Annotated in this window: 47 protein-coding genes and 4 pseudogenes; 24 read left to right on the top strand and 27 right to left on the bottom strand. The window is 39.2% G+C overall.

Annotated features, from left to right (window positions below):
• Positions 1–227 (top strand): IS3 family transposase (locus E0H81_RS13005; RefSeq protein ID WP_165492628.1); only part of this gene is annotated, 227 nt, incomplete at its 5' end.
• A gap of 73 nt (positions 228–300) precedes the next feature.
• A complete protein-coding gene (locus tag E0H81_RS13000) occupies positions 301–735 on the top strand; it encodes an Imm44 family immunity protein (protein ID WP_131319470.1) in 435 nt (144 codons plus the stop codon).
• A gap of 178 nt (positions 736–913) precedes the next feature.
• Here E0H81_RS13000 and E0H81_RS12995 read toward each other — a convergent pair whose 3' ends face one another.
• From E0H81_RS12995 to lipA, 6 genes are all read right to left on the bottom strand, one after another.
• Complete coding sequence (locus tag E0H81_RS12995) at positions 914–3,106, bottom strand: PhoX family protein (protein WP_131319467.1); 2,193 nt, start codon at positions 3,104–3,106, stop codon at positions 914–916.
• A gap of 205 nt (positions 3,107–3,311) precedes the next feature.
• Positions 3,312–4,070, bottom strand: coding sequence for a twin-arginine translocase subunit TatC (tatC, locus tag E0H81_RS12990; protein WP_131269211.1), 759 nt, complete (start codon positions 4,068–4,070; stop codon positions 3,312–3,314).
• Entirely contained in the window at positions 4,067–4,489 is a 423-nt protein-coding gene (gene tatB / locus E0H81_RS12985) for a Sec-independent protein translocase protein TatB (protein ID WP_131269210.1), read from the bottom strand. The genes tatC and tatB overlap by 4 nt, the downstream gene beginning before the upstream one ends.
• A 9-nt stretch (positions 4,490–4,498) precedes the next feature.
• Positions 4,499–4,720, bottom strand: coding sequence for a Sec-independent protein translocase subunit TatA (gene tatA / locus E0H81_RS12980; RefSeq protein WP_131319465.1), 222 nt, complete (start codon positions 4,718–4,720; stop codon positions 4,499–4,501).
• A 614-nt stretch (positions 4,721–5,334) separates the two neighbouring features.
• Positions 5,335–6,426, bottom strand: a complete 1,092-nt coding sequence (locus E0H81_RS12975) for a sigma-54-dependent transcriptional regulator family protein (protein ID WP_131319463.1) — start codon at positions 6,424–6,426, stop codon at positions 5,335–5,337.
• Between the two features lie 257 nt (positions 6,427–6,683).
• Positions 6,684–7,658, bottom strand: coding sequence for a lipoyl synthase (lipA, locus tag E0H81_RS12970; RefSeq protein WP_131319461.1), 975 nt, complete (start codon positions 7,656–7,658; stop codon positions 6,684–6,686).
• A gap of 351 nt (positions 7,659–8,009) precedes the next feature.
• On the opposite strand from lipA, the gene E0H81_RS12965 reads away from it, so the two are divergent.
• The 6 genes from E0H81_RS12965 to E0H81_RS12940 are packed head-to-tail and all read left to right on the top strand — an operon-like array spanning position 8,010 to position 14,833.
• A complete protein-coding gene (locus E0H81_RS12965; RefSeq protein WP_131319459.1) occupies positions 8,010–8,972 on the top strand; it encodes a thiamine pyrophosphate-dependent dehydrogenase E1 component subunit alpha in 963 nt (320 codons plus the stop codon).
• A 15-nt stretch (positions 8,973–8,987) separates the two neighbouring features.
• Positions 8,988–10,007: an alpha-ketoacid dehydrogenase subunit beta gene (locus E0H81_RS12960; protein WP_048881927.1), complete on the top strand. Its 1,020-nt coding sequence runs from the start codon at positions 8,988–8,990 to the stop codon at positions 10,005–10,007.
• Between the two features lies 1 nt (position 10,008).
• Complete coding sequence (locus tag E0H81_RS12955; protein WP_131319457.1) at positions 10,009–11,544, top strand: dihydrolipoamide acetyltransferase family protein; 1,536 nt, start codon at positions 10,009–10,011, stop codon at positions 11,542–11,544.
• Positions 11,545–11,555: 11 nt separating this feature from the next.
• Complete coding sequence (gene lpdA, locus E0H81_RS12950) at positions 11,556–12,956, top strand: dihydrolipoyl dehydrogenase (protein WP_010326710.1); 1,401 nt, start codon at positions 11,556–11,558, stop codon at positions 12,954–12,956.
• An 11-nt stretch (positions 12,957–12,967) separates the two neighbouring features.
• Positions 12,968–13,753 carry an acetoin reductase gene (locus E0H81_RS12945; RefSeq protein ID WP_010326711.1) on the top strand — a complete coding sequence of 262 codons (786 nt, stop codon included), beginning with the start codon at positions 12,968–12,970 and terminating at the stop codon, positions 13,751–13,753.
• A 21-nt stretch (positions 13,754–13,774) separates the two neighbouring features.
• The gene (locus E0H81_RS12940) at positions 13,775–14,833 is read left to right on the top strand and encodes a 2,3-butanediol dehydrogenase (protein WP_004281883.1); all 1,059 of its coding nucleotides are present in this window, start codon (positions 13,775–13,777) and stop codon (positions 14,831–14,833) included.
• Positions 14,834–15,156: 323 nt separating this feature from the next.
• On the opposite strand, the gene E0H81_RS12935 is transcribed toward E0H81_RS12940, so the two are convergent.
• Positions 15,157–15,393 (bottom strand): VF530 family protein, encoded by a 237-nt coding sequence (locus tag E0H81_RS12935; protein WP_003651786.1) that lies wholly within the window; start codon positions 15,391–15,393, stop codon positions 15,157–15,159.
• A 356-nt stretch (positions 15,394–15,749) separates the two neighbouring features.
• Here E0H81_RS12935 and E0H81_RS16435 point away from each other — a divergent pair.
• Positions 15,750–15,899: pseudogene (locus E0H81_RS16435) on the top strand (ISNCY family transposase); the annotation flags it as partial.
• A 103-nt stretch (positions 15,900–16,002) separates the two neighbouring features.
• Here E0H81_RS16435 and E0H81_RS12930 read toward each other — a convergent pair.
• The 7 genes from E0H81_RS12930 to E0H81_RS12900 form a co-directional block, all read right to left on the bottom strand.
• Positions 16,003–16,587: a TerD family protein gene (locus E0H81_RS12930; RefSeq protein WP_131268996.1), complete on the bottom strand. Its 585-nt coding sequence runs from the start codon at positions 16,585–16,587 to the stop codon at positions 16,003–16,005.
• Positions 16,588–16,598: 11 nt separating this feature from the next.
• Entirely contained in the window at positions 16,599–17,321 is a 723-nt protein-coding gene (locus E0H81_RS12925; protein WP_131268997.1) for a TIGR00266 family protein, read from the bottom strand.
• A gap of 9 nt (positions 17,322–17,330) precedes the next feature.
• A complete protein-coding gene (locus tag E0H81_RS12920; protein WP_131319455.1) occupies positions 17,331–18,617 on the bottom strand; it encodes a vWA domain-containing protein in 1,287 nt (428 codons plus the stop codon).
• A 106-nt stretch (positions 18,618–18,723) separates the two neighbouring features.
• The gene (locus E0H81_RS12915) at positions 18,724–19,302 is read right to left on the bottom strand and encodes a TerD family protein (RefSeq protein ID WP_131319453.1); all 579 of its coding nucleotides are present in this window, start codon (positions 19,300–19,302) and stop codon (positions 18,724–18,726) included.
• A gap of 26 nt (positions 19,303–19,328) precedes the next feature.
• Entirely contained in the window at positions 19,329–20,399 is a 1,071-nt protein-coding gene (locus tag E0H81_RS12910; protein ID WP_131268999.1) for a DUF475 domain-containing protein, read from the bottom strand.
• Between the two features lie 21 nt (positions 20,400–20,420).
• The gene (locus E0H81_RS12905) at positions 20,421–20,996 is read right to left on the bottom strand and encodes a TerD family protein (protein ID WP_131269000.1); all 576 of its coding nucleotides are present in this window, start codon (positions 20,994–20,996) and stop codon (positions 20,421–20,423) included.
• Positions 20,997–21,038: 42 nt separating this feature from the next.
• The gene (locus E0H81_RS12900) at positions 21,039–22,229 is read right to left on the bottom strand and encodes a TerD family protein (RefSeq protein WP_131319451.1); all 1,191 of its coding nucleotides are present in this window, start codon (positions 22,227–22,229) and stop codon (positions 21,039–21,041) included.
• Between the two features lie 265 nt (positions 22,230–22,494).
• Here E0H81_RS12900 and E0H81_RS12895 point away from each other — a divergent pair, with 265 nt between their 5' ends.
• The 8 genes from E0H81_RS12895 (at position 22,495) to E0H81_RS12870 (ending at position 29,201) form a co-directional block, all read left to right on the top strand.
• A complete protein-coding gene (locus tag E0H81_RS12895; RefSeq protein WP_131269002.1) occupies positions 22,495–23,511 on the top strand; it encodes an ATP-grasp domain-containing protein in 1,017 nt (338 codons plus the stop codon).
• Positions 23,511–24,632 (top strand): phosphoribosyltransferase domain-containing protein, encoded by a 1,122-nt coding sequence (locus E0H81_RS12890; RefSeq protein WP_131319473.1) that lies wholly within the window; start codon positions 23,511–23,513, stop codon positions 24,630–24,632. The genes E0H81_RS12895 and E0H81_RS12890 overlap by 1 nt, the downstream gene beginning before the upstream one ends.
• Entirely contained in the window at positions 24,622–25,401 is a 780-nt protein-coding gene (locus E0H81_RS12885; protein WP_114392559.1) for an HAD family hydrolase, read from the top strand. Before E0H81_RS12890 ends, E0H81_RS12885 begins: the two co-directional genes overlap by 11 nt.
• A complete protein-coding gene (locus E0H81_RS12880) occupies positions 25,394–26,551 on the top strand; it encodes a cysteine protease StiP domain-containing protein (protein WP_131319449.1) in 1,158 nt (385 codons plus the stop codon). The genes E0H81_RS12885 and E0H81_RS12880 overlap by 8 nt, the downstream gene beginning before the upstream one ends.
• Entirely contained in the window at positions 26,552–27,490 is a 939-nt protein-coding gene (locus tag E0H81_RS12875; protein ID WP_131269004.1) for an HpcH/HpaI aldolase/citrate lyase family protein, read from the top strand.
• 197 nt (positions 27,491–27,687) lie between these two features.
• Positions 27,688–27,861, top strand: coding sequence for a hypothetical protein (locus E0H81_RS15960; RefSeq protein WP_165492627.1), 174 nt, complete (start codon positions 27,688–27,690; stop codon positions 27,859–27,861).
• A 19-nt stretch (positions 27,862–27,880) separates the two neighbouring features.
• A complete protein-coding gene (locus E0H81_RS15955) occupies positions 27,881–28,045 on the top strand; it encodes a hypothetical protein (RefSeq protein ID WP_165492626.1) in 165 nt (54 codons plus the stop codon).
• A 457-nt stretch (positions 28,046–28,502) separates the two neighbouring features.
• The gene (locus E0H81_RS12870; protein WP_131319447.1) at positions 28,503–29,201 is read left to right on the top strand and encodes a DUF1826 domain-containing protein; all 699 of its coding nucleotides are present in this window, start codon (positions 28,503–28,505) and stop codon (positions 29,199–29,201) included.
• 91 nt (positions 29,202–29,292) lie between these two features.
• On the opposite strand, the gene E0H81_RS12865 is transcribed toward E0H81_RS12870, so the two are convergent.
• The 4 genes from E0H81_RS12865 to E0H81_RS12850 form a co-directional block, all read right to left on the bottom strand.
• Positions 29,293–30,075, bottom strand: a complete 783-nt coding sequence (locus tag E0H81_RS12865) for a thioesterase family protein (protein ID WP_131319445.1) — start codon at positions 30,073–30,075, stop codon at positions 29,293–29,295.
• A gap of 19 nt (positions 30,076–30,094) precedes the next feature.
• On the bottom strand, positions 30,095–31,315 hold the full coding sequence (locus tag E0H81_RS12860; protein WP_131319443.1) for an NAD(P)/FAD-dependent oxidoreductase: 1,221 nt from the start codon (positions 31,313–31,315) through the stop codon (positions 30,095–30,097).
• A 32-nt stretch (positions 31,316–31,347) separates the two neighbouring features.
• Complete coding sequence (locus tag E0H81_RS12855; RefSeq protein ID WP_131319441.1) at positions 31,348–32,754, bottom strand: cytochrome P450; 1,407 nt, start codon at positions 32,752–32,754, stop codon at positions 31,348–31,350.
• A 74-nt stretch (positions 32,755–32,828) separates the two neighbouring features.
• Positions 32,829–33,149: a 2Fe-2S iron-sulfur cluster-binding protein gene (locus tag E0H81_RS12850; RefSeq protein ID WP_131319439.1), complete on the bottom strand. Its 321-nt coding sequence runs from the start codon at positions 33,147–33,149 to the stop codon at positions 32,829–32,831.
• 189 nt (positions 33,150–33,338) lie between these two features.
• Between E0H81_RS12850 and cypR the strand changes: the two genes are divergently transcribed.
• A complete protein-coding gene (gene cypR, locus E0H81_RS12845; protein WP_244926542.1) occupies positions 33,339–34,391 on the top strand; it encodes a transcriptional regulator CypR in 1,053 nt (350 codons plus the stop codon).
• Between the two features lie 400 nt (positions 34,392–34,791).
• Here the strand turns inward: cypR and E0H81_RS15950 are convergent, their stop codons facing one another.
• From E0H81_RS15950 to denD, 6 genes are all read right to left on the bottom strand, one after another.
• Positions 34,792–34,962: a rhodanese-like domain-containing protein gene (locus E0H81_RS15950; protein WP_165492624.1), complete on the bottom strand. Its 171-nt coding sequence runs from the start codon at positions 34,960–34,962 to the stop codon at positions 34,792–34,794.
• Positions 34,963–36,088: 1,126 nt separating this feature from the next.
• Positions 36,089–36,367, bottom strand: coding sequence for an OprD family outer membrane porin (locus tag E0H81_RS12840; protein WP_165492625.1), 279 nt, complete (start codon positions 36,365–36,367; stop codon positions 36,089–36,091).
• A gap of 81 nt (positions 36,368–36,448) precedes the next feature.
• Positions 36,449–37,768: an MFS transporter gene (locus E0H81_RS12835; protein WP_131319435.1), complete on the bottom strand. Its 1,320-nt coding sequence runs from the start codon at positions 37,766–37,768 to the stop codon at positions 36,449–36,451.
• A 366-nt stretch (positions 37,769–38,134) separates the two neighbouring features.
• Positions 38,135–39,013 (bottom strand): NAD(P)-dependent oxidoreductase, encoded by an 879-nt coding sequence (locus E0H81_RS12830; protein WP_131319433.1) that lies wholly within the window; start codon positions 39,011–39,013, stop codon positions 38,135–38,137.
• Entirely contained in the window at positions 39,013–40,389 is a 1,377-nt protein-coding gene (locus tag E0H81_RS12825) for an MFS transporter (RefSeq protein ID WP_131319431.1), read from the bottom strand. Before E0H81_RS12825 ends, E0H81_RS12830 begins: the two co-directional genes overlap by 1 nt.
• Before the next feature lie 34 nt (positions 40,390–40,423).
• Positions 40,424–41,395 (bottom strand): D-erythronate dehydrogenase, encoded by a 972-nt coding sequence (gene denD / locus E0H81_RS12820; RefSeq protein ID WP_131319429.1) that lies wholly within the window; start codon positions 41,393–41,395, stop codon positions 40,424–40,426.
• Positions 41,396–41,752: 357 nt separating this feature from the next.
• Between denD and E0H81_RS12815 the strand changes: the two genes are divergently transcribed.
• Complete coding sequence (locus E0H81_RS12815; protein WP_131319427.1) at positions 41,753–42,631, top strand: SMP-30/gluconolactonase/LRE family protein; 879 nt, start codon at positions 41,753–41,755, stop codon at positions 42,629–42,631.
• 181 nt (positions 42,632–42,812) lie between these two features.
• Here the strand turns inward: E0H81_RS12815 and E0H81_RS12810 are convergent.
• Both E0H81_RS12810 and E0H81_RS12805 read right to left on the bottom strand, forming a co-directional pair.
• A pseudogene (locus E0H81_RS12810) lies at positions 42,813–43,058 on the bottom strand (IS30 family transposase); the annotation flags it as partial.
• A 61-nt stretch (positions 43,059–43,119) separates the two neighbouring features.
• On the bottom strand, positions 43,120–44,061 hold the full coding sequence (locus E0H81_RS12805; protein WP_131319425.1) for a LysR family transcriptional regulator: 942 nt from the start codon (positions 44,059–44,061) through the stop codon (positions 43,120–43,122).
• A 110-nt stretch (positions 44,062–44,171) separates the two neighbouring features.
• Between E0H81_RS12805 and E0H81_RS12800 the strand changes: the two genes are divergently transcribed.
• The 5 genes and pseudogenes from E0H81_RS12800 (at position 44,172) to E0H81_RS12775 (ending at position 50,025) form a co-directional block, all read left to right on the top strand.
• Positions 44,172–45,347: a fumarylacetoacetate hydrolase family protein gene (locus E0H81_RS12800; RefSeq protein ID WP_131319423.1), complete on the top strand. Its 1,176-nt coding sequence runs from the start codon at positions 44,172–44,174 to the stop codon at positions 45,345–45,347.
• 130 nt (positions 45,348–45,477) lie between these two features.
• Positions 45,478–47,265 (top strand): IlvD/Edd family dehydratase, encoded by a 1,788-nt coding sequence (locus E0H81_RS12795; protein WP_131319421.1) that lies wholly within the window; start codon positions 45,478–45,480, stop codon positions 47,263–47,265.
• A gap of 21 nt (positions 47,266–47,286) precedes the next feature.
• The gene (locus E0H81_RS12790; RefSeq protein WP_131319419.1) at positions 47,287–48,864 is read left to right on the top strand and encodes an aldehyde dehydrogenase (NADP(+)); all 1,578 of its coding nucleotides are present in this window, start codon (positions 47,287–47,289) and stop codon (positions 48,862–48,864) included.
• Between the two features lie 34 nt (positions 48,865–48,898).
• The gene (locus tag E0H81_RS12785) at positions 48,899–49,186 is read left to right on the top strand and encodes a hypothetical protein (protein WP_131319417.1); all 288 of its coding nucleotides are present in this window, start codon (positions 48,899–48,901) and stop codon (positions 49,184–49,186) included.
• Positions 49,105–50,025 (top strand): annotated as a pseudogene (locus E0H81_RS12775) (lactonase family protein). The gene E0H81_RS12785 and the pseudogene E0H81_RS12775 overlap by 82 nt, the downstream one beginning before the upstream one ends.
• A 78-nt stretch (positions 50,026–50,103) precedes the next feature.
• Here E0H81_RS12775 and E0H81_RS12770 read toward each other — a convergent pair.
• Positions 50,104–50,354 (bottom strand): annotated as a pseudogene (locus E0H81_RS12770) (aldehyde dehydrogenase (NADP(+))); the annotation flags it as partial.

Below are 50,354 nucleotides of genomic sequence, written 5' to 3'. Positions count from 1 at the left end.
CCCAAAGTATGTCACGTAAGGGGAATTGTTTAGATAATGCTGCTATGGAGAGCTTCTTTGGAATACTTAAATCTGAATGTTTCTATGGAGAAGAATTTAAATCAGTTGATGAATTGGAGCAAAAAGTGAAAGAATATATTCACTATTACAATCATGAAAGAATCAAGGTTAAATTGAAAGGACTGACCCCTGTAGAATACAGAAATCAGTCCTTAGAAATTGCCTAACTTACTGTCTAACTTTTGGGGGTCAGATCAGGATGTCGGGGTTTTTTTATTATTATAATAATGGGTTGTATTGATGAAATTATGGATAGGCTCTGAGCTAAGTAAAGCAGTTTTAACTGAAGAGCAAATTCTACAGGAATGTAAAGCACGTAATGCAGTTGTTGATACCTTAAACCTGAGGCTAAATGATAAATTTTATAATATTCCCTTAAATAGTTGGGATTGTATAATCATTATAATGGGTGAAGATAGTTTTGAAGAACGTATCTATTATTCTATTAAACGCCAAAATATGGATTTTCGCTTAAGAATAGATCCTACGACCTTTAAGGCCACAGACGACTTAGGACGAAAGAAACTTATTTTTTCTATGCTTTTAAGGAGTATAAATTTATTAAAAATTAAGTTTGAAAAAGTTCGCCCAAAACTTAATTCAAAAGTTTTTGAAGAGCTAGAAAGACTTAAAGAGGATGTACTAAATATTGCAAAAGAAGAAAGTTGGATTTAGCATTTAATTTGAATAAAAATATAAATTTTTTGAGCACTCATTTAATATAAAAATACTTTTTAATATTTAAATATCTGTTTTGACTCATTAACTCTTAAAATGAAAAAACTCAAATATTTAGAAATATTAAAAACAAAAATGCCGGCATTGAGCCAGCATTTTGAGAGAAGCTAAATATTTAGCCTGCAATAACACCACCATCCTTGCGAGTGATGACCACCGTTGCAGAGCGTGGTCGAGAAGTGGCAGATGAGTTAGTCTGTGAAGCTGGCCAATGACTGGTTGGTTTGTTGTAGGCCGGGGAATCTTCCCCAGGATGCTGTACATTAATGAAAATAGCTTTATAGTCCGGTGTCATGGTTACACCTGTAATCTCACAGTCTTTCGGACCTGTCAGGAAACGACGTAAAGTCTGATCTGTGACTTGAGCACCAACAATAGTTTCCTGCCCTGAAGAGGTGGTTGCTCGAGTACCATCTCCAACCTTACCAGGAAGTGCAGCCAGCATCATACAATTGGTTGTATCTGTATAAGCACCATCATCAGTCTGAATCCAGAGTACTCCGCGGGGATCAAACCACATTCCATCTGGCGAAGACAGGTCATTATTATCATTTAAACCCGACAGGTTGATGTTCTGTGCCATTTTGGCTTCAGCACCAAACAGATAAATATCCCATTTGAACGTTATAGCTGTAGTCGTATCTGCATCTTCATGTAAACGGATAATATGACCATTCACATTACCTTTGCCACCTTCCGGATCGTTATAGTTACGTGGATTCGCAGCATCTAGCGCATGCGTGGTACCGCGGTTAGAGTTATTGGTCAGGGTAACATAGACTTCTCCATTCTCAGGATTGACCGCAACCCATTCCGGACGGTCCATTTTAGTCGCGCCTACGCTATCTGCTGCTAGACGAGCAAAGGTCACGACATCTGCCTGAGAACCAAAAGGATAGGCACTGTTCAACTCATTTAAACCGTTGCTACCATAACTCAGCTCAATCCATTGACCGCTCCCGTCTGCATTGAATTTGGCGGCATAAAGCTTGCCATGATCCATGTATTTATCTCCGGCTGCATAGCCCCTATTACGGTCTTTTTCGCTCCATTTGTAGTCAGAGACAAACTTATAAATATATTCTCCACGCGAGTCATCACCCATATAGAAAGCGAGATTATCGTCTTCACGCGCCCGACTGGCACGGCAATCCTCATGGGCAAAGCGACCTAAAGCCGTTCGTTTAACCGGATTTTGCCGGCTATCAACAGGATCAATTTCTACAATCCAACCGAAAGTATTCGGACCATTCCGGTAATCCTGACTTGCATCATCGGCAGTGACATCTGCACTCCAGCGATCATAAAGATCCTGAGGTTCAATTGTACCTACTGCAGATTCCCAACCATAACGCGAGCTTGCACCTGCTTTTAAGCCATAGCGTTCCAGAGCAAGCTTTTCTTGCGGCACGCGATTAGCATCATCAGTTTTGCTACGAACAAAATAACCAATAAAGTTTTCTTCAGTGGTGAGATAGGTACCCCATGGGGTATAGCCGTTGCCACAGTTGTTATGCGTGCCACGGGTTAATTTTCCACCCGGTGAAAAACGTGTAGATAGAAGGGCAGACCCACTCGCAGGACCTGAAATGCTCATGACAGTTGAAGCGGTAATACGGCGGTTATAAATTGAATTTTTGACAATTTCTACTTTTTGATTGGAATTATCTTTTTTGATATGAACGATTGAAACACCATGCGCATTGGTCTCACGAATGACTTCATCTTCAGGGCGACGACCATCGACTTTTGTTGGACCTTGAGGATGTAAAAAAGTTGGATTGATATATTCGTGGTTCATGACCAGCAGACCGTGCTCAGACACAGTCGGGTCATAGCGGCCAGTAGCGATGTTCAAGCCAAAAAAACTCATTCCATCATGGCAGTCACCGGAACGAAACTGAAAGCTTGGTCCGTTCGGGATATTGTTATCATCCCAGTCCGGATAGGCAGGGTTAATTGAATCTCCAAGTGCATACAGGACATTGGCTTCATAACCGTCTGGCACAGTAACGATGTCATTTAAGTTTTTGGCCACTGGCGTGAAGTTGAGTTGCTCTGGTTTTGTATTGGGATCAATAGCAGGCGGGTTTGGTGCAGTCTCGGTTGGCGGTATAGTAGAATCATTATCGTTGTCCCCACATCCAGTCAAAGAAGAGGCGAGAGCCAATGCTGCAGCCCCACTTGCAGTTTTGGCAATCAAGTCACGACGCGATATGGATTGTTCTAAAATATCCCGAAAGTGATGATTGTCTGAAGTATTATTGTCCAATTCCTGATTTTCATCATAAGGTAGGTAATCTGTCATTGTTTTAATCCCACAACTAAGGTTTGATTGTTTTAAAGTCAGGAATAAATTAGCGTTTAAATATGACAGTCAGATGAAGCTAATACTGCATATTTATTAAATATAACATTGATTTATATACTAAAAATAAAAGCAGCTAAAGCTGCTTAGAGAGTATTTTTTTTATTTTGTGTTCTTTTTATTATTATTCAGTTATGTCTAGACATCACTTTTCTATCCATTTGCCTGCCGCCAAACCTAATTCAAATAACAACCACATTGGCACAGCGAGCATAATCATGGATAAGGCATCGGGTGGTGTCACAAACATGGCAACAAAAAAGCAACCCACCACAATAAACCGCCTTTTTTCCACCAAAGTCTGTGTACTGACAATACCAATCAGAATGAGTAATAACGTGATAATAGGAATTTCAAACGTAAATCCAAACACTAAAAACAGTTTTAAACAAAAGGCCAGATAACTATTGATATCGGTCATCGGCGCGACAGTCTCAGGGGATACGCTGATAAAAAAATGAAGGATAGAAGGTAAAGCGATTAAATAGGCAAAAGCAATACCAGAATAAAAAAGGACAATACTGCTGATGAATAGGGGTAAAGCCAGACTTTTTTCTTTTGCATATAATGCCGGCCTAATAAAAACCCAAAGTTGATACAAGATAAAAGGCATTGCAATGAGTAAAGCAATAAAAAAGTTCAATTTAAACGGGGCCATGAAAGTCGCAGTCACATCTGTTGCAATCATGGTGGAACTTTCCGGTAACTGAGCACGTAAAGGTTCCGATAACAGCTGATAAGTTTGGGTCGCAAAAGGCAATAAACATAAGAATAGCCCCAAAAGTACACCCACGATTTTAAAAAGATGCTTACGCAGAATCACTAAGTGTCTGGTAATTGGCATTTCTTCTAACTGAATTTTTTGTGTATTGTTACTGGTTTGAGTTGAAGGCAAAATACTCATACGGCCACCTTTATATCAGAATAATTTTTTTCTTGTTTTATAGCTCTATTGAGCTGGGTTGGCGGTAGATGGACAGGAGAAACTGGCCCATTAATCAATTGATAAGTCAGCTCATGGTCCAATACATATTGTTCTGAATTTTTAATGATGGGCTGATTCAGTACATTAATATTGGCCATTTGTGCCTGCATTTTGGTCTCTAATTCCTGAATACGTTTCAGCTCGCTTTGCATTTGCTCACGTAGTTCCGACAGTCGCAATTCACGGTCAAGATCATTTTGTATATTGCTGGCGACCCTTTTGAGTTTGGCCGACCATTTACCTATAAACCGTACCGCTTCAGGTAACTTATCCGGTCCAAGAACCAGCAAGGCAGTTACCCCAAAGACCAGCAGCTCAGTCATTCCAATATTGAGCATGGCAATACCTTAATTCTTGATTGAACTCTCGCTGGCTTTAACTTCCGCATCAATATTGCGAGGCTGTTGAAGTTGGGCGGTCTCGGCTTCTTCTTCTTCACGGACAGATTTCTTAAAGTCCTTGATTGCACCACCTACATCTTTTCCTAGATTTTTTAGTTTAGAAGTACCAAAAAGTAAGATCACTACAATCGCAAAAATTAGTACATGCCAGATCGATAACCCTGCCATATTTCGTCCTCATTCAATCTTTTAAATTTATAGGGTTATCTCAACACTAAAAAATGACAAAGCTATGACGACTTGATGTCAATTTAAAGACAAGAATGGAGAAGGGAAATTTACAATGAGGTACTAACAACCAGTACAAAGTTAGTACCGGATTGATTCTGTTAAGGTATTATTTTTAATTCATTCAATCAAATAGTTAGCCAGCTATATCTAGCTTAATAATTTAAGAAAACTTGCAATTAAAGCTCTCAGTCATTTATCTATATCAATGAATTTATTATCATTTGTTATGTGTTTAACTTATGTTCACCTAAAGTCTAGTTCATAATTTTTTTTAATAAATAATTAATATTAATATTAAATAGTTATCTTAATAAAATCCGCAATTTTACTTGTGCAAGTTTATGAACCTACTATGCAAATTTAAATCAACATGCTTAAAATCACATTTTAATATCGTTATTGTCGATGGTGGTCAGGCTGGGCTTTCAGTGAGCCATTATTTCAAACTGGCCAATTCAAACACAATAAAGATCTTTAGATGAACAATTTCTATCTGCTACACAATAAAACCTTATTCAATAAAACTTTAGAGTTGAAGCAACAAATCAAATTTAAATCAGATTTGAAAAATAATTACGGTAGGTGCTGTCCTGTGGTAATAATTCTAATAAACGCTGTACCGCATCAATACGATCATGTGTTTGCCCAATAATTCGTAATAATTGATCGATATCCTTTATTTGATAGATCAACTGGCTTAAACGGGCATCAAAACAATGTCTCCAAGTACTTAGTAAAGGGCTTTCTGATTTAGATAAAAAGCTACCTTTATATAGCGAGAATGTACTGGAAATAAGATTTGCATTTAATGATTGTTCAGCACGTAAAAAATCACATTGGACTTCACAGGTAAGCCTATAAATGCGAGCCTCAATTGAATGAGGTAATAGGCTACGAAGTTGTGAAAGCTCAGCCTTTAGGGTTTTTAGGCTGACACTACGCTCACCATAAAGGGCATAGTGTAACTCTTCTAAACCAATGCCATACGGATACAAAGCTAAAATGCAAAGTATTTCAATTTGACGGTGACTCAAGTTCAAAGTATGCCCATTAAATTGAACCCAAGGCGAACCTAGCGCTTTAATATATAAAAAATTTTTCTGTTCAAATTTTATTGCTCGCTGTATTAAGTCTGCACAGCGCTCCACAGCAAGAACGCCTAGAGGGGTATGTTTTTTATATTTTGTGGAAAGATTGATAATGCCATGAAATTGACCTGAAGTCGGATCCCAGATAGGTGCTGCATAACAGACCCAATCACGAACGCTGTCCATTTGGTTTTCATGAGAATATACACAACTTGATGTTTGACTATTTAATGCCATACCAATCGCATTGGTCCCAACCGCCTGCGTTGACCAATGGCCACCTTCAATAAAGTGTACCTTTTCGGCAGAAGAAAGCATCGCGGAACTACTCCAGGTCCATAAGAGAGTACCATGGTGATCTGTAAGGCCAATTGCCATATCGGAATCATCAGCAATTCTTAATAAATCGGCATAATTATGCTGAATAGAGCGGCGGAATAGGGAAGTCTGATCTTCTTGAGGCAAAGCTAAAACGGGTGCAGCCTGGACAATGTGCTGATTAATTAAATGTGTTGTTTGCAGCTTTTTTGCTGGCACTGTATTGAACAGGTTCATATCATATTCCTTTATGATTAGACTGTAATATTTTTAAACTTCAGAAATCAGTTTCCAGATCTATACTCATTCAATCTATTCTTACTTGTACTAAATCATTTTTTCTTGGCTTTGTTAAATTACCTCTTTTTTGGTTTTACCAGCCTTTTAGCTACTTTAAAAGTGTTGTTATGGACTGGAAATGACTATTTCTATCTGAAGTGTTAATAAAAGTAACCGTTATGTTCATAAATAGGATCATTTAAATGATGAAAATGTCATTCACGTACGTAGGGCACAGGTACAGCCTCACCATAATACTGGCGGTCAGCAAAATAACTCGATCGCACTAATGGTGCACTCCAAATATTCTTAAACTCTAAGTGCTCTCCATGAGTTTGATAATGTTTAAACTCTTGCAATGTAACAAAACGATGAATTGGCGCATGTGATTTGGATGGCTGTAGGTATTGGCCGATTGTGACATAATCAATTTGATAATCTTTCAAATCATTTAATAACACAATAACCTCAGCTTCAACTTCTCCTAAACCCACCATCAAACCACATTTCGTTGGGATATCAGGGCAGTAGTGTTTAAATTTCTTAAGTAAATCCAATGAATGCTGATAGTCAGCGCCTGGTCGCATGGCTTTATACAGGCGTGGCACGGTTTCAATATTGTGATTAAAGACATCAGGTGGGTTTTTGCTCAGAATCTTAAGTGCAATATCTGCGCGACCACGAAAATCAGGAACTAAAACTTCAATCAAAGTGTCTGGACTGGTTTGACGAATTTCTCGAATGCAATCTGCAAAATGCTGTGCACCGCTATCTTTTAAATCATCTCGGTCAACGGAAGTAATCACAACATACTTTAAGTTTAGATTCTTCACTGTTTCAGCCAAATGCAGTGGCTCGTTAATATCTAAGACATTAGGACGGCCATGGGCGACATCGCAAAATGGGCAACGTCGAGTACAAATATCCCCCATAATCATGAATGTTGCTGTTCCACTACCAAAACATTGGGGCAAGTTAGGGCAAGCTGCTTCTTCGCAAACTGTATGCAGTTTTTGTTGCCGTAATAAATCCTTAATGACTTGAACTTCCTCAGGTTGACTAATTTTGGTCCGAATCCATTCTGGTTTTTTCAGCGTTGTTTCAGTTGTAATAACTTTAATAGGAATATGCGCCATTTTTTTAGCGCCCCGTAACTTCTTTCCAGTTAATACTGTATTATTTAAATCCATTTAAAACACTCCATTGTTTAAAATAATTAATATAGAGCCCCATATTAAATAAGATCTTTTAGGTGCGTTAATAATATTAAAATAGTACAAAAAAACTGATTATATAAAACAAAGGTTGGTTAAAGGTTTGTTTTTGTATGCGTTTGAAATATTTTAAAAATTTACAAATATTATTGATGCTATAACTTTTTGTTTTTAATATTTATTTGGATTTTTACTTAATAATATTTTTTTAGTCTAATATGAAAATTAATAAAAATATTCTTATATAAGTATACGGTTTAAAATTTAGATCATTCATTTTTAATTCTCTAAATTTTATTTTATGCGTAGTTAATAAGGATCAAATATATGCAATTAACGGAAGAGCAATTGCTAGCAGCATACAAAAGAATGCGCGACATTCGTGAATTTGAGGATCGACTTCACGATGAAAATAATACAGGTGATATCCCAGGTTTCATTCATTTATATAGCGGTGAGGAAGCTGTTGCAGTAGGAATTTGTGAAAATTTAACAGATAAGGACTTCATTACCTCAACGCATCGTGGTCATGGGCATTGTATTGCTAAAGGCTGTGACATTCACGCCATGATGTTAGAAATTTTTGGCAAAGATGATGGTTTGTGTCGTGGTAAAGGCGGCTCAATGCACATTGCTGATTTGGATAAAGGCATGCTCGGTGCAAATGGGATTGTTGGCGGTGGTCCTCCTTTAGCAATTGGTGCGGCTTTAAGTGCTAAAACATTAAAGAATGGTGGTGTTGGTCTATCATTTACTGGCGATGGTGGTTCAAATCAGGGCTTAACTTTTGAGGCTATCAATATGGCAGTGGTACTGAAGCTTCCAGTTATTTTTGTTTTTGAAAATAATGGATTTGGTGAAGGTACAGCGCACGATTATGCAGTAGGGAGTAAGAATATTGCAGGCCGAGCAGCAGGTTTTGGCTTACCCGCTGAAAAAGTAGATGGAACAGACTTTTTTGCTGTGTATGAGGTTGCACAAAAAGCCATTGAACGTGCCCGCCGTGGTGAAGGCCCGAGTGTGATTGAAACGGTAACCAACCGATTTTATGGACATTTTGAAGGTGATCCAGGGCTTATCCGTTCTAAAGAAGAACTGGATTATGTCAAAGAACATAAAGATCCATTGAAAATATTCCGCGAAAAAGTCAAAGACAAAATTGACGAAGCCAAGCTCGATGCGATTGACGCTCAGTCTAAAGCCAATGTAGACGATGCCGTTGCAAAGGCACGTGCAGCTAAGTACCCAGAAGCCTCTCAGTTACTTACCGATGTATACGTCTCTTACTAAAGGAATAGTAGAAAAATGCCAAATAAAAGTTATCGAAACGCGATTAAAGAAGCAATTGAATTAGAAATGCGCCGAGACCCAAGTGTCATTGTGGTCGGTGAAGATGTTCGTGGTGGACATGGTGGTAAAAATACCGATGATAATAAGCTGGAAGGTTTTGGCGGTGTACTTGGTGTAACCAAAGGCTTATGGACTGAATTTGGTTCTGAACGAGTCATTGATACTCCAATTACAGAATCAGCGATTATTGGTATGGCGGCAGGTGCTGCTGCAACGGGTTTAAGACCTGTGGCAGATTTAATGTTTATGGATTTTTACGGCGTGTGTTATGACATGCTGTATAACCAAGCAGCTAAATTTCGCTACATGTTTGGCGGCAAAGCCAAAGCGCCACTCGTTGTACGTGGCATGATTGGTGCAGGTTTTTCCGCAGCAGCGCAGCATTCTCAGTCGCCATATAACGTGTTTGCCTCAGTGCCTGGTTTAAAAGTGGTGGTGCCTTCAAGTGCCTATGATGTAAAAGGGTTGTTGATTCAAGCCATTCGAGATGACGACCCAGTAGTCTTTTGTGAACACAAGTTGTTGTACGACATTAAGGGCGAAGTGCCAGATGAGTCCTACACTATTCCTTTTGGTGTCGCAAATTACACCCGTGAAGGCACAGATATCACCATTATTGCCTTAAGTTTGATGGTGCATCGTGCCAATGAAGTCGCTGATAAGCTCGCAAAAGAAGGCATTTCGGTTGAAGTGGTTGACCCTAGAACCATTTCACCATTAGACGAAGATGGCATTTTAGAGTCAGTAGCTTCAACAGGTCGTGTGGTGATTGTAGATGAATCAGCAGCACGTTGTGGTTTCGGACATGATGTGGCTGCGCTTATTGCCCAGAAAGGCTTTCATTATCTTAAAGCACCAATCGAATTAGTCACTCCACCACACTCACCCGTACCATTTTCACCAGTACTAGAAAAAGAATGGCTACCTAGTGTAGAACGCATCGAACAGGCTGTACGCAAGACGTTGGAGGCTTAGGATGAGCGAAATTAAAACTTTAGAAATCCCAAAATGGGGTTTGTCCATGGAAGAGGGTACGATTGCCCAATGGCTGATTCAGGAAGGTACCCAATTTAGTAAAGGACAGGAAATTTGTGAAATTGAAACCACAAAAATCGTCAATGTATTGGAGGCACCTTTTGATGGCCTGCTACGAAAAATTATTGCTAACGATGGTGACACACTGGTCGTAGGTGGAATCATTGCAATTTGTGCAGACGCTCAAGTTTCCGATGCAGAAGTTGAAGCATTTGCACAGTCTTTAGGTGGAACACCTGCTGTAACTGAAAATAAAGCGGTAGCAGCGGTTCCTGAAAAAGTCGATGTGGCTCAAGTTGAAACCAAAGTACAAGCTGCTCCTAAACAGAACAGTGTTGGTAATGGATCAAAAGCGGTGACTCAGGGCGGATATTCTATTCCTGATGAGTTACAAGGCTACCAACAAAGCGATGATATTTTTGCAACGCCACATGCCTTGAAATTGGCTGAAAAGCATAATGTAAACTTGGCTCAGATTACGGGTTCTGGACGTGAAGGCCGTATCAGTGTTCAAGATATTCAGGCCGCAGTTCAAGCTGCTGGTGGTTCTTGGCCAGATGTACGTCATCAAGCCAGCACGAAAGCCGCGAAATCTAAAGCAGATGACAGTTATGTTCTAGCGACACCTGTTGCCCGCCGTTTGGCAAAACAATGGGGCATTAATTTGCATGATTGTCGCGCATCAGGTTCACGTGGACGAGTCTGTAAGGAAGATGTTGAAGCTGTATATCAACGGGAAAATCCTGTACAAGCTCAACATACTGAGTATGCGCATCCAACAGAGTCTGCAAAATTCACCACCGTAGCTATGAATGGTATGCGTAAAGCAATCGCTGCACGGCTACAAGCGGCAAAACGCAATGCACCACATTTTCGCTTAACGATAGACTTAAATGTTGAGTCGGTTCAGGTTTTGCGTCAGCAAATTAACAGTACTGTACCGCAAGTCAAACTGTCCATTAACGATATGCTGATTAAAGCTGCTGCTGCTGCACTGATTAAAGTTCCACAGGTCAATGTTCAGTTTGATGAAGAGAATCAGCAGATTTTACAATTTGAACAGGCGGATATTTCTGTTGCTGTAGCAATTGAAAACGGACTGATCACGCCAATTATTAAAGCAGCGAACTGTAAATCTTTGGCGCAAATTTCCAATGATATGCGTGATCTGGCGACACGTGCCAAAACTGGAAAATTAGCCCCCGATGAATTTCAGGGAGGAAGTTTCAGTATTTCCAATTTGGGAATGCTGGGTATTCAACAGTTTGATGCAATTATTAACCCACCTCAAGGTGCAATTCTGGCCTTAGGTGCAGCAGAGAAACGTGCTGTAGTTGAAAATGATGAGGTTATTGTTCGTCAAATGGTCACAGCAACATTATCTTGTGATCATCGTGTGATTGATGGTGCGTTGGGTGCTCAATTCTTATCGGCATTTAAGCAGTTTGTCGAAAATCCTGCATTAATTTTGGTGTAGGAGGAATAGCCATGTCAGATACACAATTTGATCTTGTGGTTATTGGTGCTGGTCCTGGAGGATATGTCGCTGCGATTCGCGCAGCGCAACTGGGATTAAAAACGGCAATCGTTGAAAAACAACACTTAGGCGGAGTGTGTCTTAATTGGGGATGTATTCCAACCAAGGCATTATTGAGCGGGGCTGCGCTTGCGCAGCAGTTCAAACATTCTGGGCAGTTTGGCTTTACGCTTAACGCGATTGATTTTGACATTCAAAAACTGGTCCATCATAGCAGACAGGTTTCTGAGCAACTCGTGCAAGGTATCGGTCAACTATTGAAAAAAAATCAAATCACTGTTTTTAACTCAGCAGCCCAGTTTATTGCCAAAGAGCAATTAGAGCTTACAGATGCGAATGGTCAAAAACAGCAGATTTCTGCACCGCATATTATTGTCGCAACAGGCGCACGTGCGGCCAATTTGCCTCATATTCCTGTAGATGGCCATCAGGTCTGGAGTTATAAAGAGGCTTTAGTTCCAGAACAATTACCAAAATCTTTACTGGTCATTGGTTCGGGTGCTATAGGCAGTGAATTTGCAAGCCTATACCAAGACTTAGGCTGCCAAGTCACCTTGGTTGATATTGCCAAGCAGATTCTCCCTAGCGAAGACATTGAAGTTGCGAAGTATGTACAAAAGCAATTTGAACAGCAGGGTATGCAGGTTTTAACCGAAGCGACTGTAAAAAAAATAGAAACTGATCAGGCTCAAGTACATTGTCATATTGAAACTGCCACAGGTGTGCAAATCATTACTGTTGAAAAGGTGCTTTCAGCTATTGGCGTGAAACCGAATGCTGAAAATCTTGGCCTAGAAGCTTTGGGAATCGAATTTGAGAATGGTTTTATTAAAGTCGACTCATGGTGTAAAACCAATGTAGTGGGCATTTATGCAATTGGTGATGTCGCAGGCGCACCGTGTTTGGCACACAAAGCCAGTCATGAAGCCATTCTTTGTGTGGAGAAAATTGCAGGCCTAAGTCATGTACATGCTTTAGATCGTACACAAATTCCGGGCTGTATCTTTACCCATCCGCAAGTGGCCAGTATTGGTTTGACAGAACAGAAAGCGAAAGCTGCGGGCTTGAATATCAATGTGGGTAAGTTTCCTTTACAAGCGAATGGTAAAGCATTGGCTTTGGGCGATAGCGCAGGATTTGTTAAAACCATTTTTAGTCAGGAAACAGGTGAATTGTTGGGTGCTCACATGGTTGGACATGAAGTCACCGAACACATTCAAGGGTTTGCCATCGCGAAATACCTAGAAGCTACAGATGAAAGCTTAGCGCAGGTCATTTTCCCTCATCCTACTTTGTCTGAGGCGATGCATGAGTCGGTCTTGTCGGCGATGCAACGTGCAATCCATATTTAAGGAGTCGCAACATGCCTAGAGGTTTAAACAATAAAGTTGCATTAATTACGGGTGCGGCACAAGGTATTGGACGCGGTATTGCCTTACGTTTAGCACAAGAAGGTGTTCATATTGGATTGGTCGATCTTCACCAAGAAAAGTTAAATACTGTTCAACAAGAGGTTGAAGCCTTTGGCGTAAAAGCCACCACATTTATTGCGGATATTTCAGATCCAATACAAATCAGTGACGCTATTAATCATGCAGAATCGACACTTAATGGCTTTGATATCATGATTAATAATGCAGGTATTGCACAAGTCAAAGCTTTGGCAGAAGTAACGCCGAGTGAATTTAACCAAATTATGAACATCAATGTCGGTGGTGTACTTTGGGGGATTCAAGCCGCAGCAAATAAATTTAAACAACGCCAACAGGCTGGAAAAATTATTAATGCATGCTCAATAGCAGGTCATGAAGGCTTTGCTTTACTCGGTGTTTATTCGGCAACTAAATTTGCAGTTCGTGCATTGACGCAAGCTGCGGCTAAAGAATATGCCAGTGTTGAAATTACTGTAAATAGTTATTGTCCGGGTGTTGTTGGTACAGACATGTGGGTCGAAATAGATCAGCGGTTCTCTGAAATTACAGGTGCACCAATTGGTCAAACGTATAAAAAATATGTAGATGGTATTGCTTTAGGACGTGCTGAAACACCAGATGACGTGGCTGCATTAGTTGCATTTTTAGCCAGCGAGGATGCAAACTATATTACAGGTCAGTCTATTTTGACAGATGGTGGAATGGTTTACCGTTAATATCAACATAAGGAATACACAATGAAAGCAGCTCGTTTTTATGATCGAGGGGATATTCGAATTGAAGATATCCCTGAACCGAAAGTACTTCCAGGCACAGTTGGAATTCAAGTTGCATGGTGCGGTATTTGCGGTACAGATTTACATGAATTCATGGAAGGCCCTATTTTTATTCCACCTTGTGGTCATCCACATCCAATTTCGGGAGAATCTGCACCTGTAACAATGGGACATGAATTTTCAGGCGTAGTTTATGCAGTTGGTGAGGGTGTAGACGATATCCAAATTGGACAACATGTCGTAGTTGAACCCTATATTATTGCGGATGATGTCCCGACTGGCCCCAATGATAAGTATCATTTATCAAAAAATATGAACTTTATTGGTTTAGGCGGACGCGGTGGTGGTCTTTCTGAAAAAATTGCAGTTCAGCGGCGTTGGGTACATCCTATTTCAAATGATATTCCTTTAGACCAAGCAGCATTGATAGAACCTTTATCTGTCGGTCATCATGCCTATGTCAGAAGTGGCGCAAAAGCTGGCGATATCGCACTGGTTGGTGGAGCAGGCCCAATAGGCTTACTTTTATCTGCTATTTTAAAGGCTAAAGGTCTCACGGTCATCATTACTGAACTGAGTGCAAAACGTAAAGAAAAAGCGATAGAAGCGGGTGTTGCCGATTATGTACTAGACCCATCTAAGGTTGATGTAGTTGCTGAGGTAATGAAAATTACAGAAGACCGCGGTGTAGATGTCGCTTTTGAATGTAGTAGTGTCAATAAAGTCATGGATACACTCGTTGCAGCAATGAAACCAACTGGTGTAGTCGTTATCGTTTCTATTTGGAGCCATCCTGCCACAATTAATGTGCATAGTGTGGTGATGAAAGAGCTAGATATTCGTGGCACGATTGCTTATGTAAATGATCATCAGGAAACTATCCGTTTAGTCGAGCAAGGTAAGATTAATCTAGAACCTTTTATTACCCAACGTATTGCATTAGATGATCTTGTTTCTAAAGGCTTTGAAACGTTGATTCATAATAATGAATCGGCTGTAAAAATTATTGTTCATCCATAGTAAAGCCTAATTTGAACGACTAATTTGAATAAGCTAGAAATAAACTCTATGTAGCTATTTCTAATATCTTTATCGATAGGGAATGAGTCTGTACGTACAGATTCATTCTCAAATTTACAGTGTTGAGTGCCAGTATGATTTTGATCATACAGCCTAGTAAAGATAGAAAATAAGTTTTTAAATAAACCATAGGGATATAGACTAAATTTTGCCAGGAGAGTGGTGGCAGTCCACCACTAATTAAAAGGTGTCTACAAAATTATTGGCTATTCAATAATTTTAGTTTACTGTTTGGTATAAAATATTATGCTGAGTTTTGATAGCTACGATTTTTGTTTGGCTTTTTGACGTAAGACATACAAATATAAGCTTTCAACTTTTTCACGTGCCCATGGTGTGGTACGTAAAAACCGTAATGATGACTTAACACTTGGATCTATACAAAAACATCTAATTTCAATTTTACGACTTAAGCCTTCAAAGCCACCATAGTAATCCAATAACTCATCCAAAATGTCAGCAAGTTTTTTGCCGTGTAGAGGGTCATTGGAGGCGTTCATAATAGATAAACCATATTTTTGGAGGCCATCATTATAACCTGAGCTAGTTGGAAAATGAGAGGGTTGGAATTTAAACGTAATTAACATAGAAAACTACAGCTTATATTTCTATTTAGAACAGTGCTGATGAATAAAATATTTCAAATAATTAATAATTCAAAGAAAGCTTTTTAATATATGCTACCTTTAAAAAGCTATAAGAAAACGACCTCTTTGAATTGCACACTATTTAACATAATCTATATTATACGAAATCAGTTTGTTAGAACCCATTTAAAGTGTCTATATTCTCACCAATAAAAATGTCTGCTTTTTAAACACGCACTTTTTGCGATTATCGAAGCGCACGGTTTGATATGCTGATGTCTATGTCGGATAAAGAACTTAAACAATTCTCAGTCTTGCAGGAAGTCTGTGATTAACGAATAACTCAATCCTAGGCTGCTCAGCTACTTCATATTTCATCAGACGCTTACTGTAGAAATGTAAAGCTCACAGCCCAAAAGACTTAAAAATTTAGAGCTATTCATAACAAGTAGAGATTTAAAATTTGCTTTACAAAAACTTGATAAATCGGGCATTTGATTTATCAAGTCATTTAAAAATATTTTATAAAATAGGTAAAATTGAAGGAACCATATCCTGAATAGTTTTTCCATTACAGGTTTCGCCTAATGCTGACATTTTCCACGCACCATTGTGACGATAAACTTTAGCAATAATTAATGCTGTATAGTTACCTTTTGCTGAAAGATTATATTTTGCAATTTCAACATTCGTTGTGGCATCAACTACACGGCAAAAAGCATTTTCAACTTTTTCAAAAGTTTGACCACGGAAACTACTGATTGTAAATACAATTGATTTTACTTGGCTAGGAACTTGAGTTAGATCTACATAGATTGCTTCATCATCGCCATCGCCATCGCCGGTACGATTGTCACCAGAATGTTTGATACTGCCATCACGACTCTGCAATTGACCGAACCAAATGCTATCTAAAGCTTTGTTATTATCATCAAACATGATTGCAGAGGCATCAAGATCGATCGAATCACCACCACCACCGAACATACCGAATAGACCGCCTTTTTTTGCAACATCCCAACCTGCTCCAAGAAAGATTTTAGTTAAAGATGAACCATCACCTTTCTCTAAAGAAATTTTTTGACCTTTAACTAAACTAATACCCATTTAAATTTCCCTCAGTTTGAATTTGAATTACCACGACCTAACGCCGTAGCTAACCACTGTAAATAACTCGCACGATTACGTGAACATACAATCACTTTACCATGTCCACGAAACTTAATTACTAAACCCTCGCCACTCGTAAAGCTATTAACAATATTGCCAACAAAGCCACCACCACCTGAACTTGGAATGCCAATATTATAATTTAAGGATGCATCCCATGCCGCAACATGACCATTGTCAATCGTTACTTCACCTTGCTCTGGTGTAATCTCTAGCTCGAGTAAAGTTCCACTGCCAGAAATGCAGACTTTACCCTGCCCACTGGTTTCCATGACTACAAAACCTCCCGTGCCCCCGAACAAGGCACCGCCTATATTACTTTGGACTTTTGCTTTAATCATAGTTTGTTCTGTTGCTGCCACAAAGGAGCCATCAGATAAAATATACTGTCGTTGACCTACCTCAAGAATCTGCATGTCACCATCCAAATTCGGTGATAACAGACACTCTCCTGCACCTTTGACTGCCTTAATTTGCTGTTGAAACAAGGATTCCCCAGAAGTGAATTTACGCATAAAAGCTTGGAAAATCCCGCCACGCAATTTACCGCCGACTTCAAGATTTTGTTCAACCATGACCATGGCATCAGATTCACAATAAATTGCTTCACCTTGCTTCATACTGACATGTAAAAAAGGTTCTGGGCTACCAACAAGATTAAACTCTGCCATTACATTTACCTACCTACTCACGATATTTTTATTTTTTGCTTCTGTTAACCATATCGGAAATTCTCGAAGTAAAAAATCGTACAGCATTGATTCAGAAATACTTTCAATATTGTCTATTTTAAAAAAATTACAATTGTCGACCACTCTGCCTTCCATGATATCTAATTTCTCTAATACACCGTAATTTCTGCCACCTATACCTACAAATTGCCAAAATATGGGTTGTGATGATGCCTCTTGTAAAATCTTTTTAATTTTTCTAGCTTCAGACACACCACCATCAGAAATAAATACAATATAGACAGGTAGGTTTGATGGACTTTCTTTAATGAAATAATGTAATACTTCTTCAAGAACGGCAGGCTCATTATTATAGCCAGCTCCCGCATTCCATTTTTTATAGCCTCCCTGTTCTGAAGCTATATAGTTATTTAAATTCTCAAGATGCACATCATTTAAACGGAGGGCTTTTTCTGCAAATGCCCAACACTCAAAGCTACCATCGTCATCAAAATTTAAAGCCAAAGGCATAATTCGGTCTAGAACGTGTTGTACCTCGCCCGATTTATATTGTTGGCTCATTGAACCTGAATAATCTAACACCAATGCTACTCGTGCTTTAACGTTCAATAAATTACTTTTTTCTAAGCTTATCAGCGACTTTTTAGTTAAATCTAATAAATGTGGTGCTGCCTGCTCAATTTTATCTAAAATCACTTTTTTCTTTAAATCGAGTTTGGACAGCGTTGGCATAGGTAGAGCAATGTCTTCTGCAACCTCAGCACCAAAATGTCGAACCAAAGCACTTAAGCCACCATTAAAGCCTTGTCCTATAGCAGCAATTCGCCACAGATCATTTTTAAAGTAAATTTCAGTCAACATGACGGCTTTTTCTTGGCTAAAATCTGATGCATTTAATTGATATATTGCTAATACTTCGCCTTGCTGATTCACAAGATCAATTTGACCATTTTGAATATTTTGCATAGTTGCCTGGTCATTAGCGACTGTTGCACAAATCACAAATCGAGGGGTCTGTACCACGTCTATTTTATTTAAATCAAAAGTAAACAGATTCAAGTTTCCTTGCTGACCATATTGCACTTCAGATTTTGGTGTCTTAATTTGATTATAAAATGTCATATAATCATCATTGAAAAGTTTATCGTTTTGTCCCACACCAAAACTTGATATATCAACATCAAATGATGCTTTAAATTGAACTCGTAACGTGAATTTTTTATCATTTTGAATAAGTTGATTGAGCGCTATTTTTTGTCCAGAAACTAACTGCATTGTTATTCTCTATTGTAGTACTTGAAAATAATTCAATATAAAAATAATTTTATACCAATCACTTTCAAGTACTAAAAGATCACTCTTTTAGTACTTGATGTGTCGCTTAAACCGCAACGCCATAACTTGCTGCTAAAGCACCTAAACCACCACTAAAGCCTTGACCTACTGCTTTGAATTTCCACTCACCGCTGTGACGATATAATTCACCAAAAATCATCGCAACTTCAGTGCTACCATCTTCAGATAAGTCAAAACGAGCTAATTCTTCTGCATTAGCATCTTGGTTAATCACACGGATATAGGCTTTATCTACCATACCGAAGTTTTGACCATTTTGCTGACCTTCATGAATCGTTACCGCAAATACAATTTTTGCCACTTCTTGAGGAACTTTAGCCAGGTCTACTGAAATGGTTTCATCATCACCATCACCATCACCCGTACGGTTATCGCCATTATGAGTCACTGAACCACATGGTGAAACTTTCTGATTAAAGAAAATAAATTCGCCATCTAAACGAACTTTACCATCTTCACCCGTTAAGAATGCAACCGCATCTAAATCAAATGCTTTACCATCCGTTGCGCGTGGATTCCAACCTAAACCCAAGTCGACTTTATTCATCGTTGGTGCAGTTTTAGAAAGGTTAATATTTCCACCTTTGGATAAATTAATCGCCATTTCTTTGTTTCCTTATCAAATTTAATTTATGAAGATTGTTGCTTTTTACTATATGAAATTGAAGAGATAACAGCCCAAACAATGAAGGCAACACCCACCAACCCTGTAATAACCTCTGGAATATGTAGTCCTGTGCCACTGGCCAACATGATGAACGCAAGTGCACCAATTGCATAGTGTGCACCATGTTCTAAATATATATAGGCATCTAGCGTACCTTTTTCAACTAGATATATGGTCATTGAACGGACAAACATCGCACCAATTGCAAGGCCAAGCATAATAATTACCACATCACTGGTAATTGCAAAAGCACCGATTACACCATCGAAACTAAAAGATGCATCTAATACTTCTAAATATAAGAAACCACCAATACCACCTTTGACGATAGTACCAGTTGCAGATGCACCATTTGATTTTTCAGACTCATCATCATTGCTACTGCCTTCTAATAGATGACCAATGACTTTTACACCTACATACACGACAATACCCCAAATTCCAGCCATCACAACGACTAGACGTGATGCATCAGGGATAAAGCTTGCTAGAACAAGTAGAGCAACTAATGAAATAAAGACTGAAATAGCCTGAATATTGCCTAAATCTGCTAGTCTTGATTCAAGCCAATGAAACCAATGTTCATCTTTTTCATCATCAAACAAGAAATTCAAGAATACCAATAATAGGAACATGCCACCAAATGCTGCAATTTCAGCATGATGAGCCATAAGCTTTTCTGAATAAGACTTAGGATCATTTAACGCTAATTTAGCAACCTCAATCATACCCATGTCCGCAGTCACACCAACAATGAGTAAGGGGAATACCAGGCGCATACCAAACACAGCAACGATAATCCCGACAGTTAAAAACAGGGTTCGCCAAAATTGGTCCCAGTGTTTAAGTACAGAGGCATTCACCACCGCATTATCGAAGGATAGTGAAACTTCCATAATGGCTAGAATAGAGGTGATTGCTAAAACTTTGAACATTGCCGACAAACCGGCTTCTGGGCCATGGGTAAAACCCCAATAGGCTGAAATGGCTAAACATATAATGGTAAAGATGATTGAAAAACGGAAATGTTTCATTTTTTACCTAATAAAAAAAGTTTAAATACTGATGCCATATTGACCACACATCGCGCGTAGACCGCCATTATAGCCTTGACCTACGGCTCTAAATTTCCATTCCCCATTATGACGATATAATTCACCAAAAATCATTGCTGTTTCAGTTGAATAATCTTCATTTAAATCAAAACGGACAATTTCTACATTTGTCTGATCATTTACAACGCGAATAAACGCATTTTGCACTTGACCAAAATTTTGACCACGGCTTTCAGCATCATGAATAGTCACAGTAATGGCAATCTTCTGTACGTCAGCAGGAACTTTAGCCAAATCAATTTTAACTGCTTCATCATCACCATCACCTGCACCGGTACGGTTATCACCGGTATGTTCTACAGAACCTTCTGGCGATCGAGTTTGGTTATAAAAAATAAAATCTGTTTCGCCACGGACTTTATCATTTGCAGCTAACAAGAAGGCAGAAGCATCTAAGTCAAAATCTGCGCCATCAGTTGCTCGCGCATCCCAACCCAAACCAATCAAAACTTGGTTTAGGGATGGGTCGGTTTTACTTAAAGATAGATTTCCACCTTTATTTAATGAAATCGCCATGATCTTTCCTCTGGGTGATTAAATATAATTTTTTCAGTTTGTTTAATCTTTTGAGCCTTTGGTCCAACGAAAACCAAAACCATAAAACTGGTCTAAGCTTTTTTGACCTTCAAAATAACGTACTTCACGATTGGCTTGAATAGCACCGTTAATATTTCTTAATTCTATAATTGCACAAGTATTTAGTTGGTTACCTTCTGTTAAGCGCACCTCAATTTCGGGTTGATCAGGAATACGAATTGTTACCACACCATCGGTGGCAGCCCATTGAGCTGCACCTTCATAAATATAGGTGTAGATTACAATACGCTCAATGCGATCCCAGTGAGTACCATTAATATGGAGGTTTTCCCCATTCAGTGACGCTCCGGTGCGGTCATCGGCGTCTAATTTCATATAGGGAGCGCGATCAAAATCACCAAATCGGTTTCCAAGCGGCTGTACTAAATCAATATTGCCATCTTTAAGCTGCACCATTGCACCCAGATCCAGGTCGATTGACTGGGAGCGGGTTAATTTCTGAAAAAAGGATTCAGATTTAGGTGCAGATTTATTCCAGTTTAAATTGACGGAAATTTTGCCAAAAGCTGAACCTTTCTTGCTCAGGTTAATCGTCGAGTTATTCTTATCTAACTTAATCTTGGATAAATTTATATTGGACTTTGTTGGTGTTGGTGTTGGTGTTGGTGTTGGTGAAGTATTGGTTGTGGTCTCATCAATCACCACACCAAAATTTTCAGCCAGGGGTTTTAACCCCCCATTAAAGCCTTGATCAATAAATCTAAATTTCCACTTCTCATTATGTTTATACACTTCTGCCAAAATTAATGCTTTTTCTGTTTTAGACTGAGTCTGAATCAATGCATTGGCGATAGTTTGAGTACCGGATAAAAGTTCAATATGAATAGGAGATATGCGACTGAAATTATTGGGTTCATTAATGGTGGCACATAAAGTAACTTTTTGAATTTGTGGATCCAGCAATGCGGTATTAATCTTAAATTTAGTTAAATATGGGTCGTTAGAATTAGATTGAGTCAGCACCACACTTTGATTCTGTGTTTGAGTTTGTCCATAGAAGATCATGTCCTGATCGCCACGCACTTTTTGTGTAGTTTGTGCTAAAAGATATGCAGTGCAATCAACCTCTACTTGATTAGGAATGTTTGTTTTTATTGATATTTCGACCACTTCTGATGCTAAAGCTATGTTTCCACCCGCAATAAGTTGCATACCACCCTCTTGTAATATTTAATTTAACTGATTAAGTATATGAATATAAAAATATATATAAAAATATTTTTTAAATAAACCTATATTGTTTTAACATATTTTTTTTACGCCACCTAGCTAAAACAGTTCTTTTATCTATTTGCAAAGCTTTAAATTTATTTTGAATAATTATTCAATTTATTACATGAAAAATTTTATATATTCCCTGTAGAATGGAAGCATAAATTCATCATTGGTATTAAAGAAAATTGAGATCGAATCTACTGTGAAATCGCACTACAATATCTGGATTGCTGAAAGTTATTCCTGTCAAAATGACATTATTCAATTATTAAAAAACTCAAATTTGTCCTCCCATCTGACTATTTTTTGTTCTCATAGTAAACAACGTCCTGAACTGAAGTTGCATGCTGACTATTTTTTTCAACAACCGGTTGTTAAGGACAGTTCAGACTGGTTATTAGAACAATGTAAAGAGCATTCTATTCACCTTTTATTTTGTGGAAAGCATAGTCAATTTATTGAGCAGTTTCGTGAAGAGTTTTCTCGTCATGATATTCAATTAGTGACTGGTGCTAGAGACATTAGTCAGCATGAAAACATTAATAATAAATTTTTATTTGGACAAATTTGCGAAGGTTTAAACTTACCTAGCATTTCTGCTGCAAAAGTTGCTCATGTGAATGAATTAAAGCACGCTATTGATGAATATCAAAAACGATATAGCGTTATTTGTGCAAAGCCCGTTTATGGCGTATATGGTGCAGGTTTTGTGCAATTAAGCGATGACGTTTCATATTTTATGAAATTTCAATCTAATACTCTATGTAATACACAACAGTTTATAGAAGCTTATGCTCAATTAGATCCGCCTATCGAGTATTTGATTATGCCCTTTTTGCAAGGGCAAGAATGTTCTGTGGATATTGCCTGCAGTAATGGCAAAATTCTAGCCTTAGTGACTCGGATAAAATTTAAATTTTATCAAGAATGCTATATCGAGCATCCATGTCATGAAATATGTGAAATTTTAGTAGAATATTTCCAGTGCGATGGGTTGATCAATATTCAATTCAAGCAAGATAATCAGGGAGCCTGGCATATTTTAGAAATTAACCCACGTCCCGCTGGCGGTTTTGCTTATACACAACATACTGGAATTAATTTAATTGCAGAATTGATTGCTGAAAAATTGCACTTAGTTTTAAAGCGCCCCGTACCCACTGCTGTAGTACAGGTTCTCCCCCTGATACAAAGTATAAAAATGGATTGTAAACATTGATAAAACATATTGATTTAAGCCGTGGCCGTATTAGTGTGACAGTAAACCATCATCATCCTGAATGGACATTGGATGATTTGCTGAGCTTTGCAGAAAGAATTAATCCGAAACGTGCATTTTTATTTGTTTCTAAAGTTCTGGGTAAACATATTCCTGTCGCACCATCCGTGATGCAAAAAAGCTATCAAGACCTTGCTGCACTTATTCCCAAGAATTTACCCTATCCCATTAGTGTGATTGGTATGGCTGAAACCGCAGTCGGTTTGGGCGCAGGAGTCTATCGTGAGCTCAAACCAGATTTCGGGGAAAATGCGATTTTTTTAACCACCACTCGGCATCCAGTCGAAACTTTACCCACGTTGGGCCTGTTTTTAGAAGAACATAGCCATGCACAAGACCAGTTTATCTTGTCCAGTCATGATGCGCTTAAACATCAACACATCCTCAGTTCAAAAACACTTATTTTAGTTGATGATGAAATTTCGACTGGAAAAACCTTTAGAAATTTAATTCTCAGTCTGAAAAAATCGGGTTTAGAACAGGTTGAACGGATTATTTTAGTGACCTTAGTCAACTGGGCTGAACAGCACTTAGTCACAGATGATTTAGGTATTCCCGTTGAAGTGGTTGCTTTATTACATGGTCACTGGCAGTGGCAAGATAACAACAAAGAAATTGATATTCAAATGCCGAACGTCAGTTCAACCCAGCAACAAAGCCAAAAAATTATTGCACCCAATGACTGGGGACGCGAACCGACTTTTCTGGATTGTTCTGTGTGGCAACAGATTAAATCCATTCAAGCGCATGAAAAAGTTTTAGTGTTAGGTTCGGGTGAGTTTACTTGGATTCCTTTCCTCATGGCAGAGCAATTAGAAAAACAAGGGGCCGAAGTTTATTTTAGCTCCACCACCCGCTCTCCAATTATGCTAGGTCAGGCTATAGAAAGTATTTGTTTATTTAAAGACAATTATGGACTCAATATGAATAACTATGCATACAACGTAAAACATCAACAATTTGATCGCGTTTTTTTAATCATTGAAACCGCTAAAGATAGTGTTGACCCTCTGCTTTTTGAACAAATAAAAAACTTGGAAATTATTAGTTATGAATGCTAAGCCGTTAATTTTTGTTGACTTAGATGACACACTTTTTCAAACACATCGTAAAAGCACACCTACGCCTTTACATAAAATTGCGACTACAGATAAATTAGGTGAACCGCTCTCTTATATGCTGCCAAAACAGCAAATATTCGTGAATTGGCTATTAGAGTCTGCTGAAGTAATTCCAGTCACTGCTCGGTCAGTAGAAGCATTACAACGCGTACATATTCCTTTTCAGCACGGTGCAGTCTGCTCACATGGCGGAACCATTTTAGGGGCCAATAAACAGGTTGATCAAGAATGGCTTGTTTTGCAACAGCAAGCTACAGCAGAGTTAGAACACTTACTCAATGATCTACCCAATGCACTACTGGATTATGCAAAACCTTTTGGGTCAATCCGTACTTGGACGGTGGAAGAAAATGGCGGGAAAATTTATACCGTTGCCAAACAGAATGATCCGGAACCATTATTTTTATCTAAAATTATTGCCAACTTACCTGCTGAAGTGCTCGAGCATTGTTACGTACATATCAATGGTAATAATTTGGCGATTATTCCAAAATTTGTTTCTAAACAAAAAGCAGTCGAATTTTTTATCAACAAATATGACCCTGAACGTGAACGTGCCATCTTAGGTTGGGGCGACAGTTTATCTGATGCCGGCTTCTTAGCGTGCTGTGATTGGTTTGGTATGCCCAAAAATAGCCAATTGGATAAGTTTTTAGCACAAAGTTTAATGCAAGATCATCATGCGAAAGGATATTTAGGACATGGATAAGAATTATGCTGGTGCATCCAATCTTAATACCTTAGGTTTTCATGGTTCATATCGACCGCAAGATGTAACCTTTTTACTCAATATTGATGATATTGAACCGACACCATTGGCAGAAAAAGAGTATTTGATTCAATCGGGTGAAAAACATTACTCCCAAATGATTAGTGTAGAGCATCCCCCCTCAAAAGAGCAGATGCGTCATTTTCAATATGCTTTTGAGCAAGGTGCTGAACGTCTGGCTGCTGATGTACAGAAAATTGGTAACTCTCTACTGAGTCGATTTAAAAATCAGCCTATTATTTTGGTCAGTCTCGTACGTGCAGGTGTACCTTTAGGGGTACTGCTGAAACACTATATTGAAAAAAATCAGCAGTGCGTACATTACGGCATTAGTATTATTCGTGATCGCGGCATCGACTTTGCTGCCTTACATGCCATTATTGATCAACATGGCGCAGAAAATATTGTTTTTGTGGATGGCTGGACCGGTAAAGGTGCAATTTGTCGAGAGTTAACCCAGAATTTAGCAGATTATCCAGCATTATTTGATCCGGGCTGGGATATTCCTCGCCTTGTCACCTTGGCCGATTTAGGTGGTTATTCCTGGTTAAGTGCGAGCTGTGAGGATTGGCTAATTCCTTTTGGGATTCTAGGTTCCGTGATCTCCGGTTTAACCTCTCGTACCATTTTAAAAGACCATATCGATTTTGAGTTAGCAAAAAAAAATTGCTATGAGCCTAAAAATTGGCATAGCTGTCTAGTTTATAAACATCTAGCTGAATATGATATTTCTACAGATTTTATAGACAAAATTTTAAATATTATTGGTCAGAATCCGTCTACAGATTTAGCACATTGGAATAATCACATTCGACTTACACAACAAAAAATTTGTTTAGACACGATTGCTTGGATCTCTGATACCTATAGTATTAAAAATATTAATCGTATTAAACCCAGCATCGCAGAAGCCACGCGTGCAGTATTAAGACGCGTTCCTGAAAAGATATTAATCCGTGATTCATCCAACCCCCATGTACAATTACTTTTACATTTTGCCAAAGAACAGAATATTCCCGTAGATATTTTAGGTCCAAAGTTAGGTCCATATCATGCAGTGACTCTGATAAAAAAAGTTGAGAAAAAATAAATGAAACAACTGCAACATGCGATTGAACTTGGTGCAACCATGTATATTCCTGCAACCCATGAGCAGTTATGGGAAGTTACCGAAGGGATTAAATTCCCAATACTAAAATCTATTGCAGTCTGCTTAGAAGATGCCGTTTTGGAAAAAGATATACAAACTGCGATGGTCAATTTAAAACTTTTATTACAAAAGCGCTTAGAGGAACACAACTCAAAGGCACCTGCAATATTTATTCGCCCTCGCAATATTGAGATGGCAAAACACATCGTCGACTGGGACTTGAATCATACTTACAGCGGAATGATTTTACCCAAGTTTACGCTGCACGATTTAAAGCAGTGGATGGACGTTTTGCCATCCAATATCAACCTGATGCCGACGCTTGAAACCAAAGAGATTTTTGATATGGGCCATAATATGGAACTTAATCAAGCACTCAAATATGATTTTCATAAAACCTTATGTTTAAGAATAGGCGGTAATGATCTGCTGTCCTGTTTAAATTTACGCCGTCCTAAAAATACTACAATTTATCAAACCCCAGTGGGCATGCTGATATCACAATTGGCAGGCTTGTTTATTCCTAATGGCTTTCAACTCAGTTCGCCAGTGTGTGAACATATCAACCACACACAATTGCTAATGAGTGAAATATGCCAAGATATGAATAATGGGATTTATACTAAAACTGCCATTCATCCTTCGCAAATTGAATATATTCATCAAGCCCTTCAAATAAATACCGAAGAATTTCAAGAAGCACAGCAAATTTTATCGCAAGATGCTAAAAGTGTATTTAAAAGCCATGGCTCAATGTTAGAGCCTGCTACACATCGTAATTGGGCAGAAATGATTTTATTACGCTATAAAACTTTTGGTTTATGTAAGTCTCAGCCGTTTACCCAAGATAAACTTATGCTCAATACATTTTCACTCTAAGCTTCAACCATCTGTACTACAGCCAGACGGCCACCTTCTTGCTTGGAAAGTAAAATTTGTATCAATTGCTTGCTGTTTAAATTCTGGACTAAAACGTTTGGCCATTTCCTTGCATAGCAGTGCTACTCACTCCAAAGTTAACGTTACGTTATCTTTAGAGGGAAGTGCTGTCCATTATTTTGGCTAGGATCATCCCCATGCATTTGCCTTTAGCACAGTTCTTTGAGGCTTACCAAAATCATCAGCACTTTGTGCTATTAGGGAAACTTGAAGATGTGATTGAACGTGAGGCCACTTCTGTCCGTTATAAAAAATGCTGTATCACTGCTATCGCAAGCAGATCATACTGTTTAACCAAAGCTATGAGCTGAAACGTCCAGGGACGTCAACATGATTCCTCAGAAGATTTGGCGTTACTGGAACACTGTACAGCAATTGTCGGATGCAGAAGGCATTGGCAATATTCTGATCTCCAGCATTCTCTTTGCGGGGATCTCGACACGCAATGTCTTGGACGAGTTACTCGAGCACTTAAAAGGAGGTCCGACGATCTAGCATCTCAAGACTGTAATCTACAGATGTTTTTTCTTGAATCCCATTTACAGTTCTATTCTTATACCTACGCACCACACTGTATCCATCATCAAGGCCGTGCACTGCTCATAGACTCATAGAATGGTTGAGCTCTACGATTAGATGGGTTCCTACTTCCAAAGTAGTTTTAAATAGAAGGCTGCTGAACCTTATCTTGTGACTAGATGAGATATATTTAAATAAATGAGCTATATTTTTAATCTTTTAACCATTTCAGACATTAAGACCAGAATACATTTAGTAAGTTCATGAACTTTACTTCGGGTGAACATTCCAGATCTTCGTCTACATAAACATCATTAAATTTTATCGCTTTATAAATTACCTTTCTGCAATTTTAGATGACGACTCATTACTCTGTAATTATACAGCGCTGCGTGTATGATGTGACATTATTGACAAGTCATTCCATCCGAGTATGCACACCATTTTTTCTACCACACCTCAGCTGAGCGTAGTCTCTCATTTTTCGGATCTCATACACTGCAACTTTAAAGGCCAAATGAATGCGGTTTGCTGGTCTCGAGATTTAGTCGGGGATTTCAAAGAAATCGTGGATCAACTCGAATTAAAAGACAATATCACCGAAATTTATACAGAGGATCTGCTGGCATTACACTTGTCAGAACAAGGTATATTTGCGCGGGATATCATCTTAAAAGATATGCAACTGTTAAGCGATTTTGGGGCATCTCCTTCGCTGAATTTACTGAAATCTTATGAACGTGATGATGAACTTGATTTTATCGCAACCGATGTGTATTCCTACCATGTCGATCGCTCACCGATTGAAACGGATACGTTTTTATGTACCTATTATGGTCCTGCGAGTGATATTTTGCCCAATGCTCAAGTTGAGCAAAAGATTCTTATTCCAGAGATTCGTGACAAGTTAAAGCGGTTATATGACGGACCAGATGCTGAATTTGAGCAATTTCTAGAAGAATATTTTTTTGACCTCCATTATCAGCCTAAACCTAATGCACAACCAATCAATTTAGGGGTAGGACATCTATGGCGTTTAGCTGTTGATCATCCGACTCAACAGGCTTTACCCTGTGTTCATCGCGCACCTGTAGAAAATGAGGGTGAGTATCGGCTACTGCTGATTTGTTAAGGCGATTCTCACGAGATGGTTCAAACATGAGGAAAGAAGAGTAGCTTTGTTTTCCTGATCTGATCTCTTGAGCACCTCACTTGATGTTCTCTTAAGCAAAAATAGCGACTGTTTGAGTACCTGACAAGACCAATTCACCTTGTTCATTCCAAACCTGCATGCTTTGATAAGAATACCCACCTCCGGCAACTAAACTGAAGGATCGCACCAGATACCATTCGCTGTGTTCTGCAGGCTGGGTAAAATCGACGGTCCAATTCATTGAACTGATCGGTGCCAAGATTTTAAAACATACGGTTGATGCCGGTGGTAGACAATCACCAATCAACAGTAAAGCGACTTCAGCTGAAATCTCGTTTAAACCCTCTAAACGTACCCACGCCAAAAGTTCAGGTGTTTCACCTCCTGAAAAAAACATCGACTGACTGACTAAACGAATATCAAAATTTTTAAAAAAATTCGGAACTGGCAGGTTTTTCGGAATAGATGAATAATGTTCAGGTGGCTCAACTTGAGGGCATTCAACGTAGTGGTGATGAATTGTACTTTCTCGCGGACTCGCAAAAGTAAAACCTGCCCTTAATACAATGGCATTATCAACACGTGCGTCCACCGCAACTTGGGTCGCAGACTTGCCCTGTCTTAAGGTATCGACCTGAAAGGACACCTGCTCGGTGACAGGCCCAATAAATGCAATTTGTGCCGCTTTTAACGGCGGATGTTGCTGAGATAGATGATTGAGGGCAATCTGAAGCGCCATTGCCGATGAAAAACCACCATAGGCCGTTCGCCCTTGGCGCCAATGTTCAGGCGGGGTAAATGGCTGTTCAGTAGTCAATGAATGAAACATCTCGGCTAAAGTGGGCTTGTCCATATGCGTCCTTTTTCTGGTTCTATTGTGTCAGTTGCTTCAGATCAATCGATTCATCGGCAAATTGAGCAGGATCAATCTGAATATTATCATTGATGATTTTTTTACTGATCATAAATTCTAAAGGACGATTGATGCAATCTGCAGCAATGAGTTGCTTATTTTTAAAATAAAACGCTGCAAAGCTATTGCTGTTCTGCAAATCTCCTCGAATCACCAGCTGGTCATAGCCGTGATTTAAGCCAGCAATTTGCAGTTTGATGTCATATTGATCTGACCAAAACCAAGGTAAAGCGCTATACGGTTTGGACTTGCCACAGAAGGTTGCTGCTGCAACTTTGGCTTGTTCATTGGCATTCGGTACAGACTCCAAACGAAGCTGGCGTTGATAATGCACGTTAAAATGACTGGTACAATCTCCTGCGGCCACAATATCAGGGTCATTGGTTCGGCCATAGGCATCAATCCCTATGCCATTATCGACTTCAATACCTACTGCCTGTGCAAGTTCAATATTCGGCTGCACGCCTATCCCGACAATCACAAAATCTGCGGGAATCGTTTTGCCATCTGCGCATAAAACCCCTTCCACCTGTGTTGTTCCAACAATACGCGTTATCGTCATATTGTGATAAATGCTCACACCTTGTGCCTGATGAACTCGGGTATAAAATTCAGATAATTCTGGTGCAGTCACACGCTGTAAGATTCGTGATGCTGTTTCCAACAGAGAAACCTGAATTCCCTGTTTTCTCAATGAAGCCGCTGTTTCTAGGCCAATATAACCGCCGCCAATCATCACCGCATGTTTCGCGCTTTGAATATGCTGCTGTATGGCTTCGATATCGGCTGCATTTCGCACATAGTAAACCCCTTTAAGATCACTGCCTTCTATGTCGAGTTTTCTGACCCGTGCCCCTGTACAGAGTGCCAATTTGTCATAAGAAATCTGTGAGCCATCGGCAAGATCTAAGATTTTCCGTTCACGGTCTATGGACACCACATGGCTATGTATAAACTGAATCTGCTGTTTTGCATAAAATGCAGCTGGGCGGATCAGCAAGTCCTGAATACTTTTATCACCAGATAAAAAGGTCTTCGACAACGGCGGTCGATGATAGGGTAAATGCGGTTCATCCCCGATCATAATAATCTCACCGTCCCAACCCTCTTGACGCAGGCTGACACTCAGCTGCGCCGCTGCATGACTTGCACCGATAATCACTGTTTTCAGTTTTTGCATCACATGCCCTCTTTTTCAATGCTCAGTCAGTTTCATGCTGAAGTTTTAGCGGTAAGCTTAACCATCAATTTTGAATAGCCACGGACAAAGTTGGACTGCACAATCTCCGGTTCAGCAACCACTTCTAAACGGTCAAAACGATTTAAAATTTCTTCCCATAAAATACGCAGCTGCATCTCGGCTAAACGGTTACCCATACAACGATGCACGCCAAAGCCAAACGACAAATGATTACGGGCATCTTTACGGTCGATGATAAATTCCTCTGGACGGTCAATCGCGCGTTCATCGAGGTTGCCCGAGGCATACCACATCACCACTTTGTCGCCTTCACGAATGAACTGACCATTCAGCATCACATCTTGTTTCGCCACACGGCGCATATACGCCAATGGGGTTTGCCAGCGAATAATTTCAGAGACCATGTTGGGAATCAGGCTTGGATTTTCTTTCAGCTTGGCAAATTGTTCAGGGAATTGATGCAATGCCAGCACACCGCCACTCATTGAATTACGGGTCGTGTCATTGCCACCGACAATCAACAGCGCCAAATTGCCCAAATATTCCATCGGACGTTTGATCAGATCACGTGTGGCATCACTGCTTTGCATTAAGGTGATCAGGTCAAAACCGGCGGTTTCGCCTGCTGCTAGACGTGCAGCCTTGTCATGCCAAAGTGCAACAAAATGTTTGGCCATATCCGCGACACCGACAAAGGATTCATCCAAGTCCTTATCACCGCCAGTACTTTGTGGCGAAGACGAAAACAGATCTGACCAATACACCAGTTTTAAACGGTCTTCGTAGGGGAAATCCAGTAAGGTCGCCAGCATTCGTGCCGTGAGTTCAATTGAAACGGTGTGTACCCAATCAAAGGGCTGCCCAATCGGCAAGCTATCTAAAACTTCAGAAGTTCGCTCACGAATCAACGATTCCATTTCTTTTAAATTTTTCGGTGCTACAACGTCCTGAACCGCTTTACGGCGTTCATCATGTTTCGGAGGGTCCATGGCAATAAAAGTTTCGACATCAATCGGTGCGGTGCCAATTAAAATCAGCGGCTCTGCCGAAAACAGCTCATAGTTTTTATCGACAAACACAATATCTTTATAACGGGTGACTGACCAAAATGGGCCAAATGGACTGTTGGCCTGATAATGCACTGGGCATTCGTCACGCAGACGTTTGGAATAGGCATTCCATTGATGCTGTCTAAACAAAAATGGATTACTTAAATCAATGTCCTTGAGATCAACAGTCGATACATCCGGGATGGGCTGTTCCACAAATTCCGGGAAATAGTCCTTTTGCGTAATAAGACGTTTAGTGCGTTTAAACAGGTGCACGCCTTTGACTTGCATATCCATCGGAATCAATGGCGAAAGTCGATTGGATGCTTCATTTTTGACTTTATTTAATACCGCTTCAAACTGGGTCATGTTGTTCTTGCCTATTTTTATTTTCGATATCGATGTGAACTGATTGCACGGAGACCTAATACAATCCTGAGGTTTTACATTTGATATTCAGGCAGCTGCACACGCATGCCATTCATGTCGTCTGACACCTGTACTTGGCAGGCCAAACGGGATGTGGTGGTTTTTTCTGGGGTAAGATCAAGCATTTGCAGCTCACTCGCTGAAGCTGTGCCGACTTGTGCAATCCATTTCGCATCTAAAATCACATGACAGGTACCACAGGCGCATTCACCACCACAATCGGCATCAATGCTTGGAATGCCGTGATCGATGGCTATCTGCATCAGTGATTTTCCCGCTTCTAAGTCAGCTGAATGCTCTGTACCATCATGCTCAACAAAAGTAATCGTTCCCATTTATGTTCTCCTTCACAGGGTGATTGGCTTGCTATTCATCGGTTTTCGTTCGGATAAATACAATCTAATGTTATAAACACTGCATAAGGAGGTCATTTTTTGACAAGATGGGGTCATAAAAAGACAGGGGAAAAATAAAACCAAAAAAATTGGATTTAATCAATAAAATCGACACGACAGGATGTCAACGTGGAAGCCATAAAAATCAATGCATTGATGAATGAAAATTTAGAGACTGCCAATATTCCCTCCACTTATGCCCGGATGATTGGTCGAGAGTTGGGATTAAATATTCGTGAACTGCCGCAATTATTACAATTTACCCAGCTCAGTACTGAACAATTGCTGCAGGATGAAACCTTACTGACCGCCAGGCAATTGGTGCAGATTTTACAGAACAGCGTGGCTTTATCGGAACATGCTGATTTTGGTTTGCGTCTGGGTAAACGGCTCACGCCAACGACACATGGTGCAATGGGTTTTCTGGTCAACAGTAGTCCGAACCTGTTGATGGCTTTAAAAGCCTTTAAGGAATTTATCCCGACACGCATCAGTTTCGCGCGTTTAAGCCTTGAATATACGCAAGACTCAGTCAATATTGCGCTGCATTTTGATATTCAGCTCTCTGAGCAGGTCCATCGGATCCTTGCTGAAACTTGTGCCGTGATTTTGTATGAATGTGCCGAATTTATTGTGGGACGCGCAATGGATGAAGCAAAAATCTTTTTTGCACATCAAGAGCCACATTACAGCCAGGATTATGCGGACTATTTATCGGGAAGCTATTTTTTTTCATCGGATGAGATCAAAGTCGAGTTTCCTCTAAGCCTCTGTAACATTCCCAATGCATCAGCCAATCAAGACAATTATATGCTGGCGATGCGCCAATGTGAAAGCATGCTGCAACAGTTGAAAGCTGCACCGCAAAGTTATATTTATGATATTCAAAAGATGATGCTGTCGAGTTCCTTACATGAGCTAAATGAAGAGCAGATTGCAGCGGCTTTATTTATGAGCAAACGCACACTAGCACGTAAACTGGCACAAGATGGCACCAGTTTTAGAGAAATTCGAGACTCAATTCTGTCCAGACAAGCCAGCAGCTATTTGCTCGAAAGTGATTTGTCTGTCGATGCAATTGCAACCTTATTAAATTATCACGACAGCGCAAATTTCCGCCGTGCCTTTAAACGATGGTTTGATTTGCCACCCAGCGAATATCGTTTCCAAAATAAAAGATAATCATCCTAATGATCTGAGGACAACTTTGTAAAACTAGGATAATTAGGTAGGTTCATGAACTTATCAAGTCAAAATAATGAATTTAATTAATATAAGTTATTGAATTTATTAAATATTATTTATAAATAGAATTATGAAGTAAATTTTAGATGAACTTAAGTTTAGTAACTTTTATAAGTTATTTTATTCTTAATACCTCTAAATATTCTTTTTAGGCAATAGAATAATTTCAATAAAAAGAATAGGAATAATTTCTCCTAATTAATTTTTACTTGCGCTTTATTAACATCAATCTAAGTATATTCTTTTCAAATTTATATAAGGATTAGAACTAGTTACTTATTTCGAAGTTTCAGGCACAATTAAAACTGTGCCGAATCTTTTCAAAATTAAAAAAGTCCTAGACAACAAAAAACCAGGCATTGCATCTTTTTAATCGATCGACTAAACCGAACTCCCAGTCCAAATACACCTGCATTGCATTTTTAGAGTTATCTGTTGCTTCATATAGCTCAAAACCAACTGCACGTTCAGAATCACATTCTAAAAATAAGCGGTCAATGTACGACACTTTCTTGAAGATATATTCTTCTACAGATTCATAACTGTCTTCGGTATCCCAAGCTGAACAGAAGTTACCACGGCAAATGGGAGGGTTTATTTTTGATTTATGCCATATTTTTACCCATTCATGTATATTTCAAATCTGGGAAATCTTTAGCAGAAACTTGCAAATTTTATAACCCTAAATAATCTTAAAAGACTTATACATATAAACTATAACTAACATTTACATTTTGATGTGGTAACAGGAAAAACATATTACAGGTTTTGATGTGGTAACAGCTAAATTTTGATGTAGTAACATAGTCCATGTATATAAAATAACCAAAAGTACGGACATGACCTATATAACCCAAAATACTGACTTTATATTTAAAAACTATTTAATAATGATACCTATAGCGCCATTGATAAAACTATTCTCATGTCAGAATTGCGCTAGTTTTTAGAGACCTATATGCTAATAATATCTCTCAGAATTGCTTTTATTGAATCTAAAAGTATTCACAAGTACAGTGGATTAGAAGCAGCATTCAACTATGTCATAAGGTATGTTATCGCATGGCTGAGCTTGGTATTATTGGAGTATGTGGGTTATTGTAAACAAGATTAGGATTCTATTATGTAAAAGAATATAGCCTGGTTATAGATGAGAGAAAAGCATTACCCAGACAGTTAAAAGTATAGCTAGCTGATATCTACCACATCCATAGATCTAATCGGCCGAAAAGAAATCTAGCAAAAATCAGAAACCCATCATTGGTTAAACAAGTAGAACAGAGGGCAGCTCATTATCCCTCTAATTGTGACCATTGTAATTCCTATACTCGAAAACTATTTAGTCGAAATGCACATACCATCTTTGGGTATCACCTTAACAACCCGTTGATGCTGTGTTTACTTCGTGTCAATTGAATAATTCTGGATAACCCAAAGGTGGTACTGAATAGCCTCCACTCTCTTAGACAAATTTCGTCTATTCTTTTTGCACAGAAAATTTCAACAACCCCTAAATATATAAATCAAAATTTAAAATTGTACTTGGTCAGAAATCGGACTTCATCATAATCCTTACCAACTTCAGTATCATAATTAATATAGAGCAACTGAAAGCCTAAACCTTTCAGCGGTTGTTACTGAACAGTGTAATTTAAGACAATATCCCGCTTAATTTCACGGTTGTCTTTGCCTGCCGTCTTAAAGTTTTCACCATAAATATAGCGATAACCAATATCGAGACCCGCAACAACAGCATCGAGCTTATATTTCATATTCAGATAATATGAATCCTCATCCTGTTTATTGAACAGACCTTGTGTCCAGTCAATAAAATACCGCGCCGGAATACCTGTAATTAAGGAAAAATCATAATTACCATCTACAGTCTGGAAACCTAGTCCAATGGAATACACAGGACTTTTAAACTCATTATAATTCCATACTCTAATGATCAACGGGAGAATGCCATCGAAATAGATTGAATTGTTTCATTATTAAACTGGTTTTAAATGATCTTTTTTATCCAGATACCCTAGGATCACTTGCAGTAATACCCCAATCAGCGCACACGCGGACATCAAAATAAAGCAAAGTGTATAACCTGTTGCATTATGCCAACCACCAAAATTTGTCAATAAAGACCCCATTAAAATTGGTGCAATGGCTCCTCCAACATAAAGTGCTACAGTAATAATACTATTCGCTGTGCCCATTGCATCTTGCTCTGCATAATCTGATGCAGTTGCATAGTAGATAGGCCAAATCGCATTAGCAGAGAAACCAAAAATTAATTGAATAATAATGACTGAAGTGACACCTTGAGTTAAACAGAAACTTAGTATCCCCACTGCCATCCAAATACCACAAAGAATCAAAGTTTTACGTCGACCAATTTTGTCTGATAAAGATGGCCAAAAAATTTGCCCCATAATTCCTGTAATGGTAAATACTGCGCTTAAACCAGCAGCTTCTGCGAGATTTAAACCTACAATATTGTAGAGATAGGCAGGAAAGATGGTGAGAAATCCAAGATATACAATGTGTGTGATTAATGTACTTCCTGCAGTAAATAAAATACCGCGAGATTTTAAGGTTTTTTTGAGTAATCCTTTTTTAGCTTGTTTTTTATTCTCAGATTGAGCTTCTATTGGTGCATTTTCTGTAGGAGGTGTAAATCCATGCTCAATACACGAGTCATGAAATTCATCATAACGCTGTCTAGTTGAGTAAATTACCCAAAATGTGAGGACTGGTACTGAAATGATAATGCCTAGATAGAAAGCATAGCGCCAATTTTCAGGTCCGAAATAATAAATAATGGATGCCATAACAACACCACTAAGCATTGCACCCACTGGATAACCTGCATGGTGAGCACCTATTGCAAATCCACGATGCTCTTTTGGCCACCATTCAGCAGTATTACTTACTCCAATTGGCTCAGCTGCACCACAGCCCATTGAAACCAATATTCTTAAGATAACAAATTTGTAGAAAGTATTACTAAAAGACATAATGCCTGATAGCAAAGAAAGAAAAGTGAAACCGATAATTAAGGGCCATTGAAAAATTGCACGTTTCCAGCCTGGCGCTTTAAAATCACAATATGCACTTACCGGAATACTCAATAATGCCAGTGAAACCGTAATTACAGCAATAGTATAGCCCCATTCTGTAGGAGTGAGTGAAAATTCCTCACAGATCATAATAGCTGCACGGAATATTAACTCACGATCGTATGCAATAATCAGCCAAATTAACCAACAGACGATCAGCGACACCCACGAATGTCGATGTACTTTCTTTAAACTCATCTTATTTCCCTATACATCTACCCACTTAATGTGGGTGGATTAATCCATTTTTAATTTCAGTTTTAAATCTTGTATGAATCTTTTAAGCGAAGGGTTTTGCCCTTGGAATTTTTAGAAAAGATAGACTTATCGATTAATTAATTCCAATTATATTTTCCCACCAGGGAATAACTAAATGTTATCAATATTCGCTTAAAATATATAAATGATTAATTTTAAATAAAATTTAATTGGAAATATGAGTAACTAGAAAGATAAATACGAATATTCTAAAGTGTAAATTTCACATAATTTAAATAAAAAATACTGGCTGTTTTAAAGCCAGTATGATGGAAAAAATAGTGAATAATTTACTAATATTTATTATTAGGTTTCTAAATGATTAATCCTTTTTAATTCAAGAATTAATCCTGAATGATCTAAGGCACCATCTCCCTGATTTACCATGTTGGTAAAAAGTTGATCAACTAATTGAGCAACTGGCAATTTCAAATCCAATTTATGCGCATAAGCCATGGCGGTATTAGTATCTTTAAGCTGAGTACTCGCTGCACCTCCTGGTTTAAAGTTTTGATTCAACATACGTTCGCCATGTTGTTGCAAAATAGGAGAGTCAGCAAATCCACCCGTTAATGCTTGCTTCACTTTATGAGGATCAGCCCCACCTTGTTGGGCAAGTAACAATCCTTCCGCAACAGTTGCAATCGTACTTGCCACAATCATTTGATTGACCAGCTTTGCGAGTTCACCACAGCCTGCGCCACCGACTAAAACAGGTCGACCCATGGCAGAAAAAATTGATTTTGCCTGTTCAAAGACCGCTTCTTCTCCACCGACCATAATGGCGAGATTGGCATGAATTGCGCCTTTTTCTCCCCCTGACACAGGTGCATCCAAATACTTAAAGCCCAGTGACTGACATTTTTCATTTTGCGCCTTTGCCGTTTCTACCGGAATAGAACTCATAACAATGACTGTAGCGCCTTGTTTTAATTTGGCGACCGCACCTTGGTCTTGAAACAAAACCTCATTGCAGGTCTGTCCATCACTGAGCATACAAATCAGGAACTCCACATCTACGGCAACTTGATTTAACTCCTGGCAAGCTGTGGCACCCAGCTTGACTAAATCACTAAGTTTAGCTGGCGTTCTGTTCCAAACTTGGACTTGATGACCCGCTTTGAGTAGGTTCGCCACCATTGGTGAACCCATAATTCCCGTACCGACAAAGCCAATATTCGCCATTATTTTAACTCCGAGACTATATTCTTATGCAGAACACCTGACTCTTTCTTCAGCGAATCCGACTTTAACTTTGCCAATAAAATTAAACCAAGCCCACCCATTGCAACAAAGCCTGCTATGACCATAAAGGCAACGGTATAATTACCTGTCGTGGTATAAAGATAGCCTGTTAAATAAGGTCCAGTAAAACCACTTAAATTACCCACAGAGTTGATCAGTCCAATCCCTGCAGCAGCACCGACACCTGTTAGGGTTTGACCCGGTAAAGTCCAGAAAATGTTAATGGCACTAAATACACCAATGGCTAAGAAGATAAAGCCCACAATAATTGCCCAAGGTTGATTCACAATCAGTGCAATGGCGATCGCAATTGCGGCCATCAATGCTGCACTTGCACCATGCCAATAACGCTCTTGTTTACGATCAGAACGGCGACTCCATAAGATCATGCCTACTGCAGCAAATGCATACGGGATAGCCGTTAACATACCATTTTGAATTAAGCTGATTTCCATTCCAAAAGTATTACGAAAGGATTCTAAAACGCTCGGTAAGAAAAAGAACATCGCATTTGAGCCTGAGGTAATACCGAAATAAACCAGTGCCATGATCCAAACCAAGGGATTTTTAAATACCTGTTTAATAACCGCACTTTTACTCAAATTTGCATCAGCAGATTTCGCTTTTTCACTTTCTTCTTTTTCCAAAGTATTCATTAACCATGTGCGCTGCTCACCTGTTAGCCACTGAGCTTCTTTAGGCGTATTGGTTAAATATTTAAGACAAACAATGCCTAGAATAATGGATGGAATGCCTTCTAGAATATACATCAAACGCCAGCCTTCATAACCAATGGTATTGCCCCATTGCATTAATCCTACTGAAACAGGTGCACCAATAATTTGCGCAATTGGCAACCCTAAATAAAACATTGCGAACACACGTGCACGGTAGCGTACAGGAAACCATAATGTAAGATAGAAGATCACACCTGGGAAAAAGCCAGCTTCTGCAATACCTAATAGAAACCGTAAAACAATAAACTGGGTTCCAGTTTGAATAAAACCCATCAATGCAGCAATAATTCCCCAAGTAATCATGATCCGTGCAATCCAAATACGGGCACCGAAACGATGAAGCAAAATATTACTAGGTACTTCTGCAATAAAATACCCCAAGAAAAAAATACCCGCACCCAAACCAAAAATAGTTTGAGTGATTCCTATCGCCTCATTCATATGTAAGGCAGCAAAACCAATATTGGTTCTGTCTAAAAATGCCATTACAAATAAAATAATTAAAAAAGGAATAATTCTTTTTGAAATACGTTTAACGGTCTGCTCTTCCAAAGCAGATATCGGTTTAATATCTTCCATAATATTGTCTCACTTTAGTCAGCTATCTCAGCCATTATTTCTGGGTGTCTTCAATATGAGCCTGAATAATACTTTCAAAATTTTCATCTGCTTTAAATCCGAGCGATTCGGCATATTCTGCTTTGACTTGCACAGGCCAGCTTTGCACAATGCGTTGAATGGTTTTGTCTTCTTGCCATTGCACCAAATCTACTGCGGATTTCCCTGCAACTTTTTCCAATGCGTCCAGCATTTGCTGAACAGTCACGGTTAAACCGGGTAAGGGAATAATTCGATTATCCGCTAATTGATTTGGGGAAAGCGTTGCTGCCTGAATCATTGATTCAACACAACGACGTGGTGAGGTAATAAATACTGGCGTATCTGCTTGAACTGGGCAGATAGCAGATTCGCCTTTTAGCGGTTCACGAATAATCGAACTAAAGAATGTAGATGCTGCTTTATTTGGTTTACCCGGGCGAACAACAATCGTCGGAAGTCGTAATACACGCCCATCAATAAAACCTTTACGTGAATAATCTGATACCAGTAATTCACCTATGGCTTTTTGCATCCCGTATGAAGATTTAGGGGTCACTACAGTTTGATCTGTGACTACGTCTGGTAATTCTCCCCCAAATACCGCACAGCCACTGGCGAAAATAACCCGTGGTTTTGAGCCATGTTTTCTCAAAGCTTCAAGTAAAGTCAGTAGTCCGTATAAATTAACATTCATACCTAAATCAAAATCAGCTTCAGCTGCGGAACTTACGACAGCCGCCAAATGCCAAACCACATCGATATTTTCTGTGATTTTCTCTACTAAACTCTTATCAGTTATGTCGCCAGTAATCACTTGGATTTTAGGGTCTTGCGGAAGCTCTTCACCTGCAAATGCATCAAACAATATAACCTTATCAATCGTTTGAGCAGCTTGACCGTCGAATGAGATTGTACCTAATTCTAAAATTTTAATTGCGATTTGCTTGCCAATAAAACCAGTACCGCCAGTAATCAGGATATTCATGGGTGCTCCTTCCCGCTATTTATTTACTTTGACGAATCCAATCGCCGTTAAAGCCAAATTAAGCAGGAAGATCAATAATTACCAATGAATTATTCCTAAATATCGATAACTTTTTAATATCAATTATTAATTCTATTCAGATTTCTCTAGCGATTTATGATGTATATGATTCATTCGTATACTATTTTTTTATGTGTATATCTCTATAATCTCTTGCCAATAACCCTTACTTATCAAATAGTGATTTTTAATCATTGGTAATAAACGCTATTCCGTTTTAATTTAATAAAAAAATGCGTGATTATTCATTAAAATCAACTGCCTTAATAAATGGATGTATTTTTCAGGACAATATAAATGGAAATTAAAGTATTTGTAGATATCAAAACACGTTTAGGTGAAGTCCCGACTTGGGATCCGATTCGTCAAAGCTTGTTTTGGGTCGACATTGTAGACGGTCGTTTATTTTGCTGTGATGAAAACGGTGCTAACTTAAAAGCATGGGAAACCTATCAAAAGATTGGATCATATGCCTTACGTGAACATCACAATGGCGCGATTGTAGCACTTGAAGATGGTGTTTATAGCTTAGATTTCGACACTGGTGATTTAAATTTGATTGTCAATCCTGAGCCAGATATGCCGTTTAACCGTTTGAATGACGGAGGCGTAGATCGTCAAGGGCGTTTTGTTTTTGGATCAATGAATCGTTTGGAAGAAGCTAAAACTGCGTCTTTATATCGTCTAAATACAGATCTTTCCATTCAAAAACTCGAAGACAATATTAATACCTCAAATGGTGTGTGTTGGAGTCCTCGTGGAGATAAATTTTATTTTGCAGATACTTGGCAAGGTGAAATTTGGTCATATGACTATGACAATTCAGATGCAGGATTATCCAACAAGCAGGTTTTTTGCAGCATTGATATGCAAGATGGCGGTTCCGCAGATGGCTCAACCGTCGATAGCGAAGGTTATGTCTGGAGTGCCAAAGTCTATTCAGGCCAACTCATTCGTTACACGCCTGATGGCACAGTTGATCGCATTATTGAAATGCCTGTTAAAAAAGTCACTAGTCTCGCGTTTGGTGGGAAAAATTTAGATGTACTTTTCGTTACCTCTATGTCACAACCACCCTTGCCACGATTTCCCGGAGACAACCAACTCCGAGGCAGTGTATTTGCGATTTATGGTTTAGGTATCACGGGTGTAGGCGAGGCTCGATTTAAGGGTTAATTCCGCCCTCTCCATCATTAAAATATCTTAATGTAATGTAAATACAAATTATTTACGGTATGGACTACTTATGTTAAAAGGAAAATAACATGAGAAAAATAAAACAAGGTTAACGATTAAAACCAGACCAGTTAACTCGGAGTTTTCAATCGATTAGCTGTGACTTTTTCAATTGGCGGATTCAAGCGGCAAGTGCAACAGTATAAAAACTAGCCATAATATCACTGGGTGTATACCAGCCCAGTGTCTTTCTAGGACGATTATTTAGAGCAGTCTCTATCTGTTCTATCCGCTCTTTTGAAACATGATCAAACGATGAGGATTTTGGTAGATATTGTCTGATCAGACCATTCGTATTTTCATTTCTGGCTCGTTGAATAGACTTGTACGGATCTGCAAAGTAAGTCTCTATGCCTGCGTCCGTTATTGTAAGTGGCATCACGCCAGTGTGTTTTTACATAACTCTGCGTGATGCTTGTTCTAAACACTTAAATTTCATTTTTTTTGGAATGTTTAAGCAGTATATCCATAAAGGTTTGAGCAATTTCTGAAATCGGTTCACCTTTACGGGTCAATATTCCATAATCTTGTGCATCTAAAATCAAATTAGTTTCAATAATACATAATTTGCCATCTTTTACTTGATGATTCACCATGGCCTCAGGCAACATCGCAATCATCGGTGCGCCACTGAGTATTTGTAAGAAAGTCTGCATAGACATGGTATTAACTGTATTTAAAGGAATTTTTACTTTTGCCTGTGCAAATGCCGCCTCCATTCTTTCTCGAATTGGCGTACCTTTCGGATACAACACCCAGGGCCATTCCAATAATTGCTCTAATGGGCAAAACTTCTGTTGTGCACATGGATGTTCATTGTTGACCACAATACAAAAAGGCTCTGGACCCAAGGCTTGAAAATCAAAATATTGACTTTGCGTAGCTTGGGTAAAACGTCCGATCGCTAAATCTAAAGTATGCTCACTGAGCATTTCCATCAAATGATCACTGGTCTGTTCTACTACATCGATGGAAAGTAGCGGCCATTGTTTTTTTATTTCAATAATAGCATTAGGAATCACCATCGCAGTGGCAGCAAAAATTCCACCAACTTTTAGAAAACCGTATCCACCTAACCGTAGCATTTCAATATCCTCAACAAAGTGTTTTGCATCATTGAGTACGCGCTGCGCATATTGAATCACATGTTGTCCTAAAGCTGTTACCGGCATACTTCTAGGTAATCTTTCAAAAACAGTAAAACCCAATAAATTTTCAATTTCTTTCAGCATTTTACTGATGGCGGGTTGACTTAAATTCATCTGTTCAGCAGCTAAATGCATATTATTAGTCCTTGCTAAGGTTTCTAACAGCACTAAGTGACGGTATTTAAACCAATTATTTAAACTCGAATAGCTCAAATCTGCCATTGAAAAATCCTTTTCCGATAACTAAATGTTATTGATAACTAAATTATTATCATTGGTACTTATCGATTAAGAATCCTATCATAATTTTAAATAAAACAAGGATGATTTACATGAAATTCACACTGACTTCGACTAATTCACTACCTCTAGACGGTACAGAAGGATGCTTGATTGGTCGTGCTTGGGTACCCAATAAGATTTCTGGCCCCTCACCAGTTCTTTTAAAAGGAGATCAAGTTTTTGATATCTCATCTGAATTCAGCACTGTTTCAGAATTATTAGAAATTGATCAACCTACCCAAATTTTATCAAAAGTTGAAGGGCAGTTGGTCGGATCTATTGATGAAATTTTTGCGAATACTCGAGCTGAACCAGATCAAAGCAAGGCTTATTTCTTAGCGCCTATTGATCTACAAGTGATTAAAGCAGCGGGTGTGACTTTTGCCGCAAGTATGCTTGAGCGCGTAATTGAAGAACAAGCGGCTGGGGATGCCCATAAAGCCCAAAATATTCGTGCAGTGGTGCAAAGTGTTATTGGTGACAGCCTTAAAACCATTCAACCTGGATCTGAAAAAGCACTTGAACTAAAAAAATATTTAATCGAACAAAATATGTGGTCTCAATATCTTGAAGTGGGGATTGGTATTGATGCAGAAATTTTCACTAAAGCCCCTGTTCTAGCCGCTGTGGGGTCAGGTCAAAATATTGGTATTCATCCAAAATCGGAATGGAATAACCCAGAACCTGAAGTGGTTCTTGTGGCCAATAGCCGCGGCAAAATTTTAGGTGCAACTTTAGGTAATGACGTTAATCTTCGAGATTTTGAAGGTCGTAGCGCTCTTTTACTCAGTAAAGCTAAAGATAATAACGCCTCTTGTGCAATTGGTCCTTTTATCCGTTTATTTGATGAAACTTTTAATTTGGATGATGTTCGTTCTTGTGATGTTGAGCTAGAAATAAAGGGAACAGATAGTTTTATATTGAATGGACTGAGTTCAATGTCTCAAATTAGTCGTGATCCTGAAGATTTGATCCAACAAACTTTGAATGAAAATCATCAATATCCAGATGGTTTTGTATTGTTCTTAGGCACATTATTTGCGCCCACTAAAGATCGTGAGAAATCTGGTGCAGGTTTTACCCATAAAATTGGTGATGTGGTTTGGATTCATACGCCCAAATTAGGCACGCTTTATAACACCGTTACTACAAGTGACAAAGCAAATCCGTGGAATTTTGGCATTAATTCATTAATTCGTAATTTAAAGCAGCGTGAATTACTGTAAATTTCACATATTATCCATAGGTGTAATAGTATTTTTTGATCTTAGCCTTTAGGGTTTTAACACTACACTTCTATTTAATAAATATTTTAACTACTACTCATTCGCATAATATTAAAGTAAGGATCTGGAAATGAATGATCAAAGTAAACGGATTTTTTTACGTAGCCAGGAATGGTTTGATGATCCAGAACATGCAGATATGACGGCTTTATATGTTGAACGCTATATGAATTATGGTTTGACACGGGATGAGCTTCAATCTGGTAGACCCATCATTGGTATTGCGCAAACAGGTAGCGATTTAACCCCGTGCAACCGTCATCACAAAGAATTGGCGGAACGTGTTAAAGCAGGTATTCGTGATGCAGGTGGTATTCCTATGGAATTCCCGGTTCATCCGATTGCAGAACAATCGCGTCGCCCTACTGCTGCTTTAGACCGCAACTTAGCGTATTTAGGTTTAGTTGAAATTCTGCATGGATATCCTCTTGATGGAGTAGTTTTAACGACAGGTTGCGACAAAACTACGCCTGCTTGCTTAATGGCTGCAGCTACCACTGATTTACCTGCCATTGTTCTATCAGGTGGACCAATGCTCGATGGTCACTATAAAGGTGACTTGATTGGTTCGGGTACAGTCATCTGGCATGCACGTAACCTACTGGCATCTGGCGAAATTGATTATGAAGGGTTTATGGAAATGACCACTTCTGCATCACCTTCTGTAGGTCATTGTAATACCATGGGTACAGCACTTTCCATGAATGCATTGGCTGAAGCATTGGGAATGTCTTTACCGACCTGCGCCAGTATTCCTGCACCTTATCGTGAGCGCGGTCAAATGGCCTATATTACAGGTAAACGTATTTGCGAAATGGTCCTTGAGGACTTACGACCATCTAAAATCATGACCAAGCAATCGTTTGAAAATGCCATTGCAGTTGCCTCTGCTTTAGGTGCTTCAAGTAACTGTCCTCCACATTTAATCGCCATTGCACGTCATATGGGAATAGAGCTGACTTTAGATGATTGGCAACGTGTAGGCGAAGATGTACCACTTCTTGTGAACTGTATGCCTGCAGGAAAATATTTGGGTGAAGGCTTTCACCGTGCAGGCGGTGTACCAGCTGTGATGTATGAATTACAAAAAGCAGGTGTACTCCATGAAAACTGTGCATCAGTCAGCGGTAAAACAATGGGAGAAATTGCTAAACAGTCCCAAACCTCTAATTCAGATGTCATTTACTCTTATGAAGAACCGCTTAAACATGGTGCAGGCTTTATTGTACTAAGCGGTAATTTTTTTGATAGCGCCATTATGAAAATGTCAGTGGTCGGTGAAGCGTTTAGAAAAACCTATTTATCTAATCCTGAGGAAGAAAATAGTTTCGAAGCTCGAGCGATCGTTTTTGAAGGTCCTGAAGATTATCATGCACGTATTAATGATCCTGAACTTAATATTGATGAACATTGTATTTTAGTGATTCGTGGTGCGGGCACAGTGGGTTATCCGGGTAGCGCAGAAGTCGTCAATATGGCTCCTCCGGTCGAGTTAATTAAAAGAGGCATCGATTCTTTACCTTGTTTAGGAGATGGGCGTCAAAGTGGTACGTCAGCGAGTCCTTCTATTTTAAATATGTCGCCTGAATCTGCCGTGGGTGGGGGGATTGCATTACTAAAAACAAATGATCGTTTAAGAATTGATTTAAATAAACGCTCTGTCAATGTTCTTATTTCAGATGAAGAATTAGAACATCGTCGTAAACAATGGAAACCGATCCTCCCTGCTTCTCAAACTCCTTGGCAAGAAATATATCGCAATATGGTGGGACAATTATCTACAGGTGGTTGTCTAGAACCTGCAACTTTATACATGCGCGTTATAAATGAGAAGAACCTGCCGAGACATTCTCACTAATAGAAACTTAGGAAAAATTAGATGAACAATATTGGACAAAACTTTATTGCTGGCTCACGCAGCGCACAAGGGAGCAAGTTGCTGCAAAGCTTTAATGCAACGACAGGTGAAGCATTGGCTTATGAATTTCATCAAGCCACAGAGCAAGAAGTGAATCAGGCTTGTGAAGCAGCCAGCCAGGCTTTTAAAAGCTATCGCCATACATCCCCTGAACAGCGCGCTCTGTTTTTAGAAGCGATTGCAGATGAACTGGATGCGCTTGGTGAGGATTTCCTGAATATTATTTCTCAGGAAACTGCCTTACCCCTTGCACGTTTACAAGGTGAACGGGGACGTACCAGTGGCCAAATGCGTCTATTTGCTAAGGTATTACGTCGGGGTGATTTCCTGGGTGCCCGTATTGATACCGCCTTGCCTGATCGCAAGCCGATGCCTCGTGTAGATTTACGTCAGATTAAAATCGGTGTAGGGCCAATTGCAGTCTTTGGTGCAAGTAACTTTCCGCTGGCATTCTCAACAGCAGGTGGTGATACCGCCTCAGCTTTAGCGGCAGGTTGTCCAGTTGTGGTGAAAGCACACAGCGGTCATATGGCAACAGCTGACCAGGTCGCTCAAGCCATTGAACGTGCTGTCGAGAAAACCAATATGCCCAAAGGCGTATTTAACATGGTCTATGGCAATGGCGTGGGCGAAACCTTAGTGAAACACCCGCTGATCCAGGCGGTCGGTTTTACCGGATCATTGAAGGGTGGTCGAGCACTTTGTGATATGGCAGCTGCACGTCCACAACCCATTCCAGTATTTGCTGAGATGAGCAGTATTAATCCGATGCTTATGCTGCCTGCCGCATTAAAAAGTCGTGGTTCGCAGATTGCACAGGATTTGGCAGATTCGGTAGTCATGGGCTGTGGTCAGTTCTGTACCAATCCTGGTCTGATTCTCGGAATTAAATCGCCAGAATATACACAGCTGATTGTTCAACTGACTGAAATCATGAATGCCAAAACTGCGCAAACCATGTTGAATGCAGGCACATTAAAAAGCTATGTCTCAGGTCTGGAGCATTTAACCAAACATCAAGGCATTGAACATTTAGCGGGTCAAGCTCAACAAGGCGACCAAGCTCAACCTCAACTGTTTAAAGCCGATGTTGAGCTATTACTCGCAAGCGATCAATTGCTACAAGAAGAAATCTTTGGTCCGACAACTATTGTGATTGAAGTTGAAGATCATGCACAACTGATCCAGGCACTGGGCAGCATGAATGGCCAGTTGACGGCTTCCCTGATTGCAGATGAGGAAGATTTAGGCGTCTTTGCAGATGTGGTACCGGTATTGGAAGAAAAAGCCGGGCGCTTATTGCTAAATGGTTATCCAACCGGGGTAGAAGTAAGTGATGCCATGGTACATGGTGGACCTTATCCTGCGACTTCAGATGCACGTGGTACCTCGGTAGGTACATTGGCGATTGACCGTTATTTACGTCCAGTGTGCTATCAGAACTATCCGCAAAGTTTATTACCGGAAGCATTGCGGGATGAAAATCCGCTAAAACTTCTGAGACTGGTAAACGGTGAAATGACCCGAGATTCAATCTAAGAACGATAAAAGAGACCTCGTAGGGGTCTCTTTTTTGATTCAAACCCAATTAGAGCAAGCCCAAGAATTTTTCGTAGGCACATGGACAGAAGGTGCTCCAGATGGATTAGATACTTTAAAGCCTGCTTTTCCCAGCTATGGGATTTATAAGGTTCGTTTGAATCCAGATAGCACTTTATTACCTTTGAATCATATTCAAATCACTAATCTATCCTGGTTAGTCTTTGCTAAAAATCACCAATATCTTATGCAACTAATGAAGACAATGGCAATATTTTCGGTAAGGTATCGACATTTAAAATTGATAAAGAAGGAAATTTAAAGTTTTTAAATGCTGTAAATAGTCTGGGACAACAGCTCACACATGCTGAGACTTCTCCGGATAACCAATTTTTGTTTGTAGCCAATTACTCTGCTCGACCTGGGCATGCAGGCATTTCAGTTTTTACAATCCGGGCAGATGGCTCAATAGGAAAAGCTGTACAGAATATCTTCTTCTTAAAAGGAAGCAATGCATAACCTGATCGACAAGCAGATGGACATGCATATTCCATTATATTTAGTCCTGATAAAAAGACGGTTTACTTAACCGATTTAGGGAGCGATCTTATTCGGGCTTATGAATATATTCCAAAATCCAAACAACCCTTAAAAAAAGCAAAACAGTTAGATTTACCTTTCCCTGCAGCAAGTGGTCCTCGTCATCTCATTTTTAGCAAAAATGGTGATTATGCTTATGCCATAACGGAAATGGGAGCGCAAATAATTGTTTTAAAAAAAGTGAATGGCAAATATGAAACAGCTCAACAAGAAAATTTAACTGACCAGATGGATGCATCCTTTAAACGAGGAGCAGGTTTAATTTTCTCTCCAGATCAACATTTTTTATATGCAGGAAATCGTCGTAAAAGTAATGAGATTGTGGCATACGCGGTTAATCAAGAAACAGGAAGATTAGCCTTGGTTGATCGTTATGCAATCGGGGTCATGAAAACAAGAGCATTTGCTATTGATGCATCAGGACATTATTTAATTGTAGCCAACGTATTTAGTAATACCATAAGTCAGTTTAAACGAGATCTAAATACAGGTAAATTAACTCCAACGCAAATTGCTTTACAGAGGGGTTTGCCGACAGATATCAAGTTTATTCCAAAATAAATAAAACTGCCCTCTTAAAAAACCAAAAGTAAAAGTGGTAAATAAAAAGAGACCCCTACGAGGTCTCTTTTATCGTTCTTAGATTGAATCTCGGGTCATTTCACCGTTTACCAGTCTCAGAAGTTTTAGCGGATTTTCATCCCGCAATGCTTCCGGTAATAAACTTTGCGGATAGTTCTGATAGCACACTGGACGTAAATAACGGTCAATCGCCAATGTACCTACCGAGGTACCACGTGCATCTGAAGTCGCAGGATAAGGTCCACCATGTACCATGGCATCACTTACTTCTACCCCGGTTGGATAACCATTTAGCAATAAGCGCCCGG

This window comes from Acinetobacter terrestris, assembly GCF_004331155.1.
Classification (GTDB): Bacteria; Pseudomonadota; Gammaproteobacteria; order Pseudomonadales; family Moraxellaceae; genus Acinetobacter; species Acinetobacter terrestris.
The sequence above is the reverse complement of the archived record's forward strand: the minus strand, read 5'-3'. Positions and strand labels throughout refer to the sequence as shown.

Coding starts and splice junctions, on each gene's coding strand:
- E0H81_RS13000 (WP_131319470.1), top strand. CDS start 301: ATGAAATTATGGATAGGCTCTGAGCTAAGTAAAGCAGTTTTAACTGAA.
- E0H81_RS12995 (WP_131319467.1), bottom strand. CDS start 3,106: ATGACAGATTACCTACCTTATGATGAAAATCAGGAATTGGACAATAAT.
- tatC (WP_131269211.1), bottom strand. CDS start 4,070: ATGAGTATTTTGCCTTCAACTCAAACCAGTAACAATACACAAAAAATT.
- tatB (WP_131269210.1), bottom strand. CDS start 4,489: ATGCTCAATATTGGAATGACTGAGCTGCTGGTCTTTGGGGTAACTGCC.
- tatA (WP_131319465.1), bottom strand. CDS start 4,720: ATGGCAGGGTTATCGATCTGGCATGTACTAATTTTTGCGATTGTAGTG.
- E0H81_RS12975 (WP_131319463.1), bottom strand. CDS start 6,426: ATGAACCTGTTCAATACAGTGCCAGCAAAAAAGCTGCAAACAACACAT.
- lipA (WP_131319461.1), bottom strand. CDS start 7,658: ATGGATTTAAATAATACAGTATTAACTGGAAAGAAGTTACGGGGCGCT.
- E0H81_RS12965 (WP_131319459.1), top strand. CDS start 8,010: ATGCAATTAACGGAAGAGCAATTGCTAGCAGCATACAAAAGAATGCGC.
- E0H81_RS12960 (WP_048881927.1), top strand. CDS start 8,988: ATGCCAAATAAAAGTTATCGAAACGCGATTAAAGAAGCAATTGAATTA.
- E0H81_RS12955 (WP_131319457.1), top strand. CDS start 10,009: ATGAGCGAAATTAAAACTTTAGAAATCCCAAAATGGGGTTTGTCCATG.
- lpdA (WP_010326710.1), top strand. CDS start 11,556: ATGTCAGATACACAATTTGATCTTGTGGTTATTGGTGCTGGTCCTGGA.
- E0H81_RS12945 (WP_010326711.1), top strand. CDS start 12,968: ATGCCTAGAGGTTTAAACAATAAAGTTGCATTAATTACGGGTGCGGCA.
- E0H81_RS12940 (WP_004281883.1), top strand. CDS start 13,775: ATGAAAGCAGCTCGTTTTTATGATCGAGGGGATATTCGAATTGAAGAT.
- E0H81_RS12935 (WP_003651786.1), bottom strand. CDS start 15,393: ATGAACGCCTCCAATGACCCTCTACACGGCAAAAAACTTGCTGACATT.
- E0H81_RS12930 (WP_131268996.1), bottom strand. CDS start 16,587: ATGGGTATTAGTTTAGTTAAAGGTCAAAAAATTTCTTTAGAGAAAGGT.
- E0H81_RS12925 (WP_131268997.1), bottom strand. CDS start 17,321: ATGGCAGAGTTTAATCTTGTTGGTAGCCCAGAACCTTTTTTACATGTC.
- E0H81_RS12920 (WP_131319455.1), bottom strand. CDS start 18,617: ATGCAGTTAGTTTCTGGACAAAAAATAGCGCTCAATCAACTTATTCAA.
- E0H81_RS12915 (WP_131319453.1), bottom strand. CDS start 19,302: ATGGCGATTAATTTATCCAAAGGTGGAAATATTAACCTTTCTAAAACT.
- E0H81_RS12910 (WP_131268999.1), bottom strand. CDS start 20,399: ATGAAACATTTCCGTTTTTCAATCATCTTTACCATTATATGTTTAGCC.
- E0H81_RS12905 (WP_131269000.1), bottom strand. CDS start 20,996: ATGGCGATTTCATTAAATAAAGGTGGAAATCTATCTTTAAGTAAAACC.
- E0H81_RS12900 (WP_131319451.1), bottom strand. CDS start 22,229: ATGCAACTTATTGCGGGTGGAAACATAGCTTTAGCATCAGAAGTGGTC.
- E0H81_RS12885 (WP_114392559.1), top strand. CDS start 24,622: ATGAATGCTAAGCCGTTAATTTTTGTTGACTTAGATGACACACTTTTT.
- E0H81_RS12880 (WP_131319449.1), top strand. CDS start 25,394: ATGGATAAGAATTATGCTGGTGCATCCAATCTTAATACCTTAGGTTTT.
- E0H81_RS12875 (WP_131269004.1), top strand. CDS start 26,552: ATGAAACAACTGCAACATGCGATTGAACTTGGTGCAACCATGTATATT.
- E0H81_RS15960 (WP_165492627.1), top strand. CDS start 27,688: ATGCATTTGCCTTTAGCACAGTTCTTTGAGGCTTACCAAAATCATCAG.
- E0H81_RS15955 (WP_165492626.1), top strand. CDS start 27,881: ATGATTCCTCAGAAGATTTGGCGTTACTGGAACACTGTACAGCAATTG.
- E0H81_RS12870 (WP_131319447.1), top strand. CDS start 28,503: ATGCACACCATTTTTTCTACCACACCTCAGCTGAGCGTAGTCTCTCAT.
- E0H81_RS12865 (WP_131319445.1), bottom strand. CDS start 30,075: ATGGACAAGCCCACTTTAGCCGAGATGTTTCATTCATTGACTACTGAA.
- E0H81_RS12860 (WP_131319443.1), bottom strand. CDS start 31,315: ATGCAAAAACTGAAAACAGTGATTATCGGTGCAAGTCATGCAGCGGCG.
- E0H81_RS12855 (WP_131319441.1), bottom strand. CDS start 32,754: ATGACCCAGTTTGAAGCGGTATTAAATAAAGTCAAAAATGAAGCATCC.
- E0H81_RS12850 (WP_131319439.1), bottom strand. CDS start 33,149: ATGGGAACGATTACTTTTGTTGAGCATGATGGTACAGAGCATTCAGCT.
- E0H81_RS12835 (WP_131319435.1), bottom strand. CDS start 37,768: ATGAGTTTAAAGAAAGTACATCGACATTCGTGGGTGTCGCTGATCGTC.
- E0H81_RS12830 (WP_131319433.1), bottom strand. CDS start 39,013: ATGGCGAATATTGGCTTTGTCGGTACGGGAATTATGGGTTCACCAATG.
- E0H81_RS12825 (WP_131319431.1), bottom strand. CDS start 40,389: ATGGAAGATATTAAACCGATATCTGCTTTGGAAGAGCAGACCGTTAAA.
- denD (WP_131319429.1), bottom strand. CDS start 41,395: ATGAATATCCTGATTACTGGCGGTACTGGTTTTATTGGCAAGCAAATC.
- E0H81_RS12815 (WP_131319427.1), top strand. CDS start 41,753: ATGGAAATTAAAGTATTTGTAGATATCAAAACACGTTTAGGTGAAGTC.
- E0H81_RS12805 (WP_131319425.1), bottom strand. CDS start 44,061: ATGGCAGATTTGAGCTATTCGAGTTTAAATAATTGGTTTAAATACCGT.
- E0H81_RS12800 (WP_131319423.1), top strand. CDS start 44,172: ATGAAATTCACACTGACTTCGACTAATTCACTACCTCTAGACGGTACA.
- E0H81_RS12795 (WP_131319421.1), top strand. CDS start 45,478: ATGAATGATCAAAGTAAACGGATTTTTTTACGTAGCCAGGAATGGTTT.
- E0H81_RS12790 (WP_131319419.1), top strand. CDS start 47,287: ATGAACAATATTGGACAAAACTTTATTGCTGGCTCACGCAGCGCACAA.